Source organism: Actinomadura sp. NPDC023710 (genome assembly GCF_040639875.1).
GTDB classification, from domain to species: domain Bacteria; phylum Actinomycetota; class Actinomycetes; order Streptosporangiales; family Streptosporangiaceae; genus Spirillospora; species Spirillospora citrea.
On sequence record NZ_JBFAGB010000049.1, the window covers coordinates 1 to 53,413 of the forward strand.

General features: G+C 71.2%; 61 protein-coding genes, 3 tRNA genes, 1 other RNA gene and 1 pseudogene (1 of these 66 cut by a window edge). 38 read left to right on the plus strand and 28 right to left on the minus strand.

What is annotated here, in order from left to right; all coding sequences use genetic code 11:
- Positions 1-81 (plus strand): integrase core domain-containing protein, encoded by an 81-nt coding sequence (locus AB0H37_RS38420; protein ID WP_360614826.1) that lies wholly within the window; start codon positions 1-3, stop codon positions 79-81.
- A gap of 10 nt (positions 82-91) precedes the next feature.
- On the opposite strand, the gene AB0H37_RS38425 is transcribed toward AB0H37_RS38420, so the two are convergent.
- Entirely contained in the window at positions 92-481 is a 390-nt protein-coding gene (locus AB0H37_RS38425) for a cupin domain-containing protein (protein WP_360617569.1), read from the minus strand.
- 76 nt (positions 482-557) lie between these two features.
- Here AB0H37_RS38425 and AB0H37_RS38430 point away from each other — a divergent pair, with 76 nt between their 5' ends.
- The 3 genes from AB0H37_RS38430 to AB0H37_RS38440 all read left to right on the plus strand — a co-directional run bounded on the left by AB0H37_RS38430 (position 558) and on the right by AB0H37_RS38440 (position 2,936).
- A complete protein-coding gene (locus AB0H37_RS38430; RefSeq protein ID WP_329098461.1) occupies positions 558-1,505 on the plus strand; it encodes a helix-turn-helix domain-containing protein in 948 nt (315 codons plus the stop codon).
- 85 nt (positions 1,506-1,590) lie between these two features.
- On the plus strand, positions 1,591-2,094 hold the full coding sequence (locus AB0H37_RS38435; RefSeq protein WP_360617571.1) for a SigE family RNA polymerase sigma factor: 504 nt from the start codon (positions 1,591-1,593) through the stop codon (positions 2,092-2,094).
- The gene (locus AB0H37_RS38440; RefSeq protein WP_360617572.1) at positions 2,091-2,936 is read left to right on the plus strand and encodes a hypothetical protein; all 846 of its coding nucleotides are present in this window, start codon (positions 2,091-2,093) and stop codon (positions 2,934-2,936) included. Before AB0H37_RS38435 ends, AB0H37_RS38440 begins: the two co-directional genes overlap by 4 nt.
- 35 nt (positions 2,937-2,971) lie before the next feature.
- Here AB0H37_RS38440 and AB0H37_RS38445 read toward each other — a convergent pair whose 3' ends face one another.
- The 3 genes from AB0H37_RS38445 to AB0H37_RS38455 all read right to left on the minus strand — a co-directional run bounded on the left by AB0H37_RS38445 (position 2,972) and on the right by AB0H37_RS38455 (position 4,654).
- Positions 2,972-3,478, minus strand: coding sequence for an OsmC family protein (locus tag AB0H37_RS38445; RefSeq protein ID WP_360617574.1), 507 nt, complete (start codon positions 3,476-3,478; stop codon positions 2,972-2,974).
- A gap of 136 nt (positions 3,479-3,614) precedes the next feature.
- Entirely contained in the window at positions 3,615-4,127 is a 513-nt protein-coding gene (locus tag AB0H37_RS38450) for a GNAT family protein (protein WP_229810066.1), read from the minus strand.
- Between the two features lie 62 nt (positions 4,128-4,189).
- Positions 4,190-4,654: a MarR family transcriptional regulator gene (locus AB0H37_RS38455; protein ID WP_360617575.1), complete on the minus strand. Its 465-nt coding sequence runs from the start codon at positions 4,652-4,654 to the stop codon at positions 4,190-4,192.
- Positions 4,655-4,742: 88 nt separating this feature from the next.
- On the opposite strand from AB0H37_RS38455, the gene AB0H37_RS38460 reads away from it, so the two are divergent.
- Positions 4,743-5,126, plus strand: a complete 384-nt coding sequence (locus AB0H37_RS38460; protein WP_360617577.1) for a nuclear transport factor 2 family protein — start codon at positions 4,743-4,745, stop codon at positions 5,124-5,126.
- A gap of 13 nt (positions 5,127-5,139) precedes the next feature.
- On the opposite strand, the gene AB0H37_RS38465 is transcribed toward AB0H37_RS38460, so the two are convergent.
- Together AB0H37_RS38465 and AB0H37_RS38470 are read right to left on the minus strand one after the other, a co-directional pair.
- Entirely contained in the window at positions 5,140-5,931 is a 792-nt protein-coding gene (locus tag AB0H37_RS38465; RefSeq protein ID WP_329097430.1) for an SDR family NAD(P)-dependent oxidoreductase, read from the minus strand.
- Between the two features lie 78 nt (positions 5,932-6,009).
- Positions 6,010-6,786: an alpha/beta hydrolase gene (locus tag AB0H37_RS38470; protein ID WP_329097432.1), complete on the minus strand. Its 777-nt coding sequence runs from the start codon at positions 6,784-6,786 to the stop codon at positions 6,010-6,012.
- A 162-nt stretch (positions 6,787-6,948) separates the two neighbouring features.
- On the opposite strand from AB0H37_RS38470, the gene AB0H37_RS38475 reads away from it, so the two are divergent.
- Complete coding sequence (locus AB0H37_RS38475) at positions 6,949-7,803, plus strand: helix-turn-helix transcriptional regulator (RefSeq protein WP_329097434.1); 855 nt, start codon at positions 6,949-6,951, stop codon at positions 7,801-7,803.
- A gap of 6 nt (positions 7,804-7,809) precedes the next feature.
- Here AB0H37_RS38475 and AB0H37_RS38480 read toward each other — a convergent pair whose 3' ends face one another.
- A complete protein-coding gene (locus AB0H37_RS38480; protein ID WP_360617579.1) occupies positions 7,810-8,931 on the minus strand; it encodes a class I SAM-dependent methyltransferase in 1,122 nt (373 codons plus the stop codon).
- Positions 8,932-8,948: 17 nt separating this feature from the next.
- Here AB0H37_RS38480 and AB0H37_RS38485 point away from each other — a divergent pair, with 17 nt between their 5' ends.
- Entirely contained in the window at positions 8,949-9,320 is a 372-nt protein-coding gene (locus AB0H37_RS38485; protein WP_360617580.1) for a YrdB family protein, read from the plus strand.
- Between the two features lie 16 nt (positions 9,321-9,336).
- Here the strand turns inward: AB0H37_RS38485 and AB0H37_RS38490 are convergent, their stop codons facing one another.
- Together AB0H37_RS38490 and AB0H37_RS38495 are read right to left on the minus strand one after the other, a co-directional pair.
- The gene (locus AB0H37_RS38490) at positions 9,337-10,194 is read right to left on the minus strand and encodes a helix-turn-helix transcriptional regulator (protein WP_360617582.1); all 858 of its coding nucleotides are present in this window, start codon (positions 10,192-10,194) and stop codon (positions 9,337-9,339) included.
- Positions 10,195-10,351: 157 nt separating this feature from the next.
- On the minus strand, positions 10,352-11,002 hold the full coding sequence (locus AB0H37_RS38495) for a DUF4097 family beta strand repeat-containing protein (RefSeq protein ID WP_360617583.1): 651 nt from the start codon (positions 11,000-11,002) through the stop codon (positions 10,352-10,354).
- Positions 11,003-11,247: 245 nt separating this feature from the next.
- Here AB0H37_RS38495 and AB0H37_RS38500 point away from each other — a divergent pair, with 245 nt between their 5' ends.
- Both AB0H37_RS38500 and AB0H37_RS38505 read left to right on the plus strand, forming a co-directional pair.
- On the plus strand, positions 11,248-12,636 hold the full coding sequence (locus AB0H37_RS38500) for an MFS transporter (RefSeq protein WP_360617584.1): 1,389 nt from the start codon (positions 11,248-11,250) through the stop codon (positions 12,634-12,636).
- 9 nt (positions 12,637-12,645) lie between these two features.
- Positions 12,646-13,401: an SDR family oxidoreductase gene (locus AB0H37_RS38505; RefSeq protein ID WP_360617585.1), complete on the plus strand. Its 756-nt coding sequence runs from the start codon at positions 12,646-12,648 to the stop codon at positions 13,399-13,401.
- Positions 13,402-13,471: 70 nt separating this feature from the next.
- On the opposite strand, the gene AB0H37_RS38510 is transcribed toward AB0H37_RS38505, so the two are convergent.
- Positions 13,472-13,834, minus strand: a complete 363-nt coding sequence (locus tag AB0H37_RS38510; protein WP_179831384.1) for a nuclear transport factor 2 family protein — start codon at positions 13,832-13,834, stop codon at positions 13,472-13,474.
- Positions 13,835-14,013: 179 nt separating this feature from the next.
- On the opposite strand from AB0H37_RS38510, the gene AB0H37_RS38515 reads away from it, so the two are divergent.
- The 4 genes from AB0H37_RS38515 (at position 14,014) to AB0H37_RS38530 (ending at position 18,800) form a co-directional block, all read left to right on the plus strand.
- On the plus strand, positions 14,014-15,486 hold the full coding sequence (locus AB0H37_RS38515; RefSeq protein WP_179831383.1) for an AlkA N-terminal domain-containing protein: 1,473 nt from the start codon (positions 14,014-14,016) through the stop codon (positions 15,484-15,486).
- 10 nt (positions 15,487-15,496) lie between these two features.
- Complete coding sequence (locus tag AB0H37_RS38520) at positions 15,497-16,006, plus strand: methylated-DNA--[protein]-cysteine S-methyltransferase (protein ID WP_179831382.1); 510 nt, start codon at positions 15,497-15,499, stop codon at positions 16,004-16,006.
- Positions 16,007-16,081: 75 nt separating this feature from the next.
- Positions 16,082-17,233 (plus strand): DNA polymerase III subunit beta, encoded by a 1,152-nt coding sequence (gene dnaN / locus AB0H37_RS38525; RefSeq protein ID WP_360617587.1) that lies wholly within the window; start codon positions 16,082-16,084, stop codon positions 17,231-17,233.
- Positions 17,234-17,606: 373 nt separating this feature from the next.
- Positions 17,607-18,800 (plus strand): FAD-dependent monooxygenase, encoded by a 1,194-nt coding sequence (locus AB0H37_RS38530; RefSeq protein WP_360617625.1) that lies wholly within the window; start codon positions 17,607-17,609, stop codon positions 18,798-18,800.
- A 52-nt stretch (positions 18,801-18,852) separates the two neighbouring features.
- Here AB0H37_RS38530 and AB0H37_RS38535 read toward each other — a convergent pair whose 3' ends face one another.
- Positions 18,853-19,416: an XRE family transcriptional regulator gene (locus AB0H37_RS38535; RefSeq protein WP_360617588.1), complete on the minus strand. Its 564-nt coding sequence runs from the start codon at positions 19,414-19,416 to the stop codon at positions 18,853-18,855.
- A gap of 317 nt (positions 19,417-19,733) precedes the next feature.
- Between AB0H37_RS38535 and AB0H37_RS38540 the strand changes: the two genes are divergently transcribed.
- The 3 genes from AB0H37_RS38540 (at position 19,734) to AB0H37_RS38550 (ending at position 21,992) form a co-directional block, all read left to right on the plus strand.
- Complete coding sequence (locus AB0H37_RS38540) at positions 19,734-20,405, plus strand: phenylalanine--tRNA ligase beta subunit-related protein (protein WP_229810062.1); 672 nt, start codon at positions 19,734-19,736, stop codon at positions 20,403-20,405.
- Positions 20,405-21,280, plus strand: a complete 876-nt coding sequence (locus tag AB0H37_RS38545) for an EamA family transporter (RefSeq protein WP_329098464.1) — start codon at positions 20,405-20,407, stop codon at positions 21,278-21,280. The genes AB0H37_RS38540 and AB0H37_RS38545 overlap by 1 nt, the downstream gene beginning before the upstream one ends.
- A gap of 208 nt (positions 21,281-21,488) precedes the next feature.
- Positions 21,489-21,992, plus strand: a complete 504-nt coding sequence (locus AB0H37_RS38550; protein ID WP_360617590.1) for a hypothetical protein — start codon at positions 21,489-21,491, stop codon at positions 21,990-21,992.
- A gap of 112 nt (positions 21,993-22,104) precedes the next feature.
- Here the strand turns inward: AB0H37_RS38550 and AB0H37_RS38555 are convergent.
- The 3 genes from AB0H37_RS38555 to AB0H37_RS38565 form a co-directional block, all read right to left on the minus strand.
- Positions 22,105-22,192 (minus strand) — tRNA-Ser (locus AB0H37_RS38555).
- A 10-nt stretch (positions 22,193-22,202) separates the two neighbouring features.
- Entirely contained in the window at positions 22,203-22,640 is a 438-nt protein-coding gene (gene tadA, locus AB0H37_RS38560; protein WP_360617627.1) for a tRNA adenosine(34) deaminase TadA, read from the minus strand.
- Between the two features lie 37 nt (positions 22,641-22,677).
- Complete coding sequence (locus AB0H37_RS38565; RefSeq protein ID WP_329097450.1) at positions 22,678-23,115, minus strand: tRNA adenosine deaminase-associated protein; 438 nt, start codon at positions 23,113-23,115, stop codon at positions 22,678-22,680.
- Positions 23,116-23,300: 185 nt separating this feature from the next.
- On the opposite strand from AB0H37_RS38565, the gene AB0H37_RS38570 reads away from it, so the two are divergent.
- Positions 23,301-24,620: an alkaline phosphatase family protein gene (locus tag AB0H37_RS38570; protein ID WP_360617591.1), complete on the plus strand. Its 1,320-nt coding sequence runs from the start codon at positions 23,301-23,303 to the stop codon at positions 24,618-24,620.
- A gap of 24 nt (positions 24,621-24,644) precedes the next feature.
- On the opposite strand, the gene AB0H37_RS38575 is transcribed toward AB0H37_RS38570, so the two are convergent.
- On the minus strand, positions 24,645-25,130 hold the full coding sequence (locus tag AB0H37_RS38575; RefSeq protein ID WP_179831377.1) for a tRNA adenosine deaminase-associated protein: 486 nt from the start codon (positions 25,128-25,130) through the stop codon (positions 24,645-24,647).
- A 154-nt stretch (positions 25,131-25,284) separates the two neighbouring features.
- On the minus strand, positions 25,285-25,611 hold the full coding sequence (locus AB0H37_RS38580) for a hypothetical protein (RefSeq protein ID WP_179831315.1): 327 nt from the start codon (positions 25,609-25,611) through the stop codon (positions 25,285-25,287).
- Between the two features lie 78 nt (positions 25,612-25,689).
- Here AB0H37_RS38580 and upp point away from each other — a divergent pair, with 78 nt between their 5' ends.
- The 7 genes and pseudogenes from upp (at position 25,690) to AB0H37_RS38615 (ending at position 31,958) form a co-directional block, all read left to right on the plus strand.
- Positions 25,690-26,328 carry a uracil phosphoribosyltransferase gene (upp, locus tag AB0H37_RS38585; RefSeq protein ID WP_179831376.1) on the plus strand — a complete coding sequence of 213 codons (639 nt, stop codon included), beginning with the start codon at positions 25,690-25,692 and terminating at the stop codon, positions 26,326-26,328.
- Between the two features lie 165 nt (positions 26,329-26,493).
- Positions 26,494-26,754: a hypothetical protein gene (locus tag AB0H37_RS38590; RefSeq protein ID WP_179831375.1), complete on the plus strand. Its 261-nt coding sequence runs from the start codon at positions 26,494-26,496 to the stop codon at positions 26,752-26,754.
- A 101-nt stretch (positions 26,755-26,855) separates the two neighbouring features.
- Complete coding sequence (locus tag AB0H37_RS38595; RefSeq protein ID WP_179831314.1) at positions 26,856-27,014, plus strand: hypothetical protein; 159 nt, start codon at positions 26,856-26,858, stop codon at positions 27,012-27,014.
- A gap of 7 nt (positions 27,015-27,021) precedes the next feature.
- A pseudogene (locus AB0H37_RS38600) lies at positions 27,022-27,531 on the plus strand (PH domain-containing protein); the annotation flags it as partial.
- Between the two features lie 653 nt (positions 27,532-28,184).
- A complete protein-coding gene (locus tag AB0H37_RS38605) occupies positions 28,185-29,627 on the plus strand; it encodes a helix-turn-helix transcriptional regulator (RefSeq protein WP_360617592.1) in 1,443 nt (480 codons plus the stop codon).
- Between the two features lie 219 nt (positions 29,628-29,846).
- Entirely contained in the window at positions 29,847-30,545 is a 699-nt protein-coding gene (locus AB0H37_RS38610) for a FadR/GntR family transcriptional regulator (RefSeq protein WP_179831372.1), read from the plus strand.
- Positions 30,546-30,710: 165 nt separating this feature from the next.
- On the plus strand, positions 30,711-31,958 hold the full coding sequence (locus AB0H37_RS38615) for an MFS transporter (protein ID WP_329097457.1): 1,248 nt from the start codon (positions 30,711-30,713) through the stop codon (positions 31,956-31,958).
- On the opposite strand, the gene AB0H37_RS38620 is transcribed toward AB0H37_RS38615, so the two are convergent.
- The 3 genes from AB0H37_RS38620 to AB0H37_RS38630 all read right to left on the minus strand — a co-directional run bounded on the left by AB0H37_RS38620 (position 31,959) and on the right by AB0H37_RS38630 (position 33,793).
- A complete protein-coding gene (locus AB0H37_RS38620) occupies positions 31,959-32,267 on the minus strand; it encodes a type II toxin-antitoxin system VapB family antitoxin (protein WP_179831370.1) in 309 nt (102 codons plus the stop codon).
- A 139-nt stretch (positions 32,268-32,406) separates the two neighbouring features.
- Positions 32,407-32,796 (minus strand): cytidine deaminase, encoded by a 390-nt coding sequence (locus AB0H37_RS38625; RefSeq protein WP_360617594.1) that lies wholly within the window; start codon positions 32,794-32,796, stop codon positions 32,407-32,409.
- A gap of 58 nt (positions 32,797-32,854) precedes the next feature.
- Entirely contained in the window at positions 32,855-33,793 is a 939-nt protein-coding gene (locus AB0H37_RS38630) for an SMP-30/gluconolactonase/LRE family protein (protein WP_360617596.1), read from the minus strand.
- Positions 33,794-33,869: 76 nt separating this feature from the next.
- Between AB0H37_RS38630 and AB0H37_RS38635 the strand changes: the two genes are divergently transcribed.
- Positions 33,870-34,322: an Lrp/AsnC family transcriptional regulator gene (locus AB0H37_RS38635; RefSeq protein ID WP_229810061.1), complete on the plus strand. Its 453-nt coding sequence runs from the start codon at positions 33,870-33,872 to the stop codon at positions 34,320-34,322.
- A gap of 191 nt (positions 34,323-34,513) precedes the next feature.
- Here AB0H37_RS38635 and AB0H37_RS38640 read toward each other — a convergent pair whose 3' ends face one another.
- Positions 34,514-35,263: a class I SAM-dependent methyltransferase gene (locus AB0H37_RS38640; protein WP_329097464.1), complete on the minus strand. Its 750-nt coding sequence runs from the start codon at positions 35,261-35,263 to the stop codon at positions 34,514-34,516.
- Between the two features lie 136 nt (positions 35,264-35,399).
- Between AB0H37_RS38640 and AB0H37_RS38645 the strand changes: the two genes are divergently transcribed.
- The 3 genes from AB0H37_RS38645 (at position 35,400) to AB0H37_RS38655 (ending at position 38,612) form a co-directional block, all read left to right on the plus strand.
- The gene (locus tag AB0H37_RS38645; protein ID WP_360617598.1) at positions 35,400-36,605 is read left to right on the plus strand and encodes a cytochrome P450; all 1,206 of its coding nucleotides are present in this window, start codon (positions 35,400-35,402) and stop codon (positions 36,603-36,605) included.
- A gap of 41 nt (positions 36,606-36,646) precedes the next feature.
- Positions 36,647-37,390, plus strand: a complete 744-nt coding sequence (locus AB0H37_RS38650) for a class I SAM-dependent methyltransferase (RefSeq protein ID WP_329097468.1) — start codon at positions 36,647-36,649, stop codon at positions 37,388-37,390.
- A 475-nt stretch (positions 37,391-37,865) separates the two neighbouring features.
- A complete protein-coding gene (locus AB0H37_RS38655; protein ID WP_329097470.1) occupies positions 37,866-38,612 on the plus strand; it encodes a tRNA-dependent cyclodipeptide synthase in 747 nt (248 codons plus the stop codon).
- A gap of 157 nt (positions 38,613-38,769) precedes the next feature.
- On the opposite strand, the gene AB0H37_RS38660 is transcribed toward AB0H37_RS38655, so the two are convergent.
- The 3 genes from AB0H37_RS38660 to AB0H37_RS38670 form a co-directional block, all read right to left on the minus strand.
- Positions 38,770-38,844, minus strand: a tRNA-Met gene (locus AB0H37_RS38660).
- 569 nt (positions 38,845-39,413) lie between these two features.
- Positions 39,414-39,501, minus strand: a tRNA-Ser gene (locus AB0H37_RS38665).
- 10 nt (positions 39,502-39,511) lie between these two features.
- Positions 39,512-39,856, minus strand: coding sequence for a DUF952 domain-containing protein (locus AB0H37_RS38670; protein ID WP_360617600.1), 345 nt, complete (start codon positions 39,854-39,856; stop codon positions 39,512-39,514).
- Positions 39,857-39,914: 58 nt separating this feature from the next.
- Here AB0H37_RS38670 and ffs point away from each other — a divergent pair.
- From ffs to AB0H37_RS38695, 5 genes are all read left to right on the plus strand, one after another.
- Positions 39,915-40,010: signal recognition particle sRNA small type (gene ffs / locus AB0H37_RS38675), an RNA gene on the plus strand.
- An 85-nt stretch (positions 40,011-40,095) separates the two neighbouring features.
- Positions 40,096-42,396 (plus strand): DNA polymerase III subunit gamma and tau, encoded by a 2,301-nt coding sequence (locus AB0H37_RS38680; protein WP_360617602.1) that lies wholly within the window; start codon positions 40,096-40,098, stop codon positions 42,394-42,396.
- A gap of 187 nt (positions 42,397-42,583) precedes the next feature.
- A complete protein-coding gene (locus AB0H37_RS38685; protein WP_179831362.1) occupies positions 42,584-42,952 on the plus strand; it encodes a YbaB/EbfC family nucleoid-associated protein in 369 nt (122 codons plus the stop codon).
- Positions 42,953-42,993: 41 nt separating this feature from the next.
- The gene (gene recR / locus AB0H37_RS38690) at positions 42,994-43,593 is read left to right on the plus strand and encodes a recombination mediator RecR (RefSeq protein WP_329097482.1); all 600 of its coding nucleotides are present in this window, start codon (positions 42,994-42,996) and stop codon (positions 43,591-43,593) included.
- Complete coding sequence (locus AB0H37_RS38695) at positions 43,586-44,143, plus strand: DUF5063 domain-containing protein (protein ID WP_360617603.1); 558 nt, start codon at positions 43,586-43,588, stop codon at positions 44,141-44,143. The genes recR and AB0H37_RS38695 overlap by 8 nt, the downstream gene beginning before the upstream one ends.
- Positions 44,144-44,159: 16 nt before the next feature.
- Here AB0H37_RS38695 and AB0H37_RS38700 read toward each other — a convergent pair whose 3' ends face one another.
- Positions 44,160-44,462, minus strand: coding sequence for a hypothetical protein (locus AB0H37_RS38700; RefSeq protein ID WP_329097484.1), 303 nt, complete (start codon positions 44,460-44,462; stop codon positions 44,160-44,162).
- Positions 44,463-44,806: 344 nt separating this feature from the next.
- Complete coding sequence (locus AB0H37_RS38705) at positions 44,807-45,370, minus strand: TetR family transcriptional regulator (protein WP_179831358.1); 564 nt, start codon at positions 45,368-45,370, stop codon at positions 44,807-44,809.
- A 111-nt stretch (positions 45,371-45,481) separates the two neighbouring features.
- Here AB0H37_RS38705 and AB0H37_RS38710 point away from each other — a divergent pair, with 111 nt between their 5' ends.
- Both AB0H37_RS38710 and AB0H37_RS38715 read left to right on the plus strand, forming a co-directional pair.
- Positions 45,482-46,651 carry an FAD-dependent monooxygenase gene (locus AB0H37_RS38710; RefSeq protein ID WP_360617605.1) on the plus strand — a complete coding sequence of 390 codons (1,170 nt, stop codon included), beginning with the start codon at positions 45,482-45,484 and terminating at the stop codon, positions 46,649-46,651.
- Between the two features lie 42 nt (positions 46,652-46,693).
- Positions 46,694-47,542 (plus strand): LLM class flavin-dependent oxidoreductase, encoded by an 849-nt coding sequence (locus AB0H37_RS38715; RefSeq protein ID WP_360617606.1) that lies wholly within the window; start codon positions 46,694-46,696, stop codon positions 47,540-47,542.
- A 60-nt stretch (positions 47,543-47,602) separates the two neighbouring features.
- Here AB0H37_RS38715 and AB0H37_RS38720 read toward each other — a convergent pair whose 3' ends face one another.
- A complete protein-coding gene (locus AB0H37_RS38720) occupies positions 47,603-48,097 on the minus strand; it encodes a helix-turn-helix domain-containing protein (RefSeq protein WP_329097492.1) in 495 nt (164 codons plus the stop codon).
- 92 nt (positions 48,098-48,189) lie between these two features.
- On the opposite strand from AB0H37_RS38720, the gene AB0H37_RS38725 reads away from it, so the two are divergent.
- Positions 48,190-49,632, plus strand: a complete 1,443-nt coding sequence (locus tag AB0H37_RS38725) for an MFS transporter (protein ID WP_360617607.1) — start codon at positions 48,190-48,192, stop codon at positions 49,630-49,632.
- 83 nt (positions 49,633-49,715) lie between these two features.
- On the opposite strand, the gene AB0H37_RS38730 is transcribed toward AB0H37_RS38725, so the two are convergent.
- Together AB0H37_RS38730 and AB0H37_RS38735 are read right to left on the minus strand one after the other, a co-directional pair.
- Positions 49,716-49,976, minus strand: a complete 261-nt coding sequence (locus AB0H37_RS38730; protein WP_360617609.1) for a peptidoglycan-binding domain-containing protein — start codon at positions 49,974-49,976, stop codon at positions 49,716-49,718.
- A gap of 13 nt (positions 49,977-49,989) precedes the next feature.
- Positions 49,990-51,228 (minus strand): hypothetical protein, encoded by a 1,239-nt coding sequence (locus AB0H37_RS38735; RefSeq protein ID WP_360617611.1) that lies wholly within the window; start codon positions 51,226-51,228, stop codon positions 49,990-49,992.
- Positions 51,229-51,501: 273 nt separating this feature from the next.
- Here AB0H37_RS38735 and AB0H37_RS38740 point away from each other — a divergent pair, with 273 nt between their 5' ends.
- Positions 51,502-52,776 carry an aspartate kinase gene (locus AB0H37_RS38740; protein WP_089310728.1) on the plus strand — a complete coding sequence of 425 codons (1,275 nt, stop codon included), beginning with the start codon at positions 51,502-51,504 and terminating at the stop codon, positions 52,774-52,776.
- Between the two features lie 175 nt (positions 52,777-52,951).
- Positions 52,952-53,413 carry the 5' portion of an aspartate-semialdehyde dehydrogenase gene (locus tag AB0H37_RS38745; RefSeq protein WP_329097501.1) on the plus strand. Its footprint extends 633 nt past the window's final position, so 462 of the gene's 1,095 nt are visible here — the first part of the coding sequence; its start codon is at positions 52,952-52,954; its stop codon lies off the right edge, out of view.

Consider the following 53,413-nt stretch of genomic DNA (forward strand, 5'->3'; position numbering starts at 1 on the left):
CTGGAGCACTACAACACCAAACGCCCCCACTCAGCCCTGGGCGGCAAGCCACCCATCACCCGACTGTCACCAAGATCATGACCGAGTACAGCTAGTCGAGCGGCCGCCCTGTGGTCGCGTCGACGTGGTGCGGCACGTCCTCGTGCCGGTCGCCGACGCTCAACGTCCCGGTCGGCTCGAACATGAGGACCGAGGCCCCGCCCGGGGCGGACGGCTTGTGCTCGATGCCGCGGGGGACGACGAACACCGCGCCCCTGGGCAGCGTCACGGCACGTTCGCCCCCTTCTTCGCGGAGCGCGATGGTCAGTTCGCCGTCGAGCACCAGGAAGAACTCGTCGGTGTCGTCGTGGGCATGCCAGAGATGGTCACCGGCGACCTTGGCGACGCGGACGTCGTAGTCGTTCACCCGCGAGACGATGCGCGGGCTCCAGAGGTCGGTGAAAGTGGCCAGCGCGGACTGCAGATCGATCGGTTCGCTCATCTGACCACTGTCTCGATTGGCCCCGGTCCAGCGTGAGTGCTAGGAATCGCATATGTCGCAAGGTTCCTCGCACCGTGTGGTGATGATCGTCGACAGGGGCTCGAACCCGTTCGAGATGGGCGTCGCGACGGAGCTGTTCGGCTTGCGCCGACCCGAGTTGGGCATCCCGTGGTACGACTTCACGCTCTGCGCGCCCGGCCCGGTGGCGATGCACGCGGGGATGTTCACGATGTCGGGGATTCCGGGGCTGGAGGCGGTCGAAGGGGCCGACACGGTGATCGTCCCAAACCGTCCCGACCCCGACAACGCCCCTGACGAGAGGGTCCTCGCCGCGATCCGGGGGGCCGCCGCCCGAGGCGCGCGCCTCGTGAGCTTCTGCACCGGCGCGTTCACCCTCGCGGCCGCCGGCGTGCTCGACGGCCGTCCGGCGACCACCCACTGGCGCTGGGCCGATCTCTTCCGGGCCCGCTTCCCGTCGGTGCGGCTCGAACCCGGGGTGCTGTTCGTGGACGACGGTGACGTGCTGACCGCCGCGGGCAGTGCCGCCGCGCTCGACCTGGGCCTGCACCTCGTGCGCCGCGACCACGGCGCGGAGGTCGTCAACGCCGTCAGCCGCCGCCTGGTCTTCGCCGTGCACCGCGACGGCGGCCAGCGGCAGTTCGTCGAACGTCCCGTCCCCGCGATCCCGGACACCTCGCTGGCGCCCGTCCTGGCCTGGGCACAGGAGCACCTCGATCAGCCGCTGACCGTCGCCGACCTGGCCGCCCGGGCCGCGACCAGCGCCGCCACCCTGCACCGCCGCTTCCAAGCCGAACTCGGCACCACACCGCTGGCCTGGCTGAACGCCGAGCGGGTCGCGCTGGCGTGCAGGCTCATCGAGAGGGGCGAACTCAGGCTGGAGGCCGTCGCGCGTGCCAGCGGCCTGGGCACCCCCGCCAACCTGCGCACCCGGCTTCGCCGCCAGACCGGCCTCAGCCCGTCCGCCTACCGCGCCCGCTTCGCCGCATCGAGACCCGAGGTCTGAACCGCGACCGCGCGAACAACGCCCCGTCCGCCATTGACCGGTCATTCCTGCCAACCATCCGTGCTCCCTGAGGCGTTCAATGGGCGTGAGTGAACCGACGCAGGAAACCGCGTACGTCACGTTCGCGGCCGCCGCGTGGAAACGCCATCACGGCCTGGCCACGTTGCTGACCGGCGACTCCCACCGCGGCGAAGAACTTCTCCAGGACTGCCTGGTGAAGCTGTACGTGCGCTGGCGCCGGGTGGCGGACGGCGATCCGGACGCCTACCTGAAACGGATGCTGGTCAACGGCAACGTCAGCTGGTGGCGGCGCAGACGGCGCGAGTTGCTGACCGAGGCCCCCGAACGGCTCGACGCACGCTCCAGCTCCCCGCGGGAACCGGACGACGAGCTGCGCCGTGCGCTGCTCGCCCTGCCCCGCCAGCAGCGCGCGGTCGTCGTGCTGCGCCACTACGCCGACATGACGGAGGCGGCGACCGCCGACCTCCTCGGATGTTCCGTCGGCACCGTCAAGAGCCAGCACTCCCGGGCGATGAAACGGCTCCGTTCCACGCTCGCCCTTCCGCAGACCGAGGAGATCACACGATGAGCGAGGAACGGCTGACCCGGATGCTGCGGTCGGCGACCGACGGGCACCCGATCACCGACGCGCCGATCGAGACCCTGATGCACCGCGGCCGACGCGCCAGGCGCAGGCGCCGCACGGCCGCCGGCGCGGTCGGCACCGGCGCGATCGCCCTGGTCGTGGCCGCCGCCACCGTCGGCGGGAACCTCGTCTCCGGCGACGACGGCCGCCGCACGATCACCCCCGGACGAGAGAGCGGCGTCACCCTGGCCGCGGCGACCGAGGCGACGGCGAGCACGACGTTCCACGTGAAACTCACCTGGACGCTGAGCTCGCGCGGCCGGCGTGAAACGGTGGAGACCTATCAGGGCGCCTTCGACGCTCCCAACCGGCGCGGCTACCTGCGCGGACCCGGATCGGTGCCGATGGAGCAGCGCTTCATCGGCGACGAGTGGTACGTGCGGCGCGGTGAGACATGGCGCAAGCTCGACCGCGGCCTGCGCGGGTTGACGCGCGGCACCACCGGCCCGCAGGAGCTGACCGCCGACCCCGGCCGGATGCTGCGGATGCTGGCCACCTTCGGAACGGTGACACCTCAGGGCCGTGCGGGCAGCGGGGAGACGGCGGTGCAGGTCTACGCCTTCTCCCACGCCGCCCGTCCCTCCGAGGGTTCGCCCGCCGGGACCCGGATCACCGGGACGGTGACGGTCGGGACCGCCACCCGCAAGATCCAGAAGATCGTGCAGACGACCGTCATCACCAGCGCGGACCCCGAGATCGCCGACCGGGACCCCGTCCGCTTCACCGCCGTCACCGAGCTCTCCGACTACGGGACGCCGGTGCAGGTCACGCGTCCGTCCCCGTAGGCGGACGGCGCAGGCTCGGGGACGGTGGGACGTCGTCAGCCGGCGCGGGAGGTCACCGTGAGCTCGGGGGAGGACGCCAGGGTCTGCAAGACGACGCAGTACCGCTCGGTCAGCCGCAGCAGGGTGGCCATGTCCTCCTCCGAGGCGTCGGTGTCGAGCTCGAACCGCAGCCGGATGGCGCGGAAGCCGACGGGCGCCTCCCGGTCCACGGCGAGCGTCCCGCGGAAGTCCAGGTCGCCTTCCGCGCTGACCGTCCCGCCGTGGACGTCCAGCTCCAGGGCCGTCGCGACCGAGCGCAGCGTCACCCCGGCGCAGGCGACCAGCGCCTCCAGCAGCATGTCGCCGGAGCACAGCAGGGTGCCGTCGCCTCCGGCCGCCGGGTGCAGCCCGGCCACCGCCAGCGCCCGTCCCGTCTCCACCGAGCAGGTGACGCCGTCCTCCAGCGTCCCGGCGGCGCTCAAGGTCACCACCGCGGATCCGGGATCCTCCCGGTAGCGCTCCTTGAGCGGCTTCTGCAACTCGCGAAGCTCTCGGCTCTCCATCAGGCCCCCATCCGATCGCGGAACGTCTCCCCGGTGCCCGTCCCAGCGAGCCTAACGCCGCGAGCAGCGGCATTCATCGCCCGCCCAGAGGCCTTGGCGCTCGCCCCGTCGTCTTGGCGGGGTTTCCGAGGATGCGTCAGCGGGCGGGGCGTTCGTAGATGAGCTCCCGGCCGTCTTCCTCGTCCCATTGCTCGCCCACGTGGGTGAAGCCCTGACCTGCGATGGTGGCCAGGGACGCCTCGTTGTCAGGGCTGATCGTGGCGCGGACGGTGGTGACGGACGGTTCGGCGGCGGCGCGGGCCAGGAGGGCGGCGAGCATCGCGCGGGCGTAGCCCCTGCGGCGGTGGGCGGGGTCGACGGAGTAGGCGATCACGACGGTCCCGTTCTCGTCCGGAGCGCTGTGGAAGCCCGCGTGGCCGACCACCACGCCTTCCGGTTCGGTGACGGCGGCCCGGACGATCCAGGGGGCGTGGGACGGGTCGCGGTCGAGTTGGGCGAGGCGGAAGCGCCACAGGTACTTCGCGTCGTCGGTGGTGAAGTAGTCGGTGAGGGGCACTCCGGCGACCGCGCCGGCGCCCTCCAGGTCGTCCTCCAACAGGGCTTTCATCGCGGCGGGCGGCAGTTCGGCGAAGCGGATGGCAGGCGGCACGGGCGGCTCCTCGGGTCGGGGGGCGATCACTCTATGTTGGGTGCCCCAATGATCGCCACCGATTATCCGGGCTGGCGGCTCTCGGCGTGGTGGTCGACGACGCGGGTCAGCAGTTCGGTGAGACGGGTGCGTTCGTCCGGTGCGAGGGGGGCGAGCAGGTCGTCCTGGATGCGGGTGACGACCTTCTCCAGTTCCACCAGGTGGAGGGAGCCCTCCGGGGTGAGCGTGACGACGTTGCGGCGCCGGTCGGACGGGTCGGGGGAGCGGTCGACCAGGTTCTTGGCGGCCAGCTCGTTCAGGGCGGCGACCACGTCGCTGCGGTCGATGCCCGAGCGGCGGCCGAGGTCGGCCTGGCTGGACGGGCCGTACTCGTCCAGGGCGGCGAGCAGCCGGTAGTGGTAGCCGCGGGCGCCGGCGGCGGTGAATCCCTCGGCGACCAGGCGGTGGCTGTGCGCGGAGGCCAGGTTGATCAGCCAGCTCGGGGTGTGCCGGAGCCGCGTGGGCGTCCGGCCGTCGGACGGCGTCATGCGGTCCAGTGTAGGGGTTGTTGGCTCGGCCAACGATCGTTTATTGTTGGACCTGCCAATGTTGGTATCGCCAATGAAATGGGGAACCGTGGACGACCGTGCTGAACTCTCCGATCTCGTCAGCCGTCTGGGGTTGTGGCTGGACGACAAGAGCCCCGGCGACGGGCGGGCCCTCTTCGCCGAAGGCGCCGAGGCGCACACCCAGGGCGGGGTCGCGAAGGGGATCGACGCCCTCGTCGCGCAGGCGCGCCGGAACCACACGGTGCCGACCCAGCACTTCATCACCGATCCGCTCATCGATGTGGACGGCGACCAGGCCGCGATCGGCGCGAACCTCCTGGTGGTCTTCGCCCGGGAGGACGGCCTGCGCCTGCTCGGCGAGCGCTACGAGCTGCGCGCCGTCCGGACGGCGGAGGGATGGCGCATCACGCGGGTCGAGGCCCGTCCCATCTGGGAGGCCGTGAATCTCTGAGTCCCGCGCTGGTTCAGGGGGACGTGAGTTCGTCCGAGATGGTTTTCAGGCGGGCGCGAGCGTTGGAGTCGTATGCCTGGGCGTTCGCGCGCGCTTCCTGGAGCCCGTCGAAGAAGCGGCCGGACACGTCGTCCAGGGCGGGGTCGGTGATGAGGCGGCGCGTCGCCCGGACGCCCTCCTCCAGGGTGCTGAGCGGCGTGACCACGATCTTGGTCGGCATGTAGGTGGCCGGATGCAGGGCGTTCGCGGTGACGCCCGTCCCGGCCAGCTCGGCGGCGAGGTCGATCGTGAACAGGATCTGGGCGAGCTTGCTCTGGTAGTACGCACGCATCGCGGTGTACCCACGGGTGATCATCACGTCGTCGAGGTCGACGGCCTGCTGGCCGAGGCTGCTGACGTTGACGATCCGCGCCGGCGCGGATGCGATCAGGGTGGGCAGCAGGAGCCGGGTGAGCAGGTAGCCGGACAGGTAGTTCACCTGGAACGTCAGCTCGTGGCCGTCCGCGCTCTCCTCCCGCGGGCCCTCGGCGGAGCCGATCCCCGCGTTGTTGACGAGGACGTCCAGGCGCGGGTGGTCGGCGCGGACGGCCTCGGCGAGCGCGCGGGTCTCGGCCAGCGAGGACAGGTCGGCGCGGTACCAGGAGGCCTTGCCGCCGATCTCCCGGAGGGTCGCCTCGCCGCGCCGGTCGTCGCGTCCGTGGACGAGGACCGTGGCGCCTTCGGAGGCCAGCTCGGCGGCCAGGGCGCGGCCGAGCCCGTCGGTCGCGCCCGTGATGAGAATGGTCTGCTGTTCGATGGGACGCATGTTCTCCATGGTGCCCGGTGCGCACGGTAACCGGGCTCCGCCCAGCCGGGCACCTGGCTGAGCGGCCCGGAGCGGCGGTCAGGGGCGTTCGAAGAAGTCCCGGACGAGCTTGACGAACTCGTCGGGCCGCTCCGCCATCGCCACGTGGCCGGTGTCGAGTTCGGCGTACTCGCTGCCCCGGATGCCCGCGAACAGCTCCCGGTGGTTCTCGACGGGGATCGTCTGGTCGCGGGTCGCCCCGATGACCAGGGTGGGCGCCGCGATCCGGGGCAGTAGCGCCCGGATGTCGAGCCGCTTGACGAGGTCGATCTGCCGTACCCGGTCGTCGTTCAGGCCCATGAACGCATGCTGCTGCTCGACCGCGTCATGCCCGATCTGGTTGAGGAACGCGCGGCTCAGCGCGGTGAGCGTCGCGAACCGTCCGAAGCCCTCCGGGTCGCCGGCGAGGTCCAGCCAGAGGGTCATGTGCTGCTGGACGTACTCGTCGCCCGCGTGGGACAGCCCCGCCACGGGCACCAGCCGCCGGACGAGGTCGGGGCGCAGCGCCGCGGCCGCCGCGACGGTCGGGGCGCCGAGCGAGAACCCGACCACGTCGGCCGGGCCCGCGCCGGTGTCCTCGATCACGGCGTTGACCTGCGCGCCGAGTGCCTCGATGGTGATCGGAGAGCCGTCGTCCTCGGCGGGGTCGCTGCCGGAGAGGTCGGGCAGGACGACGGTACGGTGATCGGTGAAACGGTCGAGCAGCTGGTCCCACATGCCCGAACCGGGCCCGACGCCGTGCACGAGGACGAGGACGGGCCCCGAGCCCTCGACGCGGTAGGGGACGGTGGCGTTTCCAACGGTGAGCTTCGGCATGACGGGCCGTCCTTATCGGTGTCGTTCCTTTTCGGTGTCGTTCCTGGACGACCTCGACGCTGCCAGCGCCCGGCCGCGATGAGGAGCGGACGGCTTTGGCTAGGACAACGGGTCCCAGTCTCAGATCTACGGACATTCCGGACGGGGCGGAATCATGGGGGCATGGAGATGGACCGCAAGGAGCTCGCCGACTTCCTCCGCCGCTCCCGCGAGCGGCTCCGCCCGCAGGAGGTCGGGCTGACGGCGGGCCCGCGGCGCCGGACGCCGGGGCTGCGCCGTGAGGAGGTGTCGCTGCTCGCCGGCATGTCGGCGGACTACTACATGCGCCTTGAGCAGGCCCGCAGCCCGCAGCCGTCCACCCAGCTGCTCGGCGCGCTGGCCCGCGCGCTGCGGCTCACGATCGACGAGCGCGACCACCTGTACGTCCTCGCCGGCCACCGCCCGCCCGCCGGGCCGTTCGCGGGCGAGTACGTCCGGCCGAGCATGCTGTACCTGCTGGACCGGCTGCACGAGACGCCGGCGCAGATCATCGGCGATCTCGGCGACCTGCTGGCCCAGAACGCGCTGGCCGAGGCCCTTTTCGGGTGCGTCTGCACGGTGGAGGAGCCCGACCGGAATATCGTGTGGCGGTGGTTCACCGACCCGTTCGTCCGGGAGGCGTACCCGGAGGAGGAGCACGAGCCGCACGGCCGCCGGCATGTCGCCCTGCTGCGGGCCGCCGTCGCGCGCCGGGGCAACGACGCGGCCGCGTCCGCCCTGGTCGAACGGCTGCACGCGGCCAGCGGCGAGTTCACCCGGGTCTGGGACCGGCACGAGGTCGCCGTCGAGCGCACCAGCCGGATGAAGGTCGTGCACCCGGAGGTCGGCCTCATCGAGTTCGACACCGAGGCGCTGCTGACCCCGGCCGAGGACCAGCGGCTCGTCGTCTTCACGCCGCCGCCCGGCACCGGCAGCATCGAGTCCCTCGACCTGCTGCGCGTCATCGGTCCCGAGACCGCGCACCGCAGCCACCGCTGAGCGGCGTCACCCGGCGGTGAGCCGCCACAGGGACGTGGTCTCGGCGGCGCGGGCCGCGTGGAGGGGGTCGTCGGGATCGGCGGCGCGCGGGTGGCGCGGGGCGGTGTCGAGCCTGCCCGCGACCCGCAGGCCGGACGAGGCGATCATCTCCAGGAGCTCGTCCCGCGTGCGGAGGCCCAGGTGTTCGGCCAGGTCGGACAGGATCAGCCATCCCTCCCCGCCCGGTTCGAGGTGGTCGGCGAGGCCGGACAGGAAACCGCGCAGCATCCGGCTGCCCGGATCGTAAACGGCGTGCTCCAGGGGCGTGCTGGGCTTGGCCGGGACCCAGGGCGGGTTGCAGACGGCCAGACCGGCGCGTCCGTCCGGGAAGAGGTCGGCTTGGACGACCTCGACGTTCACCCCCAGACGGTCGACGTTCTCTTGGGCGCAGACCAGCGCACGCGGATCCTGGTCAGTGGCGACGACGTGCTCGATGCCACGACGAGCCAGAACCGCCGCCAGGACGCCCGTACCGGTTCCAACGTCGAACGCCGTTTTCGTCGGGGGAAGCGGTGCCTCGCCCACCAGATCGACGTATTCGCCCCTGATCGGTGAGAAGACGCCGTAGTGCGGGTGTACGCGGTCGCTGCCCAGCGCAGGAATCGGGACGCCCTTCTCACGCCATTCGTGTGCGCCGATCAGGCCGAGCAGTTCTCGCAGTGAGGTGATGTAGGGCTGGTCGTCCGTCCCGTAGGCCTCCGTACAGGCGTCCTGGACGTCTGGTGCTCGCCGCAGCGGAATCACGTGACCGGGGTCGAACGGTATGAGCAGCATGCCGAGCGTCCGCGCGCGCTGGGCGCGCGCCTGCCGGTACAGGTGGAACGCCTGGGCGCGGTCCGGTTCGGGTTTGTGCCTGCGCCGCCGTGGGGGACGGTCGATCCGGCGCGCCATGGCCTTGAGAAGCTGCCGCGCGTTCTGGAAGTCGCCGCGCCACAGCAGCGCGGTGCCCTCGCACGCCAGGCGGTAGGCGTCGTCCGCGCGCGTCTCGTCGTCGGCGACCACGACGCGGCGGGGCGGCGGCGCGCCGCTCTCCGACCGCCAGCGGACGCGATGGTCCCGGCCGTCCTCCCGCCAGGAGATCTCGTCCACAGAGGTACCGTATCGGCGTGCGTCTACCTGGGCCATTGCATGCCCTCAACGAGGGGCTCGCCTTCCTGCTGGAACTCGCCGCCATCGCCGCGCTCGCCTGGTGGGGCTTCACGGCGGGCGGGAACGTGCTGGTGAACGTCGTCCTCGGGGTCGGGGCGCCCGCCGCGGCGATCGTCCTGTGGGGCCTGTTCGCCGCGCCACGGGCCCGGTTCACGATCGCGCTGCCGCTCGTCCTGTTGGTGAAGGCCGCCGTGTTCGGTGCGGGCGCGCTCGCCCTCGCTGGCGTCGGCCACGCCACGGCCGCCGTAGCCTTCGCGGTGATCGCCCTGCTCAACACCGCCCTGGCGACAGTCGACCGTGACGCCCACTTCCGCGCGGCCGCCGGGTGAGCCGGCACCGGCCGTCCTAGGCGAGGTCGGCGCTGGAGAGGTGTGTGGACGTCTCGGCCAGCTTGCGCAGGGCCGCCTCTGAGGCCGAGCCCGGTTCGGCCGCGTAGAGCATGAGGCGGCTGAGGTCGGGGTCGCCGGGCAGGTGAAGGGTCTCGAACGGAAGGACGAGCCGTCCCACCTCGGGATGGTCGATACGGGCCTCGCCGTGCGTCAGGTCCGTGACGTGGTGCGCCGACCACAGGCGGCCGAACTCCGGGCTCCGCTCCCGCAGGCAGTCGATGACCGCGCGCAGGTGCGGGTCGTCCGGATCCTGACCGGAACGGAAGCGGAGGTAGGCGGCGTTGCGGCGGGCCACCGTCGGCCAGTTGTCGCCGAGCCGGGCCTTGTAGTCGGGGTTCAGGTGGATCTGGTGCGACCAGGTCCGCTCGTCCGGCGGGACGTTCGCCAGGTCGACGAAAACGGCGGCGGTGAGCCGGTTCCACGCGACCACGTTCGTGTAGTGCCCGACGACGTACGCGGGCGCGTGCGTGAACGAGTCGAGCAGGTGCTGCAGCGGTGCCCGCAGGCGCGGAGGCGCTGTGGCGGGCGCGCGGCGCGGCGGGTGGGCGAGCCGGTGCAGATGGGCGTGCTCGTCGCCGTCCAGCCGCAGTGCCCGCGAGATCGCGTCCAGGATCTCAGTGGACACGCCGTCGGCCGTCCCCTGCTCCAGCCTGATGTAGTACGCGACGCTGACACCGGCGAGCTGCGCGAGCTCCTCGCGCCGCAGCCCGGGGACCCGCCGCCGCGTCCCGTACGTGGGGAGGCCGGCGTCCTCGGGACGCAGCCGCGCCCGCCGCGACTTGAGGAACTCGCCGAGCCGGCCATTGCGCGCCATGCCGCCGAGGCTATCCGGAGCCGCCTCGCGCGCACGCCCGCGCCATCCGCGTGCTCGCGGCGAGCAGCCTGCTGGACCAGGCGCACGCCGCCCGGTACTCGGGCAGGCTCGACCGCGCAGGCCCTGTTCGCGAACGCTATGGCCTGAGGACCGCGGGTCAGGCGGTCCTGGTGGTGATGTCGCCGTTGCTGGTGCTGACGTCGAGCCGGTACTCGGCGGACGGGTCGTTCGGGATGCCGAGCCGCCGGTCGCCGTCGCCGGTGTGCGTGCTCACGCGGTAGCGTCCCGCGGGCATGGTGACCGTGACCTCGCCGTTGTCCGTCTTGGCGCGGACGTTCTGCGGCGAACCGGGCGTCAGGGCGACGTCGCCGTTGGACGTCTCGGCGTCGACGCCGCCCTTGAGGTCGCTCCCCCGGATCTCGCCGTTGTCCGTCCTGACCTTGATCGGGCCCGCGGCGCCGTTCAGGCGGACGGAGCCCGAATCGGTGGACACGTCCACCTTGCCCACCTTCGACAGGGTGATGGAGCCGTTCGAGGTGCCGCCGGACACGGGGAGGCCCGCCGGGAGTTCGACCGTGTAGCTCACCGAGCAGTGCGAGCCGCAGCCGCGCAGCGTCAGGACACCGTTCTCGATCCGGTACGTGGGCCCCTCCGGCTTGTCACCGCGGTGCTTGACCTTGCGGTGCAGGGACGTCTTGGACGAGCCACCGTGCAGCGTCACGCTGCCGGAACCTATGTGGTCCATTCGCACAGCGGTGACTTTGCCCTTCAGCGTGGCGTCGTCCTCGTAGGTTGAAGCGAAGGCCACGTCGCATGCGCTGAGTGCGGTCACGCTGACTGCGGCTAGGGCGAGGGCGAAAACCTTGCCACGCACGGCAATCCTCCTGGTCGGTCTGGCTGAACGCTGCTGAGCCTAAGGAGACGGTCACCGGAAGGCCGTCACGCCAGGGAGCCAGGTTGGTTCTCCCCCGCAGGTCGCTGAGCCTGCTACCGGGAGTGGTACGAACGAGCGGGGACTGGGTAGGCGCGTCCGGCGCGGCGAGAGTCTCTGCCATGACCGCCCTCACCACCGCCGTGTCCGCTCCTCCAGAGCGGATGTCGTCACGGCACAAGCTGGTTCTGACACTCCTGCTCGGCGCGCAGTTCATGCTCGCCATCGACTTCTCCATCCTGAACGTGGCGCTGCCCGTCGTCGGCAGAGGACTGGGCTTCGGACTGGACCAGCTCCAGTGGATCGCCACGGCGTTCGCCCTCCCCGCCGCCGGATTCACGTTGCTGTTCGGTCGCGTGGCCGATCTGGCCGGACGGCGCCGGATGCTGCTCGCGGGCATGGCGCTCCTGGCCGCGGGGTCGCTGGTCGGTGGGCTGGCCACCACACCGGCGATGCTGCTCACCGGACGCGTCCTGCAGGGCCTGGCCACGGCGATCGCCACACCGGCCGCCCTGTCGCTGCTCACCACGTCGTTCCCGGAGGGGCCGCTGCGGACGCGTGCGCTCGGGCTCAGCGGCGCGCTGATGTCGGCCGGGTTCACCGTCGGCGCGATCCTCGGCGGGGTGCTGACCGACCTGCTGAGCTGGCGCTGGGCCTTCCTGGTCAACGTGCCGGTGGCGGTGCTGATCTTCGCGGTCACGCCCGTCGTGGTCGCGGAGAGCCGGTCCCGGGACGGGGCGCGGCTGGACGTTCCCGGCGCGGTGACCGTGACCGGCGGCCTGCTCGCCCTCGTCTACGGGATCACGTCCGCAGGTTCGGCCGGATGGGGCTCCCCCGCCGCGCTCGGCGCACTGGTCGCCGCCGCCGTCCTGCTCACCGCGTTCATCCTGGTCGAACGGCGGTCGCCGGCTCCGCTCGCGCCGCTGAACGTCCTCACCCGGCGCACCGTCACCTGGGGCAACGTGGGCGGCTTCGTCGCGTTCGCCACGGAGACGTCGCTGGTGTTCCTGATGACGCTCTACCTCCAGAAGGTCCTGGGCTTCTCGCCGCTGGCGACCGGGCTGGCGCTCGGCGTCCTCGGCGCCGGGACGTTCGCCGGAGGCGTCGCCGCGCCCCGGGTCATGCGGCGGCTCGGCGGCCCGGCCACGCTGGTGTCCGGACTCGTCCTGCAGGCCGCGGCCACCGCCGCGCTGCTGGGCCTCGGGGAGTCGCGCGGCGCCCTCGGCCTGCTGCTCGCCGCCACCGCGATCGGGGGATTCGGGAACCTTGTTGCGATCGTCGCGTTCATGGGGATCGCGACGTCCGGGTTGCCGGACCGCGAGCAGGGCCTCGCGACCGGGCTCGCCACGATGACGCAGCAGGTCGCGATCACCCTCGGCATCCCCGTGATGAGCGCCGTGGCCACGGCGAACGCGTCCGTCATCGGCGGCGTCCACACGGCGACGGCCGTGAACATCGCGATCGTCCTCGCGGGCGCGGCCCTTGCCGGGTCGTTCCTGCGGCGCTCGTAGGGGACCGCCATGGACCTCGAACTCGACGGCAGGGTCTACATCGTGACCGGCGCGTCCGCCGGGATCGGCGAGGCGACCGCCGCCCTCCTGGCCCGCGAGGGCGCCCAGGTCGTCGGGGTGGCGCGCTCCCCCGTCGACGTGGCCGCCGACCTCACCCGGCCCGACGCCGCCCAGCACGTCGTGGACGTCGCGCTGGAACGGCACGGCCGCCTGGACGGCCTCGTCAACAACGCGGGCGCCCTCGAATCCCGGATCGGGTTCCTCGACGTCACCGACGCCCAGTGGCACGCGACGTTCGAGCTGAACCTGCACGCGGCCGTGCGCATGGCCCGCGCCGCACTGCCCGCACTCATTGACCAGGGAGCGGGAAGCATCGTGCACGTCGCAAGCGAGGCCGCACGTTTTCCCGACACGCCACTGGTCGACTATGCGGCGTCCAAGACGGCGCTCCTGTCGGTGTCCAAGACGCTGGCGGGGGAGTTCGGGCCCTGCGGAGTCCGTTCCAATGTCGTCACGCCCGGCCCGACCCGCACGCGCTTGTGGGACGAGCCCGGAGGGTTCGCCGACCAGTTGGCCGACCAGTACGGCCTACCGGTGGAGGAGGCGATCCAACGATTCGTCCAGGACGAACGGCGGCTCCCCACCGGACGTCTTGGCACGCCCCAGGACGTCGCACGGGTCATCACGTACCTGCTGTCACCGTTGGCCGCCCAGGTCACCGGTGCCGAATGGACCGTGGACGGGGGAGCGCTACGGCAACTGTGAACGGGGCGTGCCGGACGTCACGGGCGTCCGGCACGCCGCCCCCGTCGGTACGGACCGGCAACGGCCCGGGTCAGGCCGGCACCTTGTCGAGGAACCCGGTCACCCGGTCGAACCGGCCGTCGTCGTCGAACGTCGCCACGTCGAAGCCGACCACGATCGCCTCGCCGCCCTCCGGGCCGAGCTCCCAGGTGAAGCGGGCCACGTTGTGGTGGGCGTCCACCGTCCCCGCCGCGCGGAACACCAGGCCGGGGAACTGCTGCTGCGCGGCGCCGACGAACGCGTCGATCGCGTCGCGCCCCTCCGCCACGCCGAGCGGGTCGACGTAGACCGGGCTCTCCGTCCACAGCTCGTCGATCGCCGCACGCCGCGCGTCCGCGTCGGTCTCGTTCCACACGGCCAGGTAGCGCTCGACCCGCTGCTGCACATCGCTCATGGCATGACTCCCATCTGATCTTTCGGGATCGTTCGCCCCGATGACCTCTACGCTGCCGGGTCCGCGGCGGAAGATCGATTACCTGGGACGTCATGCCCGCGCGTCCGCTGACCTGGACCGCGACGATGATGTCGGATTCCTGCCAGTGAAGACCCCTGACCATCGGTGATGCTGGAGGCATGCACGAGGACGTGGAAAGGTGCGTGCGGGCCTTCCAGGCGAAGGACGCCCGCTTCGACGGATGGTTCTTCGGCGGGGTCGTGACCACCGGGATCTACTGTCGCCCAAGCTGCCCCGTGGTGCCGCCCAAGCCGGAGAACATGCGCTTCTACCCGAGCGCTGCCGCCGCCCAGCAGGCCGGGTTCCGAGCCTGCAAACGGTGCCGTCCCGACACCTCCCCCGGCTCCCCGGAATGGAACCACCGCGCGGACGTCGTCGCCAGGGCCATGCGCCTCATCGCCGATGGCGTCGTCGACCGGGAGGGCGTTCCCGGCCTCGCGGCACGGCTCGGCTACAGCACGCGGCAGATAGAGCGCCAACTCAACGCGGAACTGGGCGCGGGCCCGCTCGCCCTGGCACGGGCCCAGCGCGCGCAGACGGCGCGGCTGCTCATCGAGACGACACCCCTTCCCATGGGCGACGTGGCGTTCGCGGCGGGGTTCGCCAGCATCCGCGCCTTCAACGACACCGTCCGGGGGGTATTCGCGCTCACCCCGTCCGCCCTGCGCGACCGCGTCGCCAAGGGGCATCCGCCCGCCGGGTCCGGTGCCCTGTCGCTGCGGCTGCCGTTCCGGGCCCCGCTGTGCCCCGACAACCTGTTCGGGCACCTCGCCGCCACCGCCGTCCCCGGTGTCGAGGAGTGGCGGGACGGCGCGTTCCGCCGCTCCATGCGGCTGCCCCACGGGCACGGCATCGCCACCCTGCGGCCCCAGCCGGACCACGTCGCCTGCACGCTCAGCCTCAGCGACCTGCGCGACCTCCCCATCGCGATCAGTCGCTGCCGTTGGATGCTCGACCTGGACGCCGATCCCGTCGCCGTGGACGACCTCCTCCGCGCCGACCCCGTCCTCGCGCCGCTCGTCGACAAGGCCCCGGGGCGCCGCGTGCCCCGCACCGTGGACGCCCCGGAGTTCGCCGTCCGTGCCGTTCTCGGCCAGCAGGTCTCGACGGCCGCGGCACGCACCCACGCGGCGCGCCTGGTCACCGCCTACGGCGACCCCATCGACGACCCAGGCGGCGGGCTGACGCACCTCTTCCCGACCCCCGCCGCCCTGGCCGGACTCGACCCGGAGTCCCTCGCCTTCCCCAAGACCCGCCGCACGACCCTGATGACCCTGGTCGATGCCCTCGCCCAAGGGGAGATCGACCTCGGCGTAGGGAGCGACTGGGACGAGGCCCGCGCGCGCTTGTCCGCCCTACCCGGCTTCGGGCCGTGGACCGTCGAGACCATCGCGATGCGCGCCCTCGGCGACCCGGACGCGTTCATCCCTGGCGACCTGGGCATCAGGGCCGCCGCCGCAATGCTCGAACTTCCCGTCACCCCTGCGGCGCTCACCCGGCGCGCCGCACAATGGCGACCTTGGCGCGCCTACTCCGTCCAGTACCTGTGGGCCACCCTCGACCACGCCATCAACCTGCTTCCCGCGAGCTGAAGGAACCGCTGTGGAAACAACGCACGTCGTCATAGAGAGCCTCGTAGGCCCGCTCACCTTGGTCGCCACCGACGGCGCTCTGTCCGGGCTCTACATGGAGATGCAGCGGCACCGTCCGTCCCAGGAGACCTTCGGTGCCCCGGGCGACCCCGAAGACGAACCCTTCGCGACCGTCGCCGAACAGCTCACCGCGTACTTCGCAGGCGACCTGACCGAGTTCGACCTGCCGCTCCGCCTCCACGGAACGCCCTTCCAGGAGCGCGTCTGGGCCGCCCTACAGGAGATCCCCTACGGCCAGACCATCACCTACGGCGAACTCGCCGTCGAGATCGGCAGCCCGTCCGCGTCCCGTGCGGTCGGCCTCGCCAACGGGCGCAACCCGGTCGGCGTCATCGTCCCCTGCCACCGCGTCGTCGGCTCCACCGGCTCGCTCACCGGCTACGGCGGCGGCCTCGACCGCAAGCGCTACCTCCTCGACTTCGAGCGCAAGGTCCGGGCCACGGAGAACGCGCTCTTCTGACCCTCGCAGAGGAATGTCGGAGCCCCGGGTTACCGTGCACGTGATGGCCGTCGAACCCGAGAAGGGCTGATCAAGGTGGAGTTCCGAGTCGAGCGCCAGACGTTCGCCGACGCGGTGGCGTGGGCCGCGCGGACGCTGCCGTCGCGTCCCGCGCTCCCCGTCCTCGCGGGCATGCTCATCGAGGTCACCGAGCAGGGCGAGCTCACCCTCGGCGCGTTCGACTACGAGGTGTCCGCCCACGCCACCGACGAGGCGGCCGTGGCGGAGCCGGGCCGCGTCCTCGTCCCCGGGCGGCTGCTGTCCGACATCGTGCGCAACCTCCCGAACCAGCCCGTGGACGTCTTCACCAAGGGCTCCGAGGTCGTCGTCCGCTGCGGCCCGGCCGAGTTCGGCCTCCTGACGCTGCCCGTCGAGGACTACCCCACCCTCCCCGAGCCGCCCGCCCGCGCCGGCACCGTCCCCGGCGAGCTGTTCGCCGCCGCCGTCGCGCAGGTCAGCCCGGCCGCCGGACGCGACGACACCCTGCCCATGCTCACCGGCGTCCGGATCGACATCGAGGGCGACACGATGTGGCTCGCCTGCACCGACCGGTACCGCATCGCCGCCCGCGAGCTGACCTGGTCCCCCGAGGAGCCCGAGTTCACCGCCGGCGTCGTCGTCCCCGCCCGCACCCTCGCCGACACCGCCAAGGCGATCAAGCGCGGCGCGGACGTCTCCATCGGCCTCGGCGGCACCGCCGACACCCTCATCGGCATCTCCGGCGGCGGCCGCAGCATGACCAGCCGCCTCCTCGACGACCAGTACATCAACTACCGGTCCCGGCTCACCGGCACCTGGACGTCGGTCGCCGAGATCCAGGTGGCCCCCTTCGTCGAGGCGATCAAGCGCGCCGCCCTCGTCACCGAGCGCGGCACCCCGATCCGGCTGGCCTTCACCGCCGACGAGGTCCGCATCCGCGCCGCCACCGGCGACTCGGCACGCGCCAACGAGAGCGTCGGCGCCCACCTCGACGGCGACGACATCGACATCGCGTTCGCCCCCCAGTACCTGCTGGACGGCCTGGCGGGCATCGACACCGAGTACGCCCGCCTCGAATGCACCGGCCCCACCAAGGCCGCCCTTCTCACCGCCATCCCCGAGAAGAAGGACGACGAGCCCGACGCGGCCACCGAGGGCGCGGACACCGGCTACCGCTACCTGGCCATGCCCGTCCGCCTCACCAGCTAGCCCGAGCATCTGCGGCCCCTGCCCCAACCTCTCCAGCGGCCACCTTCACACGCGTCCTCCGTGCACGTCCCGCATATGCGCACGCTCGCCGCGCGTGCGGGCGCCTTTCCGGCCGTCTGCCTGTCTGGACTGGAGGCGACGGGTCGTGTGGCCCGCCGTGGAGGTGTTGGACGCCGCCCGGGCGGCGAGGGCGCAGAGGGCGAGTGCCGCGCGAGGCCGTGGGACCGATCCGGTGGCGCCGGCGGCACCCCTGACGCGCCCCGACCAGGGGGCCCTCTCGGTCGTCCGGAGACCTCTCGTTTTGACTTGAGAGACATAGGCCCAAGAGAATACTCTTAATTAGAGATACTCTTTCTTGGAGGTCAATGTGCGGATGCTCATCGCCGGCGGGGGCGTGGCGGGGACGGTCGCCGCCCTAGCGGCCGCGAAGGCGGGCCTGGAACCGGTGATCTACGAGGCGTACGAGCGCAGTGCCGGGCTGGCGCACGGCGTCTACCTGACCGTTGCGGTCAACGGAATGGACGCGCTGCGCGCGGTGGACGCCGACCACGTCGTCACCTCCGCCGGCTTCCCGTCGGCTCAGATCAGGTTCTTCAGCGGGACCGGCAAACCGCTTGGCGCTCTGCCGATCGGCCCGGTCCTGCCCGACGGGACCGCCACGCACACGCTCCGCCGCTCCGACCTCTACGACGGCCTCTACCGCGAAGCGGTGGCGCGGGGAGTGCGGATCGAGCACGGCAAGCGGCTCGTCGGCGCCGAGCGGACCAACCGCGGCGCCGTGGCGCGTTTCGAGGACGGCACCACCGCGGAGGGCGACCTCCTGGTCGGAGCCGACGGCGTGCACTCGGTTGTCCGCCGGGCCGTCGACCCCGCCAATCCGGACCCGCGCTACAGCGGTCTCGGCAACACCGGCGGGTTCACCCGCGCCGCCCGGATCGACGCCGAGCCCGGCGACTACAACATGATCTGGGGCAGGAAGTGCTTCTTCGGCTACACCGTCAGCCCCGAGGGAGAGGTCTGGTGGTTCGCCAATCCGCCCAGCACCGCCGAGCGTTCCCGCGCGGAGCTGCGCGCTCTGAGCACCGACCGGCTGCGCGCCGAGCTCGTCGAGCTGCTCTCCGCCGACCGGACAGTGGGCGCCGAGATCGTCAAGGCCACCGACGGGGACTTCGGCATCACCAACCAGTACGACCTGCCGCACGTCCCCACCTGGCACAACGACGCGATGGTCGTCATCGGCGACGCCGCCCACGCCGTCTCGCCGTCGTCCGGCCAGGGCGCCTCCCTCGCGGCCGAGGACGCCGTCACGCTCGCCCGCTGCCTTCGTGATCTCCAGGACGTGCCGAAGGCACTGGAGACCTACGAGCGGCTGCGCCGGGAAAGGGTGGAGCGCATCGCCGCGTGGGGCGCCCGCATGAACAGCACCAAGAAGCAGGGGCTCGTCGGCCGGGTCCTCCGCGACCTGGTCGTCCCTGTCTTCCTCAAGAAGGCCGCCAAGCCCGAGGCGATGGCGAAGACGGCCTGGGTGCACCACCACCACATCGACTGGGACGCGCCGGCCGCCTGATCACCCTGCCCCCGCGGGCGGTGGACTGTGGGCCGGTCCGCCCCGCCGGGGGTCAGAGATCGAGGACGGCTAGGACGAAGCGGACTTCCTCTTCCCCCGCGTTGCCGTAGGAGTGGGGGCGGTCGCCTACGAAGACGGCGGCCGTGCCGGCCTCGATGAGGTCCGTTCGGCCGTCCACGCCCAGGGTGAGCGCACCCTCCTGGACGTACACGATCTCCTTGGTGCCAGGTACGTGAGCGTCGCTCTCGCGCGTCTCGCCGGGCTGGAGCACCCAGTTCCACAACTCCAGCGACGGCCGCGGGTCGCTCCCGGCCAGCAGCGTTCCCGTCCCGCCGCGCTCGCCCTGCCACAGCACGACGTGCCGTTCCGGCCGGAACATCCGCACCGGAGGCTCCTCCTCGACCTGCACGAGCCGGGTGAGCGGCACCCCGAGCGCGTCGGAGATCCGGATGAGCGTCCCCAGGTTCGGGTTGCCGCGCCCCTGCTCCAGGCCGACCAGCACGCCCTTGCTCACCCCCGCGCGCCCGGCGAGCTCGTCCAGGCTCCATCCGTGCCCGGCACGCAGGGCCCGCACCGTCCGCGCCACGGCCTCGCCGATCGCCTCCTGCCCGCTCAAGCGCCCTCCAGCCGCCTCGTCCCGGTCCGCCGCCCGCCAGTCTCCCGCACTCCGAGGCGCGCCGACGTCGCGCGCTCCGGCATCAGCCACGTGGAGTGCGGCCGGCCAAGGGCCGCGGACCCCGCCGAGCGCCTCGACCGCACCCTCAATGACGGCGGTGAGATCGCCGATGCGTGGGACGACCTCCCGGAGGAGATCAAGACGTCAGGTCCGCCGCCGGGACTGGAATCCGTGCGGCCGGACGTTGCACCATTTTGGACGGCCACGGACGGTCGGTATGATGATACGCGGATGTCATTAAAGTGACCGTGCGGAGGATGCGGATGCTGGAGCGGATCGTGGTGGACGAGGCCGTGCGGGAGCTGCGTCCCGATTTCGCCGTCCTCGTCATGACCGCCGAGGGACTGGAGAACGGTCCGAGCGACGAGGTCGGCGAGGGATGGCTGGCCGAGGCGGCGAAGGCGGCGGACGCTGACGATCCGCACGTCGAGGCGTGGCGCGAGGCCTACCGGGCGTTCGGGGCCAAGCCGCAGCGCACCCGGCCCTCGGTGGACGCGCTGCTGCGCCGCGCCGACGCGCTCCCGTCCATCAACAGGGTCGTGGACGCCTACAACGCGGTGAGCGTCGAGTACGCGCTGCCCATCGGCGGCGAGGACCTGGACGCCTACCGGGGCCCGGCGCGGCTGGTCAGAGCCACCGGCGACGAGCCGTTCGACGTGATCGCCGGCGGTGAGCCCGCGGTCGAGCACCCGAACCCCGGCGAGGTCGTCTGGCGGGACGACCAGGGCGTCACCTGCCGGCGCTGGAACTGGCGCCAGTGCGTCCGGACGCGGCTGACGGAGACCACGAAGAACGGCCTGTTCCTCCTCGAACGCCTTGAGCCGTACCCCCTCGACCGGCTGGCCGAGGCGGGCGACCGCCTCGCGGACCGGCTGCGGACGATCTCGCCCGGGGTACGGATCGAGACCAGGCTGATCGGCGGGCGGTGATGGTCACGGTTCTCGCCCTGGCCGCCGCCCTCGCCTACGGGGTCGCCGACTTCCTCGGCGGAACCGTGACCCGCGGGTCGACCGCGATCAGAGCGCTGACCTGGTGCGTTCCGATCGGGCTGGCGGTCGTGCTGGTGTCGGCGCTGCTCACCGGCGGGGACGTGAGCCCCGGGCCGATGGCCTGGGGGTTCGTGGCCGGCCTCTGCGGCGGCGGCGGGCTGATCGCGTTCTACCGGGCCCTCGCGCGGGGACCGATGAGCGTGGTGGCGCCGGTGTCGGCGCTGGCCGCGGCCGTGATCCCGGTGGCCGTGGGCGTCGCTCAGGGCGAGCGGCTGGACGCGTCCGTTCTGCTCGGCGTCCTGCTCTGCCTCGTCGCGATCGGCCTGGTCAGCATGGAGGCCGGCGGGGAGAAGGAGCCCGCCGCGGGCTCGGGCGGGCGGCGGCTCCTGGACTCGGGTCCGGTGATGGCCGGCCTGTCCGGCAGCTGCTTCGGTGTCTTCTTCGTCCTGCTGAACGAGGCGGGGGACGGCACCGGGCTCTGGCCGATCGTCGGCGCCCGCCTCGGCAACCTCGCCATCGTGGTCGTCGCGCTGCTGTTCCTGGCGGCCCGCGGCGGCAACGCGGGCCCGAAGCTGTCCGGACGGACGCTGATCGTGCTCGCGCTGCTGTCCGGCAGCCTGGACGCGGGGGCGAACGTGCTGTACTTCCTCGCGGTCCACAGCGGCATGCTCAGCCTCGCGGCCGTCCTCACGTCCCTCTACCCGGCGATCACCGTCCTGCTGGCGAGAGTCGCCTACAGCGAGCGCCTGCGGGCCGTCCAACGCGTCGGCATGGCCGTCGCCGTGGCCGGTGTCGCACTCGTCACGGTCGGCTGAGAACCTTCGTCCGCCTCATATCAAGCCAAGGTGACCTGGACGCGAAGTCTTGTCCGCCGACCGCCCCTTGAAATCAGCAGCCCTCTGCATTCCGGACTAATTCGCTGGCCAATCTGGACTGCCCGTAATTTGTGATAAGATTGGTTCCGTGTGCTGACACGCACCATGTGCATCGGCGGATGAGTGTCTTGTCATCCCGGGGGTCTGTGTGGACGAGTCCCGCCGCATCGTCGCTTGGACGGGCATCGCCGCCGCGGTCATCAGCGTCCTCATCGGATTCAAAGAGCTGACCGGCGTGAACCTGCTGGAAGCGATCTCGAAGAAATCTCCATCCGCTCCCGCCGCGCCGCCGCCCGTGGACATTCCCGGAGGGAACCGTGGCGCCCATCGCCCGACCACTGCGGCTTCTCCGGATCCGCCGCGATTCAGGACCGTGTCGATCGAGTTCCGCGGACCGTGCGACAAATATTCCGGCTGCAACGTCGGCGGAACTTTTCGAAACTACGGCGGCCAGGGAGGGGCGGCCGTCATCTTCTACGTGAAGTCGAGCCACCTCAAATGGCTGCTCGCGCAATGCTCGGTCACGCTGCCCTCCACCGGGCACCTCGAAACGGCGACCGTCTGGTGTAATGCGAATAATGGCCATCTGTACAATTACATGACCAACTACACCGGTGAAATAAAATTGCAGGCCTGGGTCGACAACCCTTGAGCGGTCGGAGCAGGTCTCTCGGGCTCGCAGGCAGAGAAGGCCGGCCAGGGGCTGGAGGGTGCCCGGCAAGCGCGAAGGCCGCCGGCCCGGGGTCGGGCGGCGGCCTTCGTGGTGGCGGTGGTGGTGGGATTCGAACCCACGGAAGCTTGCACTTCACACGCTTTCGAGGCGTGCGCCCTCGTCCACTAGGCGACACCACCGCGGGAGAGCCTACCCGACTCTGCGGCGCGCGAAGAACTCGATAAGCGGGGCGGCGCACTCCTCGGCCATCACCTCGGCGATCACCTCGGGGCGGTGGTTGAGGCGCCGGTCGCGGACGACGTCCCACAGCGATCCGACCGCGCCCGCCTTCGGGTCGACCGCGCCGTAGACCACGCGGTCCAGCCGGGCCTGGACGGACGCCCCCGCGCACATCGTGCAGGGCTCCAGCGTCACGACGAGCGTGCAGCCGGACAGCCGCCAGCCGCCGAGGACCGCCGCCGCCCGCCGCATCGCGACGATCTCCGCGTGGCCGGTCGGGTCGGCGGTCCGCTCGCGCTCGTTGCGGCCCGCTCCGATGATCTCGCCGGACGCGTCCAGGACGACGGCGCCGACCGGGATCTCGCCGTCCGCGGCCGCCTCGCGGGCCGCGTCCAGGGCCCTGAGCATCGCCGGCCGGAACGTCGCGACGACCGGATCGCGCGCGTCAGTCACGGAGGTGGTCGAACTCCTCGCCGAATCCGGCCCGCTCGGCGACGACGAGGAGCGCGTCGCCGGGCAGGGAGCGCTCGCCGAGCTCGCCGAGCCGCTTGGCGTCGACCCCGAGATCTTCGAGCAGGGACGCGTCGCCCGCGGCGTCGCCGTCCGGCACCTCGCCGACGAGCTGCTGGAACAGCGAGCCGAGCCCGTCCTCGCGGACGGCGGAGATGTAGGGGCGCGGCTCGTCGTTGCCGTCGAGCCGGACGATCGCGAACCAGTCGTCGTCCTGCTCGACCAGCAGCACGACCGGGTCGCCGTAGGACTCGACCGCGGCCTCCCGCATCAGGTCGGCGACGTCGTCGACGCTCTCCGCCTCGTCGAGCACGGCCTCGGCCCCGACCCAGCCCTGGGGGGTCTGCGCGAACACGGCGGCGAAGTAGGACACGTGCTCATTGTGACCCAAACGGTCTGTCCGCTCACACCCCCCTGTGCGCGGGAATCGGCGGCTGGGTGCCCGGAAGCGGTTGTGAATAAACTTCGCGTCTTGTCCGGTGACGGACGCCCGGCGTCCTTCCCCCGGTTCACGCGAGTCCGCATACTGCTCAGCGATCGCGATCCGGGAGGAGTGCCATGGGTGCGGACGAACTGACCAGACGCGGGTTTCTGGCGGGGACAGCGGGCGCCGCGGCGGTCATCGCGGCGGGCGCCGCCTCCGGGTCGTCCGCCCAGGCCCACGCGGCGGAGCCGGCCGCCGCCAGGCGCGCCCCCGTCGCCGAGCTGCCCGATCCAGAAGAGTCCGGTATCGACCACATTGTCGTGGTGATGATGGAGAACCGGTCCTTCGACCACTACATGGGCTGGCTGCCCGGTGCCGACGGCCGCCAGGCCGGGCTCACCTTCACCGACGCCGACGGCAACGCGCACGACACCCACCACCTGAAGGTGCCGTGGGGGTGCGGCTTCAGCGACCCGGACCACTCCTACCAGGGCGGGCGAACCGAGTACAACGGCGGCAAGTGCGACGGATGGCTGCGCGCCGGCGACAACGACGTGTTCTCCATCGGCTACTACGAGGGCCCCGACCTCGGCTTCCACGGCCACGCCGCCCTCGACTGGACGGTCTGCGACCGCTACTTCCCGGCGATCATGTCGTCCACGTTCCCGAACCGGATCTTCCAGCACGCCGGGCAGACCGACCGGACCTCCAACTCGCTGACGATCTCCGAGACCACCACGATCTGGGACCGGCTCAAGGCCAGGGGGATCTCCTGCCGGTACTACTTCAGCGACGTGCCGTTCACCGCGCTGTGGGGCCTGCGGCACCTCGACATCAGCCGGAACATCGCCGAGTTCCGCGCCGACGCCCGCAACGGGCGGCTGCCCGCGGTCAGTTTCGTCGAGCCCGGCTTCCTCGGCGAACTGCTCCTGCCCGGCATGTCCGAGGACGAGCACCCGCTCGCCGACATCCGCTTCGGCCAGGCGTTCCTCAACGAGGTCTACACCGCGCTCGTCACCTCGCCGAACTGGCCCCGGACCCTTTTCGTCATCAACTACGACGAGTGGGGCGGGTTCTTCGACCACGTCCCGCCGCCGGAGGGACCCGACCCGCGGCCCGACCTCGGCACGGGGCTGCGCGGCTTCCGCGTCCCCTGCCTGCTGATCTCCCCGCGGGCGCGGCGCGGGGCCGTCGCGCACGAGGTCTACGACCACACGTCCGTCCTGAAGGCGATCGAGTGGCGCTGGGGCCTGGAGCCGCTGACCGTGCGGGACGCCGCGGCCCGCAACATCGCCGAGGTCCTGAACTTCACCGACCCGCCCGACACGCACGCGCCCCGCTACGACGCGAAGCGCCCGATCAGCCTCGGCTGCCTCGACCCCCAGCACAGCCACACCGGCGACGACTGGGCGGGTCTGAGCGACTACGCCCGGCGCAACGGTTTCCCCCGCTGACCGCCGGTCATGGCGGCGGGCGGGTCAGGGGACGGCGTCGAGGGCGCGTTCGAAGGCCGGGGCGAAACCGATGCGGCCGGCGATGCTGAGGAGCATCTCGTCCGGGTAGAGCTCCAGGTCGCCGGAGATCGCGCCGAGCTCCATCTCGTCCAGCCCGAGGTCGGCGAAGATCGACATGTCGCCGACCGGGAGGACCTGGTCGAGCTCCTCCTCGTCCGGGATGGGGATGTCCAGGTAATCCAGCACCTGGCGGGCGAGCGGCCAGTCGACCGAGGCGGTGACGTCCGACAGGAACACCATGACCTCGTCGCCGAGCAGGCGGATCGCGACGAAGAAGTCGTCGCCGACCGAGACCAGCCCGACCGTGCCGCCGAGGCTCGGCTGCTGGCGCAGGGCATGGATCAGCCCCGCGAGGTCCTCGGTCAGCGCGACCGGAAGGATCTCGGCCTCCCAGCGCTCGTCTTCCCGATACACCACAACGGCGAAGTCCGTCGCGTCCACATCCGTCATTTCCACCCCACCGGCACGTCTCCTGCCAGGGCATGGTCGCAGATGCGGCGCGCACGCGCGTGCCCCACCACCAAACTCGCCGCCGCACCCGGAGGTGAGACCGGGAGTCAGCGCCGATCACGGTGCCCGGCGGCATGAACCTAACCGATCCGGATCAATTGATGCGGAACGTGCGGCGGCGAAGTGCCGCGTGGATCCGCGCGCGGCGGGACCGGTGCGGCGTCACGCGGCGGCGCAGCTCGCGGGCCTCGGCGAGTTCGCGCAGGAAGACCGCCCTGCGGCGCAGGTGCTCGCGCACCTGCTCGGGGGAGATGTCGCCCTGGGGCCCGGGACGCCGCGGGGCGCCCTCGGCTGTGACTTCGGTCACCGCGGAGTCGGGGGCCGGGGGGTCGCTGTCGGGAGCCGAGGCGGGAGCGGGCGGATCGGGCGCGGATTCCCGGGCCCGCGAGCCGCTCGGCTGCTGATCGCTCTCGCTGTTCATACCGCCATCCTGCCCAGCTCAGCGGCGACCTATCCTGGCGCCCCGAACCGCCCGGCGGGGGTGGGCTACCGTGAGCGCATGCAGACCCTCGCCGTCGACCACCCGCTCGTCGCGCACAAGCTCACCACCCTGAGGGACGTCCGCACCGACTCCCCCACGTTCCGCCGCCTGGCCGACGAGCTGGTCACCCTGCTCGCCTACGAGGCGACCCGCGACGTCAGGGTCGCCGAGGCCACGGTGCAGACGCCCCTCGTCCCGGCGGAGGGCGTCCAGCTCGCGAGCCCGAAGCCGCTCGTCGTGCCGATCCTGCGCGCCGGCCTCGGAATGCTGGACGGGATGACGCGGCTGCTGCCCACCGCCGAGGTCGGCTTCCTCGGGATGATCCGCGACGAGGGCACCCTGCAGGCCCAGACCTACGCGACGCGGCTGCCGGACGACCTGTCCGGGCGGCAGTGCTACGTCCTCGACCCGATGCTCGCGACCGGCGGGACGCTCGCCGCCGCCATCCGGCTGCTGTTCGAGCGCGGCGCCGACGACGTCACGGCGCTCTGCCTTCTCGCCGCGCCCGAGGGGCTGAAGTACCTGGAGCAGGCGTTCACCGACATCTCGGCGCCCATCAAGGTGGTCACGGCCGCGATCGACTCCCACCTCAACGAGCAGGGCTTCATCATGCCCGGCCTCGGCGACGCGGGGGACCGGCTCTACGGCGTCGTCTGACCCCTCCGGCAGGAGTCGGTTTCCCCGACGTGACCTGCGATGTTCGTTCCTGACGGCAGGGGGTACCACCACCTCTACGGAACGCGAGCGCGCGTTCCCCTCCGCCGTCCCGGCACAGGGGACCGTCACGGACCGGGCGGCGCGAGCGAGCTTCGGGGACACATGATGGCTCACCCAGGGGACGGCGACCTGCCGCGCTACACCGAGATCGGGGAACGGCTCACCGAGGAATTCCACGAGGTCCACAGTGCCGACACGGTGGAACGGTGCGTCTCCGCCGCGCGTTACGGCGCCGAGGAGGTGACCGGATCGGCTCCGCCCGACCTCGTGGAGCGGATCGCGCGCCGGCATCTGGAGGTGCTGGCGACGGTCGCGGCCGAGAAGCGCCGCAAGGCGCGCCGCTCCTCGCTGGACAACGCGCCCTGACCCACGGGCGGGCGCCGCGCGCAGTCGCGCTGCTTTGCCGCCCGTGTGGGCTGTGCGAAACTGAAACCGGGGTCCGTGGGTCAACGCTCCGGGAGGCAGTTGTGCCGGCCAAGAAGTACATCACGTGGGCCGCCATGGCCTTCGTGGCGTTCTACGTCATCACGCAACCGGACGGCGCGGCCCAATCGGTGGAGAACGCGGCAACGGGCATCTCCTCCGCCGCCGACTCCCTCGCCACTTTCGTCAACTCGCTCGCCTGAGGTCGGCATGAGACTCGTGACCCCCGGCGACTCCGCGCCGGCGTCCGTCAACAAGTACCTGCTCCCCCACGAGAACCAGGTGATCACGGTGCGGCGCCACCCGGCCGTGCTGATGGTCCCGGTCGGCCTCCTGCTCGGCGGCCTCATCCTCGCGGGCCTGCTGAGCCAGACGCTCGCCGAGAACGGCGGCTCGGTCTTCAGCTGGGTCTGGTGGGGCTGGCTGATCCTGCTCGCCTGGTTCGTGTGGCGGGTCGCGGAGTGGTCCGTCGACTACTTCGTCATCACCAACCAGCGGATGCTGCTCACCACCGGCCTCATCACCCGCAAGGTCGCGATGATGCCGCTGGCCAAGGTCACCGACATGAGCTTCAAGCGGACGATCGCGGGCCGCATGCTCGGCTACGGGGAGTTCGTCCTGGAGTCCGCCGGCCAGGACCAGGCCCTCACGAACGTGCCCTTCCTGCCCTACCCCGAGCAGCTCTACCTCGAAGTCTGCGAGATGATCTTCCCGAACAAGAACCCGGCTCCCGAGGAGGCGCTCCCCCCGCCCCCACCGCCGCGCCGGCGTCCGGCGGAGGACGCCTCCGACGCCGACGCGCAGGACGCTCCCACCGCCACGCTGCCCAAGGGCGACGACCCCGACGGGGAGATCTAGCTCCGCGCCGTTCCTGACAGGGAAGCCGGGCATTGCGGTGCCCGGCTTTCCCGTTGCCGCGGGGGGCCGATGAGGCTTCTGTGGTGATCTGAGACCATTGAGGACGCCCGGACGCCCTGTAAGTCACGTCAGGACCGGCACGCCGGACCCCCGGCTCCGGCGATCCGCAGGCGGTACCCGTCCGGCACCGGCCGATACCGCTGGGAGCGGTCCCAACCTCGCGAAACGTGCGGCCGATCGTCCGGTACTGGCCGGAAAGCGCGGTCGGCTGATCAATATCGGCGGACTCTGCGATCTTGCCCGGACGGTCGGATACCGTCGGCGAATGACAGACGTCGCGATCGACGGGAGGGCCCGCCGGCGCGAACCGGTGGATCTCACCGAAGCGCCGTTCGCGCGGGCCTTCCGGCCGGTCTCTTCTCCTGCCGCTTCCTTGCTCTCGATGTGTGATAACCCGCAATGTGCAATCATGTCGGCACCCCAGCCGCCTGTTTACTTCCGCTAAGTGAGTCCACATGCCGGGTCCAGGCAACGTCGGCGAACGTGTCCGCAACCTGCGGCTGACCAGACGCTTGTCGCAGGCACAGCTCGCCGGTCACGACCTTTCCGACAGCTACATCTCTTTGATCGAGTCGGGCAAGCGCACGCCGACGCCGACCGTCCTGCGCATGCTGGCCGAGCGTCTCGGCTGTACTCCCGAGTACCTCGCCGAGGGCGTCGAGCCGGAGCAGCGCGCCCATCTCGAGGTGCGGGAGCGGCACGCCCATCTGGCGCTGCTGCGCGGCGACCCCGCCACGGCCGAGGCCGGGTTCGACGAGGTGATCGCCCGCAGCGACGACCCCGACCTCACGGCCCGCGCCCGTCTGGGCCGCGCCCGCGCCCTTGAGGAACTGGGCCGCACCGACCGCGCGATCGAGCTGTTCGAGGAGCTGCGCGAGCAGGCCGAGCGCGACCCGGGCAGGGCGAGCTGGCTGCCCCCGGTGATCGCGCTGGCCCGGTCGTACCACACCGTCGGCGATCTGGGGCAGGCCGTCGCGCTGGGCGAGCGCGCACTCGAACGGCTGGAGCGGCTCGGCCTCCACGCCGGCCACGAGTACACCGAGGCCGGACGCATCCTGCTGCTCGCCTATGTGGATCGCTCCGATCCGGTCCGCGCCCACGAACTCGGGCGGCGCCTCCTGCACCCCGATGGGTCCAAGGACGCCGAGCCGCTGAGCGTCCACTACCAGCGGGCCAGCATGCGGGCGCTGGACGAGGGGGCGGTCGGCGACTCCCTGTACTTCGCCGACCAGGCCCTTGCCGCCCGCACGGACACGACCCCCAGGCAGGCCCACGCACGCCTCGCCCTCGCCGGAGCCAAGGCGCTGCTCAGGGGCGTCGAGCCGTTCTCCGTCGCCGCGCCGCCCGGCGCCGCACCGTCCGGTGAGTACGGGTTCGAGCGCCCGCGCCAGGAAGGGACCCGCGAAGCGGCCCACGAGGCGCTCACCCTCCTCCAGGACGTGACCGGTCTCGACGACGCCGAATCCACCGAAGGCACCATCGCCAAGGCCCGCGCGCTCGTCCTCGTCGGCGACCTGGACGAGGCGATCGCCGCGCTCGAACAGTTCCTCGACACCGGCATGGCGCTCGCCGCCCCCACGAGCGAACACACCATGGCGCTCCAGCCCGCCAACGAGCTGGGCGTCCGCACCCAGAAGACCGTTCTGGCCCGCTTGGTCCTGGCTCGCGCGCGGGTGGCCCAGGGCAACACCACGGCCGCCCAGGTCGTGCTTCGCGCCGCCTCGGAACAACTGTCGACACTTCCCGAGGGACGTCCCGCGGCGCACCTCTACAGGGAACTCGGCGAACTCTACGAACTGATCGAATCTCCCGACAACGCCGCCACCGCCTACCGCCAGGCCCTGGAGGCGGCCGGTCTGTCGGTCTTCAACCGCGTCGCCCTGAGCGCCCGGCACTAGATCGTTCGCGGGCAGGGCGAGGCGGCCGCGACAACGCGTGCCGCCTCGCCCTGCCGTCGGGTGTGCCGTCGCATTCGTTCGCCGATCGCGGAGCCATGACCGCTGGGATCGGCGCTGCCCGAACGTCTCCATGACCCCTGAGGGGTGGGGCCGGAATAAACCGAGGGTCATGGATGTCGTATGATTAAACATGGGATGACTGGTTGACTGGAGGTTCGGGTGACTCTGCGGACGGCACGGCGGTCGTCGCTGGTCGACCAGGTGATCGACCAGCTCAGGGGGGAGATCACCGGAGGCGGGTGGCCGGTGGGCGCCAAGATCCCGCCGGAGCCGGTGCTGTCGGAGACGCTCGGGGTCGGGCGCAACACCGTCCGGGAGGCGGTGCGGGCGCTGACCCACGCGGGGCTCCTGGAGAGCCGCCAGGGCGACGGGACGTACGTGCGCGCGACGAGCGAGCTGTCCGGGGCCGTCCGGCGGCGGCTGGAGACCGCGGAACTCGTCGAGATCCTTGAGGTCCGGCGGGGGTTCGAGGTGGAGGCGGCCAGGCTCGCCGCCACCCGGCGCACGGACGCCGACATCGCCGCCATCGCGGTCGCGCTCGCGCGCCGGGACGCGGCATGGGCGGCGGGCGAGCACTCGGCGTTCGTCGAGGCGGACCTCGAATTCCACACCGCCGTCGTCGAGGCCACCCACAACCGCGTCCTGACGGACCTGTACCGCGACTTCAGCGCGGCGCTCCGGGCCAGCATCGGCGCGGCCGGGAGCCTGCTCGAACACGCCGACGTCCCGCACGGCCCCATCGCCGCGGCCATCGAGGCGGGCGACGCCGACGCCGCCACTCAGGCGACCCACGCGTGTCTCGACCAGATCCTCGCCTCGACCGTCCCCCTGTCCGGAACGGCTCCGCAGGAGACCTAGCGCGGTAGGCGCAAGCCCGCACCATGACCGGGGGCGCGACCCGCCCACCTCATGGGGCGGCCGTCAGGGTGCCCGGCGACCGGCAGGGCACGGGCACCGGAACGCAGCAGAACCAGCTCGGCGCAGCAGAACCTGCGCTCGAAGCGACCGAACAACGAAGGTGACATGAACAGCTCTACGACTCCAGGTTCCCGGGCCGCGGCCGTGTGGTCGCTCGTCGGCCTGGTGCTGCTGACGATCAACCTGCGTGCCGCGATCACGGGGATCTCGCCCGTGCTCGGCGACCTGCGCGACGCGTTCGGGCTGTCGGGCGCGGAGGCCGGCGTCCTCACCACGCTCCCGGTGCTGTGCCTGGGCGTGTTCGCGGCCGTCGCGCCGGTCGTCGCGCGGCGGTTCGGCACCGAGACCGCGATCGCCGGCTCCCTCGTCATGATCACGACGGGGATCGTGCTGCGGGTGGTGCAGTCCCCGGTCTCGCTGTTCGTCGGAACGGTCCTGGCCGGCGCGGGGATCGCGATGGGCAACGTCCTCATGCCGGCCGTGATCAAGCGCGCGTTCCCGTCCCGCCTCGGCTCGCTGACCGGGCTCGCGATGATGCTGATGGCGGCCAGCGGTGCGATCGCCGCCGGGCTCGCGGTGCCGCTGGAGGAGGCGGGGGGCTGGCGGCTCGCGCTCGCCGTCTGGGCCGTTCCGTCGCTGGTCGCGGCGCTCGTATGGGGCCCGCTCGCCCTGCGCGGCCGCCGCGCCCCGACGCCGCCGGTCACCGCCCCGCGCGCCGGAGGATCACTGCTGCGCTCCCCGACGGCCTGGTTCGTCGCCGCGTTCATGGGCCTGGCGTCGCTGATGTTCTACGTGCTGATGTCGTGGCTTCCGGAGGTCATGCGCGACGCCGGCTATCCGGCCGCGACCGCCGGGATGATGGTCTCCACCATGATGATCGTCGGGATCCCGCTGGGCTTCCTGGTGCCGGTGTTCGCGGCCCGCCTGCGCGACCAGCGCCCCCTCGTCCTCGCCGTCGCGGCCACGATGGTCGTCGGCCTGGTCGGGCTGCTGCTCGCCCCCGGGTGGACGTGGGTCGTGATCATCGGCATCGGCACCGGCAGCGCGTTCCCGCTGGCCTTCACGCTGCTCAGCCTCCGCTCACCGACCCCGGCCGCCGCCGCGAGCCTGTCGGGGATGGCGCAGACGGGCGGCTACCTCCTCGCCGGAACCGGCCCGCTCGCGGTCGGCGTGCTGCACGAGGTCACGGGTGGCTGGAACGTGCCATTGGCCCTGCTTCTCGTCCTGGTGGTCCCGGAGGTCGTGGTCGGCCTCCTGGCAGCCCGCCCCGGGTTCGTGCGCCCGGCCCACCCGGCGACGCCGCTGGTCGAGCCCAAGGCCCTCCGAGCACCGGAGCCCGCCCGTTCCCGCTGATCAGGACATGTCGACGGCGTCCAGGTCGAGGACGCGCGCGTGCAGGACGAGCCGCTGGTGCAGCGCCGCCCGGAGCGCCCGGTGCAGGCCGTCCTCCAGGTAGAGCTCGCCCTGCCACTGGACCACGTGGGGGAACAGGTCGCCGTAGAACGTGGAGTCCTTCGACAGCAGCGAGTGGAGATCCATCTCCCGCTTGGTGCTGACGAGCTGGTCGAGGCGGACCTGGCGAGGGGGGATCTTGGCCCAGTCCCGGGACGAGAGACCGTGCTCTGGATAGGGCCTTCCTTCACCCACCGCCTTAAAGATCACCCTTCGAGTCTACGGGCTCGCCAGGGCGCGGAGAAGGCGCGCAACAACATGCGTCACTCTGCTTTCCGGATTCGGTAAACCAGTTACCGCCCAGCTCAATCCGTCCGTGACTTAGTACCGAAGGGATGGGTGCGGCCGCTCACGACTGGTGGTCAGACCAGATGTAGGCGCCGGGAAGCAATTCGGTCACGGGCACGGCGCGCAGACCGCCGCCCATGTCCACGATGACGCGGATGGTGGGGAAGTAGTCGAGGAGGATCTGCCGGCACCGTCCGCAGGGCGACATCACTCCGCGGTCGCCGTCCCCCACCGCGACGACCGTGTCCAGTTGGTGGGCGCCCTGGGCGGCGGCCGCACCGATCACGGCCAGCTCCGCGCACGGGCCGCCGGTGAAGTGGTGGACATTCATCGCGGTGACGATCCGCCCGTCCCGCGCGCGAGCGGCGGCCGCCACCGTGTGCTCGTCCCCCTGGCTGTATTCGGCGGCAACGCGCCCAGCCGCCCGAACCAGCTCCTGGTCGACCGTCATGTCCGCCTCCAGATGTCCAGAAGACAAGTATGGCCAGAACCAGAGCGGGACGGCGGGGTCAGCTCTCGATCACTTGCGGGGTTCTCGGGAGGCCGGTCACCGAGGTCACCGCCGAGTACAGGCCGGTCGTCGCGGTGATGAACAGGCGGTTGTTCTTGGGGCCGCCGAAGGTGATGTTGGAGACGGGCTCGGGGACGCGGATGCGCCCGATGAGGGTGCCGTCCGGGGCGTAGCAGTGCACGCCGCCCTCCAGGGCCGCCGCCCACAGCCGTCCGTCCCGGTCCAACCGGATGTTGTCGAACCGGGCGACGCCGTCGCGGGCCGCGGCGAAGACGTCGCCGTCCGAGAGCGTGCCGTCGGCGCGGACGTCGAAGACGCGGATGTGCGCGGCGCGGGTGTCGGACACGAAGAGGCGGCGCTCGTCCAGGGAGAACACAAGGCCGTTCGGCCCGCCGAACCCGTCCGCGACGAGGCGGACCTCGCCGGTCGCGGGATCGGCCCGGTAGACGTTGCAGGCGCCGATCTCGCTCTCGGCACGGTGTCCCTCGTAGTCGCTGGTGATGCCGAAGTCGGGGTCGGAGAACCAGATCGACCCGTCGGAGCGCACGACCGCGTCGTTCGGGCTGTTGAGGCGCCTGCCCTGGTGGCGGTCGGCGATGACGGTGACGGTGCCGTCCGGCTCGGTCCTGGTGACCCGCCGGTTGCCCTGTTCGCAAGTGATCAGCCGGCCCTGCCCGTCGAGGGTGTTGCCGTTGCTGTGCCCGGCCGGCGCGCGGAACGTCGAGACGGCGCCGGTCGCCTCGTCCCAGCGCAGCATGCGGTCGTTGGGGATGTCGCTCCAGACCAGCTGCCGCCAGGCGGGCAGGTAGAGGGGGCCCTCGGCCCAGCGCGCGTCCGAGTGCAGGTGTTCGAGGTGCTGGTCGCCATGGCAGCAACGTCCGGTGCGGAAGCGTTCGTCCAGAACCTCGTACATTCCGTCGGCTGCTTCCTTGGGCATGGTTTCCTCTCGCACCTACATGACTGAATCTAGTTCAGAACTACTTCGGGATGATCATACGCGATACAGTCATCCTGTGAGGAACGTGGATGACATCGATCGTCAGCTGCTGGAACTCCTCCAGCAGGACGCCACCCGGTCCTACGCGGCGCTCGGCACGGCGGTCGGCCTGTCGGCCGGGGCCGTCCACGAGCGGGTCCGGAAGATGCGCGAGCGGGGCGTCATCCTGCGGACCAGCGTGGACGTGGAGCCGGCCGCGCTCGGGCAGGGCGTGCTGGCCTTCGCCCTGATCGACTCCTCGGTCTGGATGGGCGACCGCGCAGCCGAGTTCGCCGCCATTCCGGAGGTGCAGGAGGCCCATGTCGTCGCGGGCAGCGCGTCCGTGCTCGTCAAGGTGCGGACGTCGACGACCGCGCGGCTCCAGGACGTCCTGCGCCGGCTGTACGACATCCAGGGCGTCAGCGGGACGAAGGCGACGGTGGTCCTGGAAACGTTCTTCGAACGCCCGATCTCCCCGATCGGCCAGTGACGCCGTCCGCCGGACATGCGAAGGGCCGGTGCCCGCGTCGGGCACCGGCCTCGAATCTGAACTCGGCGATCCATGATGGAGTCGTTCTGGGGCATCTCCAAGCGGCGCCGTAGCGCGCGTTGGGGTGGGTTCCGCACCCAAGACCTTGGCTGCCTTGATGCGGAGCACGGGCAGGCTGTTGTTACCCGTAGTCAGGCGCTGGCTTCAAGGATCAGCGCGTGGGGGCGGGCGAGGTAGCGGGCCCAGTAGTCCTCCGGATGGAGCCGACGTCCCTCATCCGACAGGGTCGGACGGACCCAGGTCGCGGCGCTGAACCCGCCGGCCCGGAGCGCCCGCTCATGCGTTGGCTTTGACCAGCGGTAGCCGTGCAGCAGGAACTCGTGATCGTCGATCGACCCCGACAGGTCCACCGGCGCGCCGTCCGCCTCGTCGTCGGGCTCGCAGATGATGTCGAACCCGTACCGCTGGTAGTAGCCGGGTGCTCGGTCGTGGTCGGGATTGAGCACCGCCGCGACGAACCGGCCGCCGGTGGGTTTGAGCGCCTGCCTGGCCGTCCTGAAGATGCCGGTCAGCTCCTCCGCCGTCGCGGCGTAGGGGGTGAGGTAGACGCCGACGACCAGGTCGAAGGCGCCGGAGAGGTCCGGGCCAAGGCCGAGAGAGGCGTCGGCGGCGGCGTAGCGGACACCGAGCGGCTCGACCCGCTCCAGCTTCTCGGCGTGTTCGATCATGCCGGCGGAGGCGTCGACGCCGACCGCGCGGGCGGCGCCGAGGCGCCGGAGCCTGCGGGCGTAGACGCCACTGCCGCAGCCGAGGTCCAGAACCGCCAGGCTGTCGAGCGGCCCGATCTGGCCGAGGAGGCTGTGAGCCTCGATGTGCTCGCGGAACGGGAACCTCCGCGTGGTCTCCTCGTACGCCTCGGCGAGCGTGTCGAACTGGCTCATGATCACCCATCTCCCCTTTCGCTCACGTATAGTATCCCCTTGACAACTCTAAGTGATAACCTTGGGATGGGATACCCCGCCGCGCCCCCTGATCGCCCCCGACACCATCGGATCACCCCGACGGCAAAGGACGCTGATGGACGACAACGCTCCCCCCGACCTCCCGCTTCGCTATCCCTTCGCCCTCGGCCCCCACGGGACCCCGCCGCCCGTCCTGGCCTGGGCCCGCGAGAACCGACCCGTCTGCCCCGTTACCCTGCCGAGCGGCGACCGGGTGTGGATGATCACGCGCAAGGACGACATCGCCCAGGTCTTCACGGACCGCCGCTTCTCGCGAGACCTGACCTGTCCCGGCGCTCCGCGCTTCGTCGGCGCCGACTTCACCGTCGTTCCCGGCGTGATCTTCAACCTCGACCCGCCCGACCACACCCGGATCCGCCGCGTCCTCAACCCCTTCTACACGCCCGCCCGCGTCGAGCGGTATCGGCAGATGATCGAACGGAATGCAGACTCGCTGCTGGAGGCCATGGGTTCAGGCCGCGGCCCCGCCGACCTCCTCCAGGTCTACGCCGCGCCGCTGCCTCTGCGGGTCAGCTGCGAACTGCTGGACATCCCGATCGAGCACCGTGTGGAGTATCTGCACGCCTTCCGGACCCAGATCGCCCTCAACGTCGATGCCGACCAGGTCGCCGCCGCCACCAAGACCACTCTGGAGTTCACCGAACAGGTCATCGCCGCCAAGCAGGCAGCACCCGGCGGCGACGACCCGGTCAGCGCACTCGTCCGGGCGCATCGCAACGGGACCATCAGCGAGCAGGAGCTCCACGGCACTGTCAGCTACCTGTTAGTGACCGGCTCCGACCCGCTGGTCTCGCCCGTCGCGACCGGAGTCATCACCCTCCTGCGGCACCGCGAGCAACTCGGTCGGTGCATTGCCCAGCCGGAGCTGTGGCCCAAGGCCGTCGAGGAGGTGCTGCGCTTCCACCACAACGGGGTCTTGGGCTATCCGCGCGTGGCCACGGAAGACGTCATGCTCCACGGAGTGCGCATCGTCGAAGGGGACGGCGTCTGCGCGCCGATGCTCGGAGCCACCTGGGACGAACGCCACTATCCCGACCCGGGCAGGTTCGACATCCATCGCACCACCGACGCCACCGCCACCTTCGGCGCGGGCCCCCACTTCTGCCTGGGTGCGGCCTTCTCCCGCCTCTACCTCACCATTTCCTTCCGGGCCCTGTTCGAGCGCTTCCCAGGCCTCCGGTTGGCAGTGTCCGAACACGACATTCCCTGGCGCAACGACCTAGGGCAGACCCGTCCCGACCAGGTCCCGGTCTCCTGGTGAGGCACTCGCAGAAGGGTGGATCGATGGGACCGACGAGGCCCATGGCGGACATGCCGCGTGGAGGACCCCGCGCCGGATGGTGGGACCGCCTGTACGAGACGGACCGGCTGGAATACCTCGACCGGCCCGAGACGGCCGACAAGGCACAGCGAGTGCTCCGGGGCCTGCACCGCCTTCAGCGTCTGGGTGGGCTGTACCGAATCTGGGGCCGGTGGATCCAGGCAGAGATCGCCGGGCTGCCCGAACCGCGGATCCTGGAACTCGGTGCGGGCTCGGGCGGGCTGGCCGAGCACGTGCTGGCCCGGCACCCGACCGCCCGCTGGACCGCCAGCGACATCTCGGCGCGGACCGTGCAGACCCTGCAGGCCGGACCGCTGGGGCGCCACCCTCGCGCGGAGACGGCGGTGATCGACGCCACCGGCATCGACGCCGAGACCGGATCATGGGATCTGGCAGTGTTCGCCTTCTCCCTTCATCATCTGCCTCCCACCGCGGTCCGGGCGGTCTTGCGGGAGGGTACTCGGGTGGCATCCCGCCTGCTGATCATCGACGGCTGGCGCAATCCGGCGTGCCTGGTCACCGGCATTCCCGTGGGGTTGCTCCTGGGAGGAGGGCAGCCACTCCTGCACGACTGGGTGATCAGCGCCCGCAAGTTCTACGGCGTCGATGCGCTGCACGCCCTGGCCTCTGACTGTGGAGAGGCCGTCACCATCCGCTGCAGTGTCATCATGCCCTTCTGGACGGTGGTCCGCGCCCAGCGGACCGAACAACGCACCGGGCCCTGACCGTCTGTACCTGCGGCCCCTGCAGGGTCATTTCGCTGGACCAGGGAATCTCCTCCGGCGGCACCGTCGACCGCTGCCCGTGCAGCCGTGTGCTCAGAGCCGGCAGGGCGGTGCGCAGGTCGGTACGCGTCAGGTAAACGCCAATGCAGAAATGCGTGCCGGTGTCGAACGACGATGGCCGGAATCGGCGCGGCCGACGCAACACAGAGCGAATGCAGGGGAGACGGATCCGCCACATTAATAAGTCCGCTCGCCGCCACCGATTTCCACAAACACGCCTTACACTACTCACCGTGAACGAGACATCGCGATGGGCATCCGCAGGTGCGCGAGTGCCTTGGGATGGTCCGCGATCAGGCCCCACCAAGGCCGATTCGGGACAATTCCACGGGAAGCCGCCACCGCACCCCTGCCCATCCGAGGAGAGCCTCGAAACACGCCCGAAAACCTCCGCAACGAACTGGCGGTCCCCCAGATGAACAAGACCTCGTCCACCCCCGCGGTCTCCTGTACGACCACTCCAGGGATACCGATCGACGCGCAGCCGTACATGCCCGCCTGCCGGCGACTGTTCGAGCAGGGCGAGCATATCCTCATCGGTGTGAGCCCGGAGAACAGCTACTTCAGCCGCGAGCGCATCACGGCCCTGGTGAAATGGGCTCAGCCACGCTTCACCGGAATCGACATCATCTATGTCGACCAGCACATCGACACGATGTACGTCGCCTCCGGTTATACCCCGCAGAAGGCCGCCTCGAGTGCCACCCGGACCATCCGGGACACCCGGCGCCGCGTTCGGCAGGCGGTCGAGCGAGCGGGCGGCCCGGGACCCCAGGTCCGCGTGCGCGCGCTCTCCGAGTGCATGGACCTGCCCAGCTATCAGGCGACCCGGCGGCAGATCGAGGAGTGCCTCAGCGCGGACGACCGACTCCGGCAGGCGTGCGAAGAGCACGTGCGGTACATCCTGCGGTCGCGGACCGACGACTCGCCGGCCTCCGCTGGAGCGGAGGCTGAGAAACTTCAGGCAGGACTCGCCTACCTGTTCGCGGAGATGCCCGTCCTGTTCAACACCCCGGAAATCCTCGGAGTGTCATCTTCGGTGTTCTGCTACCACAGCATCATGCCGGTCCTGCGGCACCTTTACGACTCCGCCATCCGCCACCAAGACCAAGGTTACATCGTGGTGAAGCCGATCGAACAGGAGCTGGAGACACGCTCCTGACCCGGCGGGGAGGCCACAACGGAGGCGAATGACCGGCACGCAGGGGAAAGGACACGGTCTCAAGCCGGCGTGCCTCCCACCCGGGCCCAGGGTTCGGCGGCTACCGCGCCGACCGCCGAACCCTGGGACAACGGTCGACGACGCGCCCGAGGGGAAGTGGCGGAGACGGGATTTGAACCACGCGACCTCTGGATAATGAGTCCAGCGAGCTACCGAGCTGCTCCACTCCGCCTTTGCCGAACACTTCTCACTGTTCGGCCGATGACATCGTATCGTCCCCTGAACTGATCTACCAGGGCCAATCGGCCTCCAAATAGCCTTTCGCGTCCAGCGCCATTCATCCATCTCAGATAGCGTGGAATGCCCAATTTCGGGCGGGATGTCGAGAAGGCGAAGTCTTGTTGTCCGGCCGACACCACGCTCCGCGCCTTTACGCGATGCAGTGCCGCACCAGGAGGAGTCCGACTCGCATCCGCTTGGCGCGGACAGCCGGCCGCTCGGCTTTGACGCTGCCTGTTCCGAGACGGGCGGGGACGTCGGGTTGCTGGCATGGGGTCCTCAAACGGAGCCCTGCGCACACCGCCGGACGGCATGATCGACGGGAAGCCCACGCGCGTCACGAGCCGCTTCGTCGTCGCCGCACCTGCGGCGTAGGCGCAAGGCCCTCTGACGGGGCAGGCGTGTGCCGCCGTGCCCAAAGGCACCAGCGGTGACGATCTATTGAGACTGACACTGAGACCAGACACGCTGAGGGCGACACCCTCTGGGTGCCGCCCTCAGCGTGTTGTGCCTGGTGAAGCGTGGCGGAGGATACGAGATTCGAACTCGTGAGGGCGTGAACCCAACACGCTTTCCAAGCGTGCGCCCTAGGCCACTAGGCGAATCCTCCACCGGGAATCCTACCGGTTCTCGGGCAGTGACCTGACATCAATAATCGCGTCGACAGGGAGCGATCCGTAGACGTGGGGGAACAGCTCGTCGCCGGCAGGCTCGTAGCGGACGGGCGCGTCGAGGCGGGCGACGTCGATGACGAGCAGGACCAGGTCGTCGCGAGGGACGTCGCCGTAGAAGCGGCCCAGGACGCCTTCCACCTGGGCGATATCGGACGAGCAGTGGATGAAGCCCTCCTCGTCCAGGGTCCGGCCCAGGGTGGACATGGTGTACGCCACGCCGGTGCTCCGGGCGGATTCCCAGTGGGTTCGTTCGGCGATGTGCAGGAGCGTGTCCTGGGGAGAGGCGGGCATGGGCGGAGACTACGCCGAATGCGTGGCGCTCCTGGGCCGGGGATGCCATAGACTTTGGGCAGACCCCTCGCACGGCGTCACCCTGTGAACCTCCCCAGGGCCGGAAGGCAGCAAGGATAAGCAGGCTCTGGCGGGTGTGCGGGGGGTCCCTTGGTTTGACGGCGACCGGTCCGCGACGACCGGTCCACGGCGACACGGCGCTTCTGACGCTCTGCTTCTCGAGGGAGGGCGGACCCCCGATGAGTCTGGCTCTGTACCGCAAGTACCGGCCAGCGACGTTCGCCGAGCTGAAGGGGCAGGAACACGTCGCCGAGCCCCTCCAGCAGGCGCTGCGCAACGGCCGGATCAACCACGCGTACCTGTTCAGCGGTCCGCGCGGCTGCGGCAAGACGTCCAGCGCCCGGATCCTCGCCCGCTCGCTGAACTGCGAGGAGGGGCCGACCCCCGACCCGTGCGGCAAGTGCGACTCGTGCGTCGCGCTCGGACCGTCCGGGTCCGGGCACATCGACGTGATCGAGATCGACGCCGCGTCCCACGGTGGTGTGGACGATGCCCGCGACCTGCGGGAGCGGGCCTTCTTCGCCCCGGTCGCGGCGCGCTTCAAGGTGTACATCATCGACGAGGCGCACATGGTCACCCGCGAGGGCTTCAACGCGCTGCTGAAGCTCGTCGAGGAGCCGCCGCCGCACCTGAAGTTCGTGTTCGCGACGACCGAGCCGGAGAAGGTCATCGGGACGATCCGGTCCCGGACCCACCACTACCCGTTCCGGCTGATCCCGCCGGGCGTCCTCCAGGACCTCGTCGAGGAGATCCTGAAGAGCGAGGACGTCCCGTACGAGACGTCCGCGCTGCCGTTGGCCGTCCGGGCCGGGGCCGGTTCCGCGCGCGACACGCTCTCGATCCTGGACCAGCTCCTCGCGGGGTCGGACGAGAAGGGCATCACGTACGCGCGGGCCGTGTCGCTGCTCGGCTACACCGATTCCGCGCTGCTGGACGAGGTCGTCGCCGCCTTCGCCTCCCGGAACGGCGCCGCAGTGTTCGCCGCCATCGACCGGGTGATCGAGAGCGGCCAGGACCCGCGCCGCTTCACCGCCGACCTGCTGGAACGCCTCCGCGACCTGGTGATCCTGTCGAACGTCCCGGAGGCCGGGGCCTCGGGGCTGCTGAACTTCCCGCCCGACGAGCTGGAGCAGATGCGGCGCCAGGCGTCCTCGATGGGGCCCGGAGAGCTGACGCGCGCCGCCGACCTGCTGCACACCGGGCTCACCGAGATGCGGGGCGCCACGTCCCCGCGGCTGCTGCTGGAACTGATCTGCGCCCGGATCCTGCTGCCGGCGGCGTACGAGGACGAATCGTCCATGTTCGCCCGCCTCGACCGTCTGGAACGCCAGGCCGGCCAGGGCGGTTTCGGCGGTGGCCAGGCCGGATTCGGGGGCGGCCAGGGCGGTGACCCTCTGGCGCAGGCCTTCGCGGCTCCGGCTCCGGCCCCTGGCCAGGGTGGCCCGGGCCAGGGCGGCGCAGGTCAGGGAGGCCCCGCTCAAGGATCTTCGGGGCAGGCCGGCGCGGCGCCCGGAACGTCCGGGCAGGGCGGTGCGACGCAAGGGACGTCCGGGCAGCCGACGCAGGGGGCGTCGGAGCAGCCAGGGGCGCCGGCGTCCCGTGACGAGGGTTCTCAAACGCCCGGAACCCAGTCCCCTCCCTCCCGGGGGGCCGACCCCACTTCCAGTGTCAACCCCACCCCCCGTACGGCGCCCGCGGAATCCGGTTCTGTGGATAACCGCGCTGCCGCACCGGCCGCAGCCCCCCAGTCTCCGGCCGCCCAGCCCACGGCTGCCCGCCCCACGGCGGCGCCAGCCAACGCGCGCCCCGCCCCCAGCGCAGCACCCGCGCCCTCCAGCGCGCCGCCGGCACCCGCCGCGTCCAGCGGAGGAGGCGGAGGGGCCGACTTCTCCACCATCCAGCGGCTCTGGCCGGACGTCGTCGAGGCCGTCAAGCAGAAGAGCCGCGCCACCTGGATGGTCATCATGTCCGGGGTGCAGCCGATCTCCCTCGACGGCAAGGTCCTCACCCTCGGCTTCGACGCGGAGGGACGCCGCCTCGGCTTCGTCAACGGCGGCCGCGACGCCGTCCTGCGCGAGGTCTTCAAGGAGCGGATGGGCGTCGACTGGCGGATAGAGACCGTCGTCGGCGGAGCGTCCGGCGGGTCTCCCCCAGGGGGAAGGCCGGGCCCTAGCGCGGGGTTCGGTGGGGCGGCCACACCGAACCCGGCACCGCAGCCGCGGCCGCCCTTCCAGCCGTCCGCGCAACCGTCCGCGCCACCGTCCGCGCCGAGGGCCGACCGGTCCCCGGAGCCGCCTCCGCCGCCGCCGGACGAGCCCCCGCCGCCGCCCGAACCCTCTCCCGTGGACGAGAGCGAGGAGGTCGACCCGGAGGGCGACGCCGACGCCGAGGGCACCGAGGCCGAGATGGGCGGGATGGCCCTCATCCAGCGCGAACTCGGCGGCCAGATCATCCGCGAGATCGACAACTCGGCTCTCTGACCCGGCGGCAGGGGCCCTCGGCGGGGGTCTGATAGGGCGCCGAATCCCGGATGTGCTTCCGAAATGGCGCGCTGGGGTCCTCGCGTACCGAAACGGCCTGGGAACCCGTAGTCTCGTGGGACGGACGTCCGGTGGCTGGCGGAGCGCCAGAGAGAAGGCCCTCGGGGGCCGGAAGAGGGAGTGCACCGTGGAACCCGGTGGTCAGCTGAACATGCAGGAACTCCTCCAGCAGGCGCAGGCCATGCAGGAGCAGCTCTTCAACGCCCAGCGCGAGCTCGCGGAGACCGAGGTGACGGGGACCGCCGGCGGCGGGCTCGTGACCGCGACGGTCAACGGGCAGGGCGAGGTCACGGGGCTGTCGATCGACCCGAAGGCGATCGACGTCGACGACCCGGCCGACACGGCGGAGACGGTCGCCGACCTGGTGCTGGCCGCGATCCGCGACGCCGCCCGCGAGGCGCAGGAGCTCCAGCAGGAGAAGATGGGCCCGCTCGCCCAGGGGCTCGGCGGCGGCGGGGGCATCCCCGGCGGCTTCCCCGGCCTCGGCGGCGCCTGAACCCGGACGCGGGCAGAAGACGACAGTAAAGGAGGGGTCCGTTGTACGAAGGGGTGGTTCAGAACCTCATCGACGAGCTGGGCAGGCTGCCCGGCGTCGGCCCCAAGAGCGCGCAGCGGATCGCCTTCCACCTCCTCGCCGCCGATCCGGCCGACGTCGAGCGCCTCGGCAAGGCGCTCAAAGAGGTCAAGGATAAGGTCCGCTTCTGTAAAACCTGCGGGAATGTCGCCGAAGAAGAGGAATGCCGGATCTGCCGCGACGCGCGTCGCGACCCCCACATCATCTGCGTGGTGGAGGAGTCCAAGGACGTCGTCGCGATCGAGAAGACCCGCGAGTTCCGCGGCCGCTACCACGTGCTCGGCGGCGCGATCAGCCCGATCGAGGGCGTCGGGCCGGACGACCTGCGCATCCGCGAGCTGATGCAGCGCCTCGCGGACGGGACGGTGACCGAGCTGATCCTCGCCACCGACCCCAACCTGGAGGGCGAGGCGACCGCGACGTACCTCGCCCGGCTGGTCAAGCCCATGGACATCACCGTCACCCGACTGGCCAGCGGCCTTCCGGTGGGTGGCGACCTCGAGTACGCCGACGAGGTCACACTGGGCCGCGCATTCGAAGGACGGAGGCTGCTCGATGTCTGACACCAACAGCCCGCAGGACTGGAACGCCCTCGCCGAACGCGTGGCGTGCCACGTCGACAACTACCTGAACGGCCTGGAGGCGGTCGCCCGCGGCGACGGCGGGACGCACACCGTCCCGCTCCTCCTGCTGGAGGTGTCGCAGGTCATCCTGGCGGGGGCGCAGCTCGGCGCCAGCGCCGACGTGATCCTCCCGGACAACTGGGAGCCCGAGGTGGGCGACGACCCCGACCTCGACTCGATCCGGCAGGGCCTGGCCGAGCGCCTCCAGGCCATGGACGAGTACGTCGAGGTCTTCGATCCCTACAAGGACACCGAGCCGACCTCCTACCGCCTGTCGGACGACCTTGTGGACGTCGCCAGCGACCTCGTCCACGGGCTCCGCCACTACAACAAGGACCGCCCCCTGGAAGCCCTCTGGTGGTGGCAGTACTCGTACTTCAACCACTGGGGCAACCACGCCGGCGCCGCTCTGCGAGCCCTGCACGCCTTCGTCGCCAACGCCCGCCTGAGCGTCGCCACGGAAGCGGCCACAGAAGCCGCCCCCGCCTGACCCGGCCGTGCCCCGCCTAGCCGGACGTGGCGGGGCCGGTGCGTGCGCCGAGTGCCCACGCGATCAGCTCGGCCGCCTTCTCGACGTCCGAGCCGATCTGGCCGCTTCCCCCGGAGTGCCACGCGAACTGTTCGAGGTCGTCGTCCCAGACGACCCGGGCCTCCTGACCCCGGTAGGAGATGTGCAGTAAGCCCCCGCCGCCGTCCGGCCGCGCCGTCGCCACCTGCGGAGCCCTCCGCCGCAGCGCCGCGTAGAGGGACGGCAGCGGTCCCCGGCGAACCCTCGGCAACTCGTCGAACCCGCCCATCAGCTCTCCCATCAACTCCCTCACCGCCCGCGCCCGCCCGGATCGAGCCGTGCCATGGCACGAACACGGCAAACCCGGTGGACGAGGTGACCACGGCACCCCGTCGACGCCTGCCTTTACCTAGACGCTTGACCCCACGTCCGGGTGGTCCGCGGAAATGATCTGTACGGTGGCCGAAGAGGGGTCATACCGCTTACGACGCAGCAACCCTCGTGTCACCAGCGCCGCAGCGAATCCCGGCACCACCACCGGCATCGGCGGGTTTCGCCCTGGCCTCCGCTCTCAGCCCCCACCGAGCAGGCGGTGCGCGTCCGGCGCGAGATCGCCGACGCGCCGGGTGCCGCGCCAAGGCGGGTTCAGGGGGTTCGAGGGGCGTGGAGGGGGATCCTGGCGGCTTGGGCGGCCAAGGCGGCGATCTCGCGGACGTCCATGGAGGCCAGGGGCTCGATGCCCAGCAGGTAGCGGCCGTAGGCGATGCCGAGGGTCTGGCTCAGCAGCAGGGCGGCGCGCTCGCGGACGGCGGGGTCGTCCGGCAGGACCTTCTCCAGGGCGGGGACGATCTCCCTGTCGAAGATGGCCTGGACGCGGGCCGCGGCGTCGGGGTGGGTGGGGGCGGTGCGCAGCAGGACGGCCTCGGCGGTGTTCTCGCCTGCCTCCCAGCGGGCCAGGAAGGCCTCGACGTAGGCGGCCGCCGCGTCGTCGGCGTCGCCGAGGTCGGGGACGGCGAGGTCGATGGCCGAGGCGGCGGCGTAGAGCTCGGCCTTGCTGCCGAAGTACCGGATGACCATGGACGGGTCGATGGCGGCGTCCGCCGCGATCGCCCGGATCGTCGCGCGCTCGTAGCCGTCCTCGGCGAACCGGCGCCGGGCCGCGTCCAGGATCGCCGTCCGGGTCGCCGCCGAACGCTCGGTGAAAGCCATGACCGCCAACCTATGCCATCAAGCGTTGGCAAACACGGTGGCAACGGTCTAGAGTCCATCACAAGTTGGCCAACAAACGTTGGCAAACGGTCATTGGCAACAGGAGTGATCATGAAGGCTGTTCCGGAGTCCACCGGCGTGCTCGTGGTCGGCGCGGGGCCCGTCGGGCTGTCCCTCGCCGCCTCGCTGCGGCAGAAGGGGGTGGACGCCGTCCTGCTGGACCGGGCGGCGGAGGGTGCGAACACCTCCCGGGCGGCCGTGGTCCATGCCCGCACGCTGGAGGCCCTGCGCGAGATCGACGTGACCGGTGAGCTGGTCGAGCGCGGGATCATCGTGCCGCGCTTCACCGTCCGTGAGCGGGACCGCGTGCTGCTCACCGTCGAGTTCGGCGACCTGCCGACCGACTTCCCCTACACGCTGCTCGTCCCGCAGAACGTCACCGAGGAGGTCCTGCTCGGACGGCTGCACGCGGCGGGCGGCCTCGTGCACCGGCCGTTCGAGGTGACGGACCTGGCGCAGGACGAGGACGGGGTGACGGCGACCCTGGCCGATGGCGAGCGGATCCGCGCGGCCTACGCGGTCGGGACGGACGGGATGCACAGCACGGTCCGCGAGCACGCCGGGATCGCGTTCGAGGGTGACGCCTACCCGCAGTCGTTCATCCTCGCCGACGTGCACCTGGACTGGGCCGGCGGCAGCGAGGAGGTCATGCTGTTCTTCTCCTCGGAGGGGGTCACGGTCGTCGCGCCGCTGCCCGGCGGGCGGCACCGCATCGTCGCGACCGTCGACGAGGCGCCCCAGGACCCGACCGCCGCCGACGTCCAGGCACTTCTGGACGCGCGCGGTCCCAGGCGCCACCCCGCGCTGATCAAGGACGTCGTGTGGAGCTCCCGCTTCCGCGTCCACCACAGGCTGGCGGCGCACTACCGGGCGGGCCGCGTCTTCCTGGCCGGTGACTCCGCGCACGTCCACAGTCCGGCGGGCGGGCAGGGCATGAACACCGGCATCCAGGACGCCCTCGGCCTGGCGGGCAAGCTCGCCGCCGTGATCAACGATGGCGCCCCCGACTCCGTGCTGGACGAGTACGAGGCCGAACGCCGTCCCATAGCCGAGCAGGTCGTCTCGTTCACCGACAAGATGACCAACGTCGCGACCATGGGCAGCCCGGTGCTGCGCGGGGTGCGCAACACGCTGCTGCGCACTCTCGACTGGATCCCCGCCGTCCACCGCACGATGGCGATGAACCTCTCCGAGCTGTCCACCGACCCCACCCGCCGCTGAAGCGATTTGCCGCGGGCACGGGGGACGGCGCAACATGCGGGGATGCGGTACTCGATCAATATTCCGAACTTCGGGGACTTCGCCGATCCGCGGACCGTGGCGCGGGTCGCGGAGGCGGCGGAGCGGGCCGGGTGGGACGGGCTGTTCGTGTGGGACCACGTCGTCCACGTGAAGAGCGATCGCAGGTCCTTCGGGGATCCGTGGATGCTGCTGACGGCGGCGGCGCTGGCGACGAGCCGGATCAGGCTCGGCACGCTGGTGACGCCAGTTCCGCGGCGGCGCCCCGAGCAGTTGGCCCGCCAGGTCGCCACGCTGGACGTCCTCAGCGGCGGACGGGTGGTCTTCGCGGCGGGCCTCGGCGGTCCGGTCGCCGACGAGTACGGGGCCTTCGGGGAGCCCACCGACCCCGTCCTCCTCGCCGAGCGGCTGGACGAGGGGCTCGGCCTGCTCGAACGCTACTGGTCCGGCGAACCGGTCACCCACCACGGGCGGCACTACCGGGTCGAGGACGTGGCGCTGCTGCCCGCGACGGCGCAGCGGCCGCGGCCGCCGGTGTGGATCGCCGGGTTCTGGCCGAACCGGCGGCCCATGCGGCGGGCCGCCCGCTGGGACGGCGCCGTCCCGCTGTTCGGCCCCGGCTCGCACGGCCGAGCGCCCGCCGTCGAGGACGTCCGCGACCTGGTCGCCTACGTCCGGCGGCACCGGGAGGGCGACGGGCTGTTCGAGATCGTCGTGGGCGGCGCCAGCCCGGCCGACGCCCGCGACCTGGTCGGCCCGCTGGCCGACGCCGGCGCGACCTGGTGGGACGAGCGCCGGATCATCGGCACCGAGGAGAACGAGCGCCTCGAACCCGTCCTGCGCCGCATCGAACAGGGCCCGCCGGCGCTCTAGCGCCACAGCCCCGGCCGAGCAGGTTTCCCGTGAAACCGGCGGGGTGATCCTCGCGTGCGGTCAGCGGCGGTAGGCGAGGACGTCGCGGGCCACGGCGTCGCGTTCGGCGGCCTCCTGCTCGGCCGCCCGCCGTTCGGCTTCGACGCGGGCGTCGTAGGCGGTCCGGGCGGCGGCGATCGCGCTCTGGTGCTCCTCCGTCCACACCACGAGCGACCGGATCGTCGCGTGGAGGGTCGCGCCCATCGGCGTGAGCGCGTAGTCGACGCGCGGGGGGACGGTCGGGTGGACGGTGCGGCTGACGAGCCCGTCCCGTTCGAGGTGCCGGAGCGTCCGCGCCAGCATCCGCTGGCTGATGCCGTCGATCCGGCGGCGGAGCTCGGTGAAGCGCAGGGACCGCTGGTCGAGCAGCGCGATGACGAGCAGGGACCACTTGTCCGCGACGCGGTCGAGGATCTGACGCACCTCGCAGTCGTTGCGGGTGTCCCACTGAAGAACGTCCTCGTCGGCGGCGGTGACTCCGCAGTAACCAGGGGACGCGAAAGTTCCGTCTTCCATGCTTACCGATGGTGTCGGACGATGCTGCCGGTAACAAGAGGGAACCGGCATCCATCAGGGGAACCGGTGCCTCGGAGGAGAGGAGCCGGGTCATGTCCACATCCGCGTCCCGTATGGACGGCCGCGCCTGGGCGTCCCTGCTGGTCCTGTGCGGTGCGGTCTTCCTGGAGGGGATCGACATGGCGATGCTCAACCTCGCGCTGCCGTCGATCCGGGCGGACCTGGGGTTGTCGACCGGCATGCTGAGCGGCGTCATCAGCGCCTACGTGCTCGGCTACGGCGGGTTCATGCTGCTCGGCGGGCGCGCCGCCGACCTGCTGGGCCGGCGGCGGGTGTTCCTGTTCTGGCTGGCGGTCTTCCTGGTGTTCTCCGGTCTCGGCGGCCTCGCCACCGAGGGCTGGATGCTGCTGGTCGCGCGGTTCGTCACCGGGGTCGCGTCGGCGTTCATGGCCCCGGCGGGACTCGCGCTGGTGACCGCCGCGTTCCCGGCCGGGCCCGCTCGCACCCGGGCGCTCGGCGTCTACGCGGGAACGGCCGCGGGCGGCTTCTCGCTCGGCCTCGTCGCCGGCGGCCTGCTGACGTCGCTCGGCTGGCGCTGGGTCTTCTTCGCGCCGGTCATCCTGTCGGCGCTGCTGCTGGCGGCGGCCGTCCCGCTGGTCGCCGACCCGCAGGCCGCCGGGCCGAGGAGGGGGACGCGCGACTTCGACCTGCCGGGCGCGTTCGCGGTCGCCGGAGCCATGCTGCTCCTCACCTACGGGGTCGTCCGGCTGGAGCACCCCGGCGAGGGCGCCGCGCTCACCGCCGGCGTCCTCGGCGGAGGGCTGCTTCTCCTCGCCGTGTTCACCCTGATCGAGCGCCGGTCGGCGAGCCCGCTCGTCCGCCTCGGCATCCTGCGGTCGGCCGCCCTCGTCCGGACGGATCTGAGCGCCCTGCTGTTCATCGGCGCGTTCGCGGGCTTCCAGTTCCTGATGACCCTGTACCTGCAGGAACTCCGAGGCTGGACGACCTGGCAGACCGGACTGGGCATGCTCGTCGTCGGCCTCGACACCGTGCTCGCGCCGACCCTGACCCCGCGCCTGGTGAACCGCTTCGGCAATCTGCGCGTCCTGCTGGGCGGCCTCGTCCTCGCGGCCGTCGCCTACGGGCTGTTCCTGCCGGTCGGGCTGGACTGGGCCTACACCGCCATGTTCCCGATCATCGCGCTGCTCAGCCTGGCGTTCGCCCTGGCCTACGGCCCGTTGACGATGGCCGCCACGGACGGCGTCGACGAGGGCGAGTACGGTCTGGCGGGCGGCCTGCTCTACACGGCGATCCAGTTCGGCGCGGCCCTCGGGCTTTCCGCCGTGACGGCCGTCCAGGTCGCGGCGCTCGGCGGCGACGACTCCCAGGAAGCCCGCCTTGAGGCTCTCCGCACGGCTCTGACCGTCCCCTTCGCCGCGGCGGCCGGCGCCGCCCTGATCACCGCGTTCGGCCTCTGTGCCCGTGCCGCGAAACCCACCGAACCGGCACAGGACCCCATCAAGACCGCCGTCTAGGAGCGGACGGGAAGAGTCGGCGCCGGCACGGCGACGGGCGTGCCATGGCCGGGCACGCCCGTTCGGCGGCAGCGCGAAGAGCGCTACGTGATCGGCGCCTTCCAGGTCGCCTCCCAGGTCCGCGGTCCGACGATGCCGTCGACGTTCAGCCCCTTCTCCTTCTGGAAGGCCACGCAGACCTCCTCGGAGCGGGGGCCGTAGATGCCGTCGACCACGAGGCTCGTCCAGCCGCGCTTGAACATCTTGTCCTGCCATGTGCGGACGTCATCGCCCCTCAGCAGGGCGAGGAACCGACCCGGCCAGGGCGGGGCCTGGACTGTTTCCTGCACGCTTTGGTCGGTCATGCCGATCGCCTCCTCATGGATGGATGGAGTGTTCGCCTGTCCGCGTTCCGGGCCGCCGATCGCCGTCGCTGCTCGGCACCGGCACCGATACCGGCACCGACGTCGTCGGCGTCGCCTGCGGGACAACGCTCTCCCGTGGCGTCCTGGCATCGGCGGTCCCATGAACGCCTTCCAGCACCTGGCGGCCCTGCTTGTCCACGAGGTTGGTGAACAGTTCCTGCGAATAGCCGAGCAGGACCGCCCAGGCGATGATCTGGCCTGAAGAGTCGAGGGCGCTCAACCCCGGAACGAACTCCCCGCGCAGGAGCAGGATCCCGAGGACGGCCACGAGCGCCCCGGTGGGAAGTTTCAGGAGGGCCAGCGCCACGGGGATGCCGAAGGAGACCGATGATCCCCGGACCTTCCGCAGAGCGGAGGCCGCCGCGATACAGGCCGCGGTGACCCCGGCGATCTCGACGATGGCGTAGTCCCCGGGAGAGGCCACCGAGCCGGGGGAGGGCAGAGGCGACGAGCTCGCGGTCCTGCTGGGGCAGGCGATCTCGTTACCGGGCATGAAGCACAGCGGCACGGCCGACTTCCAGATGGCACCGGCCACGGCGATGCCGCAGGCCAGGCAGAACAGGCCGAATGCCGTGAGCCAGACGAGGCGCGCGAAGTTCACGGCGCGCAGCCTCTCTTTCAGTGAGGCCTCTCGTGCGGCGTCGACCGCGTCCAGCACGGCCGACAACTCCGGGACCGACGGCGTGGAAGGGTCGGCGCCGCGCGTCACCGTCCACCAGTGGTGCCGGCCTGCCGCTTCGTGGGCGGCATCGTTCGCCGCACATGCCTGCTGCAACTCCGACGCGGCCTTTTCGGCGGCGATCCGGCGGGTGTCGTCGTGGGGGAGATGCTGCTTGATGATGGCGAAGAGGTCCGGCAGGTGAGGAGCGAGTTCCTCGGGAGGAAGTGTCCGCAACCACATGGTGCGAGCGGAATTGACGTGCATCTGCGCCGCGGCCACGTGTGACGCGGTCCGGCCCCGCGGATGCTTGTCGACATCGATGACCCGGCACGCATCGTCCAAGGCCAGCGAGGCATGGGAGACGAGTTGCGCGTGCTCTGCGGAGCGCGGCGGCGCGTCCTTGGAGGCCAGCTGGGCGTTCAGTTCCCGGACGTTGGCGTGCACTCCCTCGCACAGGACCCAGGAGGTCCGCTCACGGTTCCATTCGGATATCCGCGACGCGAACGGAATCTGCGATAGCCAGCGCCACATGGGCACCCCTCAATACGGCATTTGCCGGTGCATCGCCCTCGACTCCAGATTATTCGCGTGCATCGGCCATTAAGAATCCATGGCGCGTACATTCTGGGCCACGGTCGTCCATACCGCCCGGCCCGTCACGCGATCACTCCGGGGCGTGCCCGCCCGGCGGCCGCGTCCGGCCGCCCCAGGGGCAGGAGAGTTACCTGGTCGTGATCCATGGGGTCCCCCTCTGTAGACTCGACGACCAGAAACGCCCGACCCCGATCCGAGGAGCGCCCACTCGTGGCTCTTGTCGTGCAGAAGTACGGTGGCTCCTCCGTCGCCGACGCCGAAGGCGTCAAGCGGGTCGCCCAGCGCATCGTCGCAACGAAGAAGGCGGGGAACGACGTGGTCGTCGTGGTCTCCGCCATGGGCGACACGACGGATGACCTCATCGACATGGCCAAGCAGGTCAGCCCCCTGCCGCCCGCCCGTGAGCTGGACATGCTGCTCACCGCCGGCGAGCGGATCTCGATGGCGCTGCTGGCCATGGCCATCGCGAACCTGGGCCACGAGGCCCGCTCGTTCACCGGCTCCCAGGCCGGCGTGATCACTGACGGCTCGCACGGCAAAGCCAAGATCATCGACGTGACGCCGGGACGGATCCGGACCGCGCTCGACGGCGGCTCGATCTGCATCGTGGCCGGGTTCCAGGGCGTGTCGCAGGGGACCAAGGACATCACGACGCTCGGCCGCGGCGGGTCCGACACCACGGCCGTCGCGCTGGCGGCGGCCCTGGACGCCGACGCCTGTGAGATCTACTCCGACGTCGACGGCGTCTTCACCGCCGACCCGCGCATCGTGCCCGCCGCCCGCAAGATCCCGAAGATCTCCTACGAGGAGATGCTGGAGATGGCGGCCAGCGGGGCGAAGATCCTGCATCTGCGCTGCGTGGAGTACGCGCGCCGCTACAACATCCCGATCCACGTGCGGTCCTCGTTCAGCCAGAAGGTGGGCACGTGGGTCGTCGACAGCAGCGAGATCGAAGGACAGGACATGGAGCAGGCGATCATCTCCGGCGTCGCGCACGACCGGAGCGAGGCCAAGATCACCGTGGTGGGAGTGCCCGACAAGGTCGGTGAGGCCGCCACGATCTTCACGGTGCTGTCCGAGGCCGAGATCAACATCGACATGATCGTGCAGAACGTGTCGGCGGCGTCCACGGGGCGGACCGACATCTCGTTCACGCTGCCGTCCACCGACGGGCAGAGCGCCCTCACCGCGCTGAACAAGCTGAAGGAGAAGATCGGCTTCGAGTCGCTGCGCTACGACGACCGCATCGGCAAGGTGTCGCTGATCGGCGCCGGGATGCGCTCGCACCCGGGCGTCACCGCCTCGCTGTTCGGCGCGATCGCCGAGGCCGGGGTGAACATCGAGATGATCTCCACCTCGGAGATCCGGATCTCGGTCGTCGTCGCCCAGGACGACATCGACACCGCGGTCGCCGCAGCGCACCACGCGTTCGACCTGGACGCCGAGCAGGTCGAGGCCGTCGTCTACGGGGGCACCGGCCGCTGACCGCACGGCTCAGCGGGCCGCGCGGATTCCGTGCGGCCCGCTTTGTCGTGTTCGTCCTGTGGCACACGACGCTGACGCCGGCCGCCGGCCGTGGCAGGGTCGCTGAGGGAACCGGCCGCACGCGGCGGGAGTTGGACGTGCGGACACGACTCGACGGCGAGAGGGTGGCGCGACCATGGCCCCGAATGCCCGGCCGGCCGGCACGAGGACCAGGGCGACGGGCGGGCCGACGCTCGCCGTCGTCGGAGCCACGGGGGCCGTCGGGGCCGTGATGATCGACCTGCTGTCCACCCGCCGCGACGTGTACGGGGAGATCCGGCTGGTCGCCTCGCCCCGGTCGGCGGGACGGACGCTGCCGCTGCGCGGCGCGGACGTCGAGGTGGCGCCGCTGACGCCCGAGGTTTTCGACGGCGTCGACATCGCGATCTTCGGGGTGCCGGACGCGGTGGCCGCGCGGTGGGTGCCGGTCGCGACGGACCGCGGCGCCGTGGCGGTCGACAACTCCGGGGCGTTCCGGATGGCACCGGACGTGCCGCTCGTCGTCCCGGAGGTGAACCCGGAGCGGGTGCGCCGGCGTCCGCGCGGGATCGTCGCGAGCCCCAGCTGCACCACGCTGTCGATGATCATGGTGATCGGG

Excerpts from the sequence above, each read along its gene's own strand:
- AB0H37_RS38425 (WP_360617569.1), bottom strand. The coding sequence starts at position 481 with ATGAGCGAACCGATCGATCTGCAGTCCGCGCTGGCCACTTTCACCGAC.
- AB0H37_RS38440 (WP_360617572.1), top strand. The coding sequence starts at position 2,091 with ATGAGCGAGGAACGGCTGACCCGGATGCTGCGGTCGGCGACCGACGGG.
- AB0H37_RS38445 (WP_360617574.1), bottom strand. The coding sequence starts at position 3,478 with ATGGAGAGCCGAGAGCTTCGCGAGTTGCAGAAGCCGCTCAAGGAGCGC.
- AB0H37_RS38455 (WP_360617575.1), bottom strand. The coding sequence starts at position 4,654 with ATGACGCCGTCCGACGGCCGGACGCCCACGCGGCTCCGGCACACCCCG.
- AB0H37_RS38465 (WP_329097430.1), bottom strand. The coding sequence starts at position 5,931 with ATGCGTCCCATCGAACAGCAGACCATTCTCATCACGGGCGCGACCGAC.
- AB0H37_RS38470 (WP_329097432.1), bottom strand. The coding sequence starts at position 6,786 with ATGCCGAAGCTCACCGTTGGAAACGCCACCGTCCCCTACCGCGTCGAG.
- AB0H37_RS38475 (WP_329097434.1), top strand. The coding sequence starts at position 6,949 with ATGGAGATGGACCGCAAGGAGCTCGCCGACTTCCTCCGCCGCTCCCGC.
- AB0H37_RS38490 (WP_360617582.1), bottom strand. The coding sequence starts at position 10,194 with ATGGCGCGCAATGGCCGGCTCGGCGAGTTCCTCAAGTCGCGGCGGGCG.
- AB0H37_RS38500 (WP_360617584.1), top strand. The coding sequence starts at position 11,248 with ATGACCGCCCTCACCACCGCCGTGTCCGCTCCTCCAGAGCGGATGTCG.
- AB0H37_RS38505 (WP_360617585.1), top strand. The coding sequence starts at position 12,646 with ATGGACCTCGAACTCGACGGCAGGGTCTACATCGTGACCGGCGCGTCC.
- AB0H37_RS38510 (WP_179831384.1), bottom strand. The coding sequence starts at position 13,834 with ATGAGCGATGTGCAGCAGCGGGTCGAGCGCTACCTGGCCGTGTGGAAC.
- AB0H37_RS38515 (WP_179831383.1), top strand. The coding sequence starts at position 14,014 with ATGCACGAGGACGTGGAAAGGTGCGTGCGGGCCTTCCAGGCGAAGGAC.
- AB0H37_RS38530 (WP_360617625.1), top strand. The coding sequence starts at position 17,607 with ATGCTCATCGCCGGCGGGGGCGTGGCGGGGACGGTCGCCGCCCTAGCG.
- AB0H37_RS38540 (WP_229810062.1), top strand. The coding sequence starts at position 19,734 with ATGCGGATGCTGGAGCGGATCGTGGTGGACGAGGCCGTGCGGGAGCTG.
- AB0H37_RS38545 (WP_329098464.1), top strand. The coding sequence starts at position 20,405 with ATGGTCACGGTTCTCGCCCTGGCCGCCGCCCTCGCCTACGGGGTCGCC.
- tadA (WP_360617627.1), bottom strand. The coding sequence starts at position 22,640 with ATGCTCAGGGCCCTGGACGCGGCCCGCGAGGCGGCCGCGGACGGCGAG.
- AB0H37_RS38570 (WP_360617591.1), top strand. The coding sequence starts at position 23,301 with ATGGGTGCGGACGAACTGACCAGACGCGGGTTTCTGGCGGGGACAGCG.
- AB0H37_RS38575 (WP_179831377.1), bottom strand. The coding sequence starts at position 25,130 with ATGACGGATGTGGACGCGACGGACTTCGCCGTTGTGGTGTATCGGGAA.
- AB0H37_RS38580 (WP_179831315.1), bottom strand. The coding sequence starts at position 25,611 with ATGAACAGCGAGAGCGATCAGCAGCCGAGCGGCTCGCGGGCCCGGGAA.
- upp (WP_179831376.1), top strand. The coding sequence starts at position 25,690 with ATGCAGACCCTCGCCGTCGACCACCCGCTCGTCGCGCACAAGCTCACC.
- AB0H37_RS38590 (WP_179831375.1), top strand. The coding sequence starts at position 26,494 with ATGGCTCACCCAGGGGACGGCGACCTGCCGCGCTACACCGAGATCGGG.
- AB0H37_RS38605 (WP_360617592.1), top strand. The coding sequence starts at position 28,185 with ATGCCGGGTCCAGGCAACGTCGGCGAACGTGTCCGCAACCTGCGGCTG.
- AB0H37_RS38615 (WP_329097457.1), top strand. The coding sequence starts at position 30,711 with ATGAACAGCTCTACGACTCCAGGTTCCCGGGCCGCGGCCGTGTGGTCG.
- AB0H37_RS38625 (WP_360617594.1), bottom strand. The coding sequence starts at position 32,796 with ATGACGGTCGACCAGGAGCTGGTTCGGGCGGCTGGGCGCGTTGCCGCC.
- AB0H37_RS38630 (WP_360617596.1), bottom strand. The coding sequence starts at position 33,793 with ATGCCCAAGGAAGCAGCCGACGGAATGTACGAGGTTCTGGACGAACGC.
- AB0H37_RS38640 (WP_329097464.1), bottom strand. The coding sequence starts at position 35,263 with ATGAGCCAGTTCGACACGCTCGCCGAGGCGTACGAGGAGACCACGCGG.
- AB0H37_RS38645 (WP_360617598.1), top strand. The coding sequence starts at position 35,400 with ATGGACGACAACGCTCCCCCCGACCTCCCGCTTCGCTATCCCTTCGCC.
- AB0H37_RS38650 (WP_329097468.1), top strand. The coding sequence starts at position 36,647 with ATGGCGGACATGCCGCGTGGAGGACCCCGCGCCGGATGGTGGGACCGC.
- AB0H37_RS38655 (WP_329097470.1), top strand. The coding sequence starts at position 37,866 with ATGAACAAGACCTCGTCCACCCCCGCGGTCTCCTGTACGACCACTCCA.
- AB0H37_RS38670 (WP_360617600.1), bottom strand. The coding sequence starts at position 39,856 with ATGCCCGCCTCTCCCCAGGACACGCTCCTGCACATCGCCGAACGAACC.
- AB0H37_RS38680 (WP_360617602.1), top strand. The coding sequence starts at position 40,096 with ATGAGTCTGGCTCTGTACCGCAAGTACCGGCCAGCGACGTTCGCCGAG.
- AB0H37_RS38695 (WP_360617603.1), top strand. The coding sequence starts at position 43,586 with ATGTCTGACACCAACAGCCCGCAGGACTGGAACGCCCTCGCCGAACGC.
- AB0H37_RS38700 (WP_329097484.1), bottom strand. The coding sequence starts at position 44,462 with ATGGGAGAGCTGATGGGCGGGTTCGACGAGTTGCCGAGGGTTCGCCGG.
- AB0H37_RS38705 (WP_179831358.1), bottom strand. The coding sequence starts at position 45,370 with ATGGCTTTCACCGAGCGTTCGGCGGCGACCCGGACGGCGATCCTGGAC.
- AB0H37_RS38710 (WP_360617605.1), top strand. The coding sequence starts at position 45,482 with ATGAAGGCTGTTCCGGAGTCCACCGGCGTGCTCGTGGTCGGCGCGGGG.
- AB0H37_RS38715 (WP_360617606.1), top strand. The coding sequence starts at position 46,694 with ATGCGGTACTCGATCAATATTCCGAACTTCGGGGACTTCGCCGATCCG.
- AB0H37_RS38720 (WP_329097492.1), bottom strand. The coding sequence starts at position 48,097 with ATGGAAGACGGAACTTTCGCGTCCCCTGGTTACTGCGGAGTCACCGCC.
- AB0H37_RS38725 (WP_360617607.1), top strand. The coding sequence starts at position 48,190 with ATGTCCACATCCGCGTCCCGTATGGACGGCCGCGCCTGGGCGTCCCTG.
- AB0H37_RS38730 (WP_360617609.1), bottom strand. The coding sequence starts at position 49,976 with ATGACCGACCAAAGCGTGCAGGAAACAGTCCAGGCCCCGCCCTGGCCG.
- AB0H37_RS38735 (WP_360617611.1), bottom strand. The coding sequence starts at position 51,228 with ATGTGGCGCTGGCTATCGCAGATTCCGTTCGCGTCGCGGATATCCGAA.